Origin of the sequence: Bacillus sp. GBSW19 (assembly GCF_002998655.1) — a bacterium.
Classification (GTDB): domain Bacteria; phylum Bacillota; class Bacilli; order Bacillales; family Bacillaceae; genus Bacillus.
The window spans coordinates 57672-115110 of the sequence record NZ_PVRF01000001.1 but is presented as its reverse complement, the minus strand read 5'-3'; the positions used below and the strand labels follow the sequence as shown (position 1 = coordinate 115110).

Here is a 57439-nt window from a genome sequence, read left to right as displayed (position 1 = left end):
AGCTGTACACCTGTGATAAACACGGTGAACAAGACAAGCAGCGCACCCACCCAGCCTGCTGCACCTGTATACAAAATAATCAGCACAAACACGGCGGTTAGCCTAAACACGAGACCAAAATAGTCATTTGAACGTAAAAACGCCCTCACATACATGTAAGAAAAAGTTTTACGCTGGTCATACGGAACAAACTGCAAGAGCCAGTCCATGTATGCTCTTCTTTTCACCTGTTTCTTTAAATGAGGCACATCTGTAAATAAGTTTGCCAGACGATAAAAGCGCTGTTTTCGTTTTAATTCGTCAGAAATATGCAATTCCCATTGAAAAGGCTGTTTTTTTACTGCATTGGTTAAGTAAACGAGATAGACACCATAGATCAGATAAAAAACGATTGCGATTGCATAGGATGCCTGTAAAACGGTATATACCAAAATCATATTCAATAGAAAACGAAGGACTGCATCAAGCCATCTGATCTGTTTTCCTTGAAAATAAGTGATCCTCCATTGAATTGCTGTATTCACACCCTTGATCAAAATCATTTGCGCCAATATCAGCACATACATCTTGAGGCCGCCTGAAGACACCGCAGAATAAAGCGGAAGTGCAACAATGGATACGGCAATAAGAGGAAACAGCTGAGAAATGAAGCTAAAATTAAAAGCTTGTTTTAAATAAGGCTCCATCTTCCCTTCCAAGGGAAGCAAAAACACGAGATCTGCTTCTTTGATCAACGTACGCACGTAAGAGCTTGTCAGCACCAATGAAAAAACAACTGCCATGACCCAGTAGGATGGGAAGTGAGCCGGAATCTGTTTGAGCCAGTTACTATACCAGCTCGCTCCGCCTGCAAGGAAAAAAATGAGCACAATGACAAGATGATCATTGAACATGTATTTTAAATATTTTCTTGTATCTTGCATGTGTTCCTCTAATCGGGATTTCCAAATGGTTTGCGTCATTTTACTCATAGCTTTCTTCCTTTGTTAATTCCAAATAAAGATCATCGAGTGTCGCATCTCTCATGTTGAACTGTTCTCTCAGCTCTGTCAGTGTTCCTTTCGCTCTGATTTCCCCTTCGTGCAAAATAATAAAGGAATCACAATAGCGCTCAGCTGTCGCCAAAATATGCGTCGACATCAGGACACTTGCGCCGTTTTTCTTCGCAGCATTCATCCGTTCAAGAAGTGCATTAATCGCAAGAGGATCAAGCCCTAAAAACGGTTCATCGATGATATACAGTTCTGGTTCAACAAGGAATGCACACATAATCATGACCTTCTGTTTCATTCCTTTTGAAAAATGAGCAGGGAACCATTTCAAACGTTTCTCCATTCGAAATTCTTTCAGCAATGACGGCAGACGTTCATCTAATTGTTCCTTTGACAGACCGTAAGCCATCGCTGTCAGCTCTAAATGCTCTTTTAAGGTTAATTCTTCATATAATACAGGTGTTTCTGGAATAAACGTAAATTGCGAACGATACGCCTCTTGATCGTCTTGAAGAGTTCGTCCATTCAATTCAATGACACCTTTATGCGGTTTCATGAGCCCGATGATATGGCGAATGGTTGTGCTTTTCCCCGCCCCGTTTAAGCCGATGAGACCGACGATTTGATTTCTTTCTAATTCAAATGAGATATTTTTTAGAACGGGATTCTTCGTATATCCACCCGTTACATCTTTTACAGTGAGAAGGGACATGAATTCGTTCCTTTCTTTCTTTTTTCCTTTATAGTAACAAAAACGAAAGGTAATTTGAAATGTTTACCTTAAACGCGGCATGAATAAAAAATAGGCGCTTTGGTCATCATAATGTATGTAGAAGAAATGAACTTGATGACCAATAAGTAAATGAGGTGTTTGTTAAAGGCAAAGAACCGCATGACAAGTTGGTTTTTTCATCTAAAAACCTTAGCTTCTGTTTTGCTTCACTGATTCTTGATTTTTGTGTCCTATACAATATGTATACGACAAACCAAAACGTCAAATGAGGTGTTTACGGCAGAAATAGCAGGCATACGAATTCTTTATTTCAGTAAATAGAGAATTCAAAAGGCATATCGAATGAAAGCATCAGCATTTCTTCTGCAGGAGCAGGATGAGCGACCAAAGGAGTTCGCTTGTCCTGTTTTCTTTTTTGCTTCTTTTTGTGATACGATGAAGGAAAATGAATGAGGAGTGACATGACGTGAGCGATTGTATTTTTTGCAAGATCATTGATGGAGACATTCCATGTGCAAAAGTATATGAAGACGAGCATGTATTGGCTTTTCTAGATATTAGCCAAGTAACAAAAGGACATACCCTTGTAATCCCGAAAATACATAAAGAAAATATCTACGAGATGACACCAGAAGTGTCTAATCACTACTTCCAAGCGATTCCGAAAATTGCAAGAGCAATCAAACAGGAATTTGAACCAATTGGGTTAAACCTTCTAAACAACAACGGCGAAAAAGCCGGACAATCTGTGTTCCATTACCATATGCATATCATTCCGCGCTACGGAAAAGGCGATGGCTTTGGTGCTGTATGGAAATCACATCAAGAGCAATACACGTCAGAGGATTTAAAAGATATTTCTTCTGCCATCCACACGCGGCTTACCTCATCTTAATAGATGAGGTTTTTCTTATTTCTGCCCCTTTTTATCGCTTTCAACTCTTAATAGTAAGATATTTAAAACGATTCAAATTTTTCGTCCAATTGCTTCAAATTTGTGATAGGATGGTTTTATCTTTTGATCCATTAACGCGAGAAATAGGGAGAGATTGTGATGAAGCGAACGACGAATTTTAATGCTGGTCCGGCGGCACTGCCGCTAGAAGTGCTTCAAAAAGCACAGGAAGAACTTGTTGATTTTAAACAAACTGGGATGTCTGTGATGGAGCTGTCTCATCGCAGCGGTGAATATGAAGAAGTCCACAATAAGGCAAAAGCACTGTTGGTGGAACTGATGGACATTCCTGAAGATTACGAAGTCCTCTTTTTACAGGGCGGAGCTAGTCTTCAATTTGCGATGATTCCTATGAACTTCTTACATGAAGGCGAAACGGCTCATTTCATTCAAACAGGCGCTTGGTCAGAAAAAGCATTATCAGAAGCAAAAGGGTTTGGTGAAACATCTGTGTTTGCTTCAAGTGAAGACGACAACTACTCGTATATTCCAGAAGTAGATGCCTCCGGTTTAACAGATGGCGCTTACTTACACATCACATCAAACAATACGATCTTCGGCACTCAGTGGAAAACGTTCCCTGGTACATCATTACCGCTTATTGCAGATATGTCCAGTGATATTCTCAGCAAAAAAATCGATGTTTCTCAATTTGATTTCATTTATGCTGGGGCACAAAAAAACTTAGGGCCTTCTGGTATCACGATTGTGATCGCGCGCAAACGTTTATTAGAGAAAGAGAAAAGCAGCACACCGAAAATATTAAAATATTCAACACACGCAAAAGCCAACTCTCTTTATCACACACCACCGACTTTTGCGATTTATATGCTGTCTCTTGTCCTTGAGCATGTCAAACAGGCTGGCGGCGTAGAAGCAGCGGAAAAACGCAATGAACAAAAAGCAGGCATTCTCTACGACACAATTGATCAAAGCGGCGGTTTTTACAAAGGACACGCACGCACTGACAGCCGTTCGCATATGAATGTCACGTTTACCCTTCGTGATGATGCGCTCACTGCTTCCTTTGTAGAGAAAGCAAAGCAGGAACAAATGGTTGGACTTGCCGGCCACCGTTCTGTCGGTGGATGCAGAGCATCTATTTACAATGCGGTATCGATTGAAGACTGCCAAAAGCTTGCGGACTTTATGAAAAAGTTCCAGCAAGAAAATGAGTAAAAAAGCTTTTCTATAGAGAAATAAATTTGTTATAATAACGAGAAATATAAAGTGATGACTCTTGCAATAAATGATGAGCCATATTATTGAAGAGTCCTAAGAGCTTAGCAGAGGAGAGCATAGAAATGAAAACAAAAGAATTAGTGATTATGTCATTGCTTGCAGCAATGGGAGCTGTTTTGCATACGATTTTCCCGCCCATCTTTTTCGGAATGAAACCTGATATGATGCTGGTCATGATGTTTTTAAGCATCATCCTTTTCCCAAAGGTACAGCATGTAGTGGTTATTGCCCTAGTGACTGGCGTCATTTCTGCATTAACAACGGGTTTCCCAGGCGGACAAATTCCAAATATGATTGATAAACCAGTGACAGCCTTTATCTTCCTAGCCCTTTTCTTATCTTGCTTGAAGATAAAGAACAAAGTGGTGCTGACCGCTGTGTTAACTGCGATTGGAACCATCGTATCCGGCGTGATTTTCCTATCTGCCGCTTTACTGATTACTGGACTGCCAGCTGCATTACCGGCACTTCTTGTGGGCGTTGTCCTTCCAGCAGCCGTGATTAATACCATTGCCATGGTATTTGTCTTCCCAATTGCTCAGTCCATTCTAAGGCGTGCAAGAATGATAGAAGTTGCTTAACGAATAATCGAACCTCTTCATAATAGATGAAGAGGTTTTTTCATGCTTTTATAAAAGAAAAAGGGTCAGCAGCAAAATGAGGAGCGAAATCCCTGCACCTGCCGCACACACAAGTGCTTTTTGCTTTAATACATGTTTTGGCGGATAAGACCCTGCATACCCCAGCTGTCTTGCATAATGAATAGAACCACCTGTAAAAACGACACCGATACACGTAAAAACGAACAGAAAGACAGACAACCTTCTCCCCTCCCTTTTCTTCAAAAGTATGCTAAAATAAAGCAAGCTATGTATGGAAGTTCAATGAAGCTGATCGTCAGCTCAGAGAGAACATGCGAATGTGTAAAATTTGACTAGAGGTGATTTGAATGGCTAGTGGACGTTCTTTATTAACAGGATTATTTGTAGGCGGTCTCCTCGGAGGTGCGGCAGTGCTCCTGACGACTCCCTCTTCTGGCAGAGATGTGCGCGGAAAGTTGAAAGACGGCTATGACAAATTCGAAGATACGCTGACAAGATTAAAAAGAGATGGACAAGCTTTAAAAGAGCAAATTGTTGAAACAGCAAAAGAAAGCGCAGAGGTCATTAAAGAAGTCGGAACTGAATTACAAGCATCGATTCAGCAATGGCGCGAAGAAATCAAACCTCACCAGCAGGACTTGCAAAAGGAAATTCAGGAAATTGAGGAAAAGCTCAAACAACTGGAGAAAACCTTACAAAACTAATATACTCACGAAAAAATATTCGTTTACAAAAGTGTGCGGGGTGCGTATCCCGCACTTTTTTTGTTGAAAAAAGGTTATTTTGTCAATGTTTTTCATGAGTTTTAAAAATTCTTGAATTTTCAGCTTTATTAATCTTTATTTTATTGGCATAATAGAATTACAAGAAAAAGAGAAGTAGGTGAAATGGATGAATCATTCGGAACAGCCTTTCGATGTAAAAGAAGCACTTTTATTCAGTCAAAGAATGGCCCAATTGAGCAAAGCTCTTTGGAAATCCATTGAAAAGGACTGGCAGCAGTGGATCAAACCGTATAACCTAAATATCAATGAACATCATATTTTGTGGATTGCGTATCAATTAAAAGGAGCTTCAATATCAGAAATTGCAAAGTTTGGCGTCATGCATGTATCAACGGCGTTTAACTTCTCCAAGAAACTGGAGGAACGAGGATTTTTAAAATTTTCTAAAAAGTTAAACGATAAACGCAATACGTATATTGAGCTAACGCCAAAAGGCGAAGAGACATTCCATAAACTACTTGAAGATTATGACCCGGCACGAACTGGTATTGTCAAAGGCGCACAGCCGCTTCATGACATTTACGGAAAGTTCCCTGAGATTTTAGAAATGATGTGTATTATCCGAAACATCTATGGTGAGGATTTCATGGAGATTTTTGAGAAATCGTTTTCAAACATTGAGAAGGACTTTTTGAATGAGCGAGGAAAAGTCACGAAAAAGCCTGAGGAACTTGAAGACTCAGCTGATGCAGCAGAAAAAGCGGCTAAAGCAAATCAAATTGTTTAATGATCTTTATAAATTCATTCATTAACGGCTGAAACAGCCCTTGATCATGCAATGCAAATATCGTCTCATGCACATCCAGCTTTTCAATTAACTGTCCTGCAAAAAGCGCAAGCATATCGTCAAACATGACGTAGCCTTGTGCTTTTTGCTTGTCCATTTCCTCTGAAAGCTCAGCACAAATACGCTCAATTTCCTTCGCCTCTTCTTTCGATACCCGCTGCCTGATCAATAATGCATAATATGGATAACGGCTCATATCGGTCGCCGTCAGCAAAAGTTCCATATAATATTCGAGCTGGCTCATTCGTTCCTCAATACTCATGTACGTTCCCTCTTTCTCTTAGTCTTTCTATTTTAGCCGAAATTACTCATTGACGAAAGAGACGAACCTCCCTCTTCTGTCTTTTTTTCTTGAAAAACCCAAAGTTTCCTCTCTTTATTCCATATGAAGGCAACATTTTATTTTTTTTCAACAAAACCATTGATTTTTATCCTCAGGAAGAGTAAATTATCTTGAGATATTCAATTAGTTTTTTAAGATTGGAAGGATGAAAAATGAATTGTTGGAAGACCATTAATCTTGAAAAGGATTATGGTTATACGAGACTGCTGATTTCAGCCATAAGTCTTGCTATACTTTTTTTCATTATGGCTTTTTTATGTTTTCAACTGACTCATCCTGAAACGAGACTAAGCAGCCACAACGCACCGCTTTTTGCTGTGCTTTTACTTGTGACATTGCTTGTCCACCGTGTGGTTCACTTGATCCCAGTGATGAAAAACAAGAAAAAAATGACGCTATTTAAACGAAATTGCTGGAAGCGTGTGCCAAAGAAAGTAATGCTTTATTCACTTCTCAGTCCATTTTGTTTGATTTCACTGCTTTACTTTGTGTTAGGCGTGGCGTTTCCAATGTATGCACACTATTTTATCATCATCGCAAGTATTCATGCAGGCTATTGTTTGCCTGACTTTTTATTTGCATGGAAACTGCTCAAAGCACCTAAATCCTGCATCATCGATCAAGCCCAAGACGAGTTTGATATTTTAGTTGACCAAACTTCCTCATCATGAGGTTTTTAAAGCCAACTTCTATCTTTTTCATAAAAAATTTGGTAATGTAGTATGGGAATAGCATAGAGAGGGGGGATCTCCGATAGTTTTATTTTACTTCATCGTCTTTGCCGCGTTTATTGTGTATTCAATAAACAGGCTTACTAATACATTATGCCTTGTCAGAGAGATTCCTGAAGAACGGCAAGATAAGGTGTTTCGCTTTATCAATGTATCGATACTGATCTTACTGATCTCATCATTTGTTGAAATTACCATTTCTATTTAAGATCAAAGCAAAAGCTGCCAGTTTGAGGGCAGCTTTTTGTGTATATTGATTGATTAGCAAATCCAAGATGCACCGATAATGATCAATAAGATGAATAACACGACGACTAGTGCAAAACCGCCAGCAAAGACTTCTCCTCCCATGTAAAAACACCTCCTGCCAGTTCTTGCTCTGTTCTAAGCTCAGTGTATGCAAAAAAAATGAAAACGTTTAGGCACCTGTCATCGTTTGAAAAAAGAACCGCCCGCACGCATGGCAGGACGGCTCCTTTCTGTCACAGCGATTTAATTAGTAAAGATATGCTGCACCAACGATGATCAGCAAAATGAATAGCACGACCAATAAAGCAAACCCATTAGAATATCCTGCTCCCATATAATTCAGCCTCCTTTTTGTGATCACTATATGTGTATGTCGCGCGCAAATTTTTGACTAGACGAATGCCCTCCCATTTGCATTTCTTTTTACAGCGTGTCACAATATGTTATGATACAAGCAATGATAAATAAATTGGAAAGATTAGGAGTGTTTTTTGAATGAAAAAAATGGCTTTAGCAGCTGTAACAGCAGTTAGTGTTTTAACTCTTGGCGCATGCAGTAGCGGTGATAAAGATGTCATCGCAACAACAAAATCAGGAGATGTCACAAAAGAAGAGCTTTATACAACTCTTAAGAAACAAGCAGGTGGAGATGCTTTAAATCTACTTGTTCAACAAAAGGTTCTTGCTGACAAATACAAAGTATCTGATAAAGAAATTGATAAGAAAATGGAAGAATATAAAAAGACACTTGGTGAAGATCGTTTAAAACAACTTCAAGATGAATTCGGAAAAGATTACATCAAAGATCAAGTGAAATATGAGCTGCTGACTCAAAAGGCTGCCAAAGCTAACATCAAAATCACTGATAAAGAAGTAAAAGCGTATTACGATGACCTAAAAGGGAAAATCCGCGCAAGCCACATTTTAGTAGCTGATAAGAAAACAGCTGACGAAGTGGAAAAGAAATTAGATAAAGGTGAAAAATGGGATGCCGTTGTGTCTGAATATTCAACTGATACCGCTTCAGCAGCACAAGGCGGCGATGTAGGCTGGTTCGCAAAAGAAGGCCAAATGGACGAGAACTTCAGTAAAGCTGCTTTCAAACTAAAAGTGAATGAAATCAGCAAACCAGTGAAATCACAATTCGGCTACCATATCATTAAAAAGACCGAAGAACGCGGTAAATACGATGACATGAAAGCAGACTTGAAAAAAGAACTGCTTAATCAAAAACAAGCAGACACAAATGAAATCCAAACGATCTTAAACAAATTGGTGAAAGATGCCGATGTGAAAGTAAAAGATAAAGAACTTGAAAACACATTCAAAGAAAAGTCTCAACAACCCGCACAAAATCAACAACCTCAACAAAACCAGTAATCACAAAAAACCCCTCTGCCGTGATCGTGCAGAGGGGTTTTGATATGACCTGATTAAGCAATCGAGTCTTCATGTGCCGCCGTATCATGTGATCTTTTCACTTGCTGATCCTGACGTCTACGCTCTCTTTCTTGTTCCATTCGCTCGATAAAAATTTCTCCTTCCTTTTCAATAAAGGATTGATCAATCTCTTGCTCCTCTTTGGCCGTTGTCATTAATTTATACGCACAGAAAATAATGCCAATGATACATGCATACACCCACCATGGAAAAAACAACATTTTTTCATCGCCTCCTTTTTTCAGAACAGCTCTCTCTTCCTTTGTGTTACATGCTTATGCGAAAAGAAGACAAGTTATGAAAAAAACGCCCGCAATAAACGGACGTTTTGACATGGTTATTCGTGATGAAAGGTTGGTTTATAAAATGAACGATTCTCTAGCGCAAAAATACGTTCTGTATATTCTCCTGGCTTCACATGCTCAAGCGCACGATCCATCATATTCATCTTCGCATCTAAATTATCAATATAGTGGAGTATTTCGGCTTCCTTCACCATTGGTGGTTTCGGGCTGCCCCACTCTCCTTTTCCGTGATGACTCAGTACTAAGTGCTGTAAAATCAAAATTTCTTCTGAATCAATGCCAAGCTCTTCTGCAGCTTTCGCAATTTCTGTCACCATAATCGAAATATGACCAATTAAATTCCCTTCCACCGTATAGGTGGTTGAGACTGGGCCCGAAAGCTCTTTGACTTTCCCTAAATCATGAAGAATGATGCCTGAATATAAAAGATCTCGATCTAATGATGGATATAGGTCAACAATTGATTTAGCCAAATGCAGCATGGACACCACGTGATAAGCAAGACCAGAGACAAATTCGTGATGGTTTTTTGTCGCTGCTGGATAGTCAGCGAATTCCTGTCCATATTTTTTCAGCAAATGCCTTGTAACACGCTGTATATTAGGGTTTTTCATATCAAAGATATATTGCATAATCGTATCCATCATATCATGTTTTGGAATAGGAGCTGTTTCGAGAAAATCATCAATTCGAATTTGCTCATTTTCAGCAACAGGGCGTATATTCCTAAGTTTCAGCTGATTCCTCCCGCGATAATGATGAATATCGCCTACTACCTTCACAATGGTTTGCGCGGCATAGGTTTGTTCATCATTCTGCTTTGCATCCCATAGTTTCGCCTCAATATCTCCACTTTGATCTTGAAGAATTAACGTTAAAAATGGTTTGCCATTACTCGCAATCCCTTTAGTAGATGATTTAATTAATAAATGCAGGTCAACTTGTTCGCCGACATCATAGGTCATGATCCCTTTAGCCATTCAATAAAAGCTCCTTCCATGTTTCTGCTCATATAAGTATAACATAAGTCATTATTTGTCAATCATTCAACTGCTAAACTCGTAATCTGTCCATCTTCTGCTGCTTGCTTCATATGCTCATGACAGGTGAAATAAAACAGCTGTGTTTCAAAACGTGTGAGCTCGTTCATCATCTCCAGCACTCTTCCTAGACGAACGTGATCGAAATGAACGAAGCTGTCATCCATCATAAACGGAAGCTGACAATCTTGCTGATGAGACAAAGCGAGCGCAAAACGAATCGCCAGATAGATCTGTTCACACGTTGCCTGTGAAAGCTCCTCTGGACGGAATATTCGTCCATCCATTCTTTTCACCATCAGCAAGTCATCTTCAGGTGAAAATAAAATCGCTTCATAACGATCATTTGTTAACGGTTGAATAAAACTTGAGGCTGTTTGAAGCAATGCAGGCAGCCTTGTTTCTTTATGCTCATTCAATTTTTCTCGTATGACGGAGCGGACAAGCTGAATTGCCGCCCATTTTTTTGCGAGGTGCTTCGCATGCTCCTGCTCTGCGGCAAGCTGATGAGTCAAATCAGACACCGTTCCAGAAGCTTCTATTTGCCGGATTTCCACCGCTAGTTCTGCTAAACGTTTTTCCATATTCTCCGCATTCAATTGAACGTCATGAAGGTGCTGCTTTGCTTCTGCACACTCCTCTTCAAGGAGAGGTAATCCTTTGCGAACAATCCATTCCTCCTCATCAAAACAACCGCTTCTATGAAGCTCTTGATTCAGCTGCTGCAAATGGGAAATCCGTTCCCGGTATTCTTTAGATAGATGAGAAAGCACTTGGTAATCTTCTTTGGACTCTGCTTCTACTTGACGAAAAAGCTCGTCAGTTTGTTTTTCGTAATATTGAATTTCCCCTTCTAGTGTCGTGAGCTGCTGGATCGCATGTTGAATGGATACGTGCAATGTCTGGCGTTCTTTTTCTCTTCTCGCCTCATCTTTCAATATCTCTTGAAAAGCTGAGATATTCTCCTGAATGGTTCCTTCCTTTTTTTGAAGGATACTGCTTAACGCTGAAACCCTGCGCTCATAAATCGATTGCTGATCGGAAAGCACGCCTATTTCACGATGAAGCTCCTCATATGCCGCTGTATTCATTTTTAATTGTTTTAGGATATGGAAGGCCTCTACTAGGAAAGAAAGCTCAGACGACAAGCCAAGCTGTCTCTTCTTTTCCTCTACTTGCTGCTGGACAGGTTCCAGCTCTAGCTCCCAGTCTTCATATTGCCGAATGATTCTTTCGTACAGAAGCTCCTTCTGCCTCATAAGTGTTTCAGCTGAAGCTGCCTGCACTTGAAATGAATCAAAGGCCCCTTCGCCGCTTCTTTGTTTCATCGGGCTCATTTGACTGAATGGGTAAATGAGAAAGAAGAGAAAAACAGAAAATCCCGCAAACAAGAGCGTGATCCACCACTCTGTTAAAAAGAATAGAACAAGCAGAAGCACCACATCAAATGCGATCAAGCCTCGGAATAACAACGCCCGGGAATGAATCGGTTTCTTTTTCGATCTTGTCCCCTTCGCATCGTCTTCTGCTCCGTGCTGTCTGACTTGCTGTTCCTTTAATCCTTTTAGAGCGGCTTCTGCTTCGTCCAGCTCATGTCTTGCGTGATCAAATCGTTCATCTAACTGCGCTTTTCTATCCATGAGACGAACGTATTGAGTGACAGTCTCCTTTAATTCCCACTCAAATTCAAGCGAATCGTCGATTTGTTCGAACTTTATCGGGTACTCCCACTTTAGCTTTGCTACCGCTTCGTCTATTTTTTGTTTCAATGAATCACGGTTTGCTCGACACTCTGCTATGCGCTTTTTCACAAGCTCAGCATCAGATGCTTCATCTACGACTCGTTTCATCTCCATTATGGTATCCTTGTCATAGAGCGGTTGAACTTGTACAAGTGAGGTTTGCAAATGGGCTAACTTCTGCTTCAGTGCAGTCAATTGAGCCTTTTTCGGGTGAAGGTGTGATTCTAGTTTATCCAGCTCATGCTCTGTTTCTGCTCTAAAACGTTTGACTCGGTCTGGATAGCGGGCTAATTCCTTTTTTAATTCCACTTTTCTCTCGATCATGGGATAAACTTGAATGGATTCAGCCAGTTTCTGAATGTGTTCCTCAGCTTGCTTCATTTCATTTTGAAGCATTTCGATCGTCTCCGTTAATTCAGATTGCTCCCGTTTCTTTTCGGTATAACGGCCTTCTACCAATTTGGCTTGTTTCAGCTGACCTGTCAGCTCTTTTAAACGATCAAGCTGCTGATTTAATTCCGGCTTGCGTCCATTTGGTTTAAACAGCTGCTCCTGCTGCTTTAGCAGCCTGCTATCCATCTTGGTGGCTGCATCCGAGCCAAATAAACTTGAGAAAAGTAGAAATTCGCCTATTTGGTCCTGGTTTAAGGCTTGGACATTTTGCAGTCCAAACACATCAAATGAATAGATTGATTGATATAACCTGCGATCCGTTCCCTTTAAAAGTGTCTGTAGAAAAACTTCGTCTTTCACTTCACCATTCGGTAAAAACACCTGTGCTTGACCACCTCGATCGGACGTTCTTTCAATATGAATAACGCCTAACTCGTCATCTTGGCAAGTGAGGGAACCACCATAAAAAGAACCCTGTTTCGTCTTGTACATCTTGTTTTTCGGAAAACCAAATAACATCGATTCAATAAACGTTTTCAATGTCGTTTTCCCCGATTCATTCAGGCCGTAAACTAGCTGAAAACCGTAATCAGAAAAGTGAAAGGTCCGATTTGAAAATTTCCCGAAATGGGCGATATGGAGTGAACGTATTTTCATTGTGCCTCTCCTTTTCTCATAATTGCTTTAGCTGTTCTGTCAGCAGCCTTTGTGCTTCTTCTTTTATATCCACTTCATCCTCTTTTGTGAGAGCTTTTCCTGATTTTCTATAGGTTGGGTGACGCTTGATCGGTGATAACAGCTCTTCATATGCCTCAAACTGTGAAATTTCAGCAGTGAGTTCCTTCAAAAAAGAATCTTCTAAATAGATCACATCCTCGTTTATTCGGCAGTCAATCGATATCACCCAAACGAATACCTCTTCATCTTCTTCCTGTTCATGAAGAACGGTCAACAGCTCCTCAAGAACCTCAAGCTGAGTACGCTCAAAGTAAGGAGGAGCATCACCCGTCAATTCAATTTTCACAAAATGAGGGACGCCCTCCTCTTTCAGCTCACTGATTTTGCTATCCACAAGTGTCACAAGATCCGTCATATGAACCGTTTCTGTCATGTCTATTGCAAGTGTCTCAAACATCACATCCGCACAGCTAATAAATTCCGCTGTCTCAGAATCCTCGGAGAGTTGAATAACGTAACAGCCTTTCTCTCCTGTTTCTTTTATATGTCTGCCCTGCATGTTACCAGGGTAAATAATCAATGGGTCTTCATGCAGAAGGGCTCTCTTATGTATATGTCCAAGCGCCCAATAATCGAAATCCCGTGAAAGAAGCTGCTCAAGCTGAAATGGTGCATACGCATCATGCCCTTCTTGTCCGGCTAATGTACCGTGAAGCATCGCAATGTGATAGGCAGCATCTGTCGTTTTGACATAATGAGATGTCATATTTTCATAGACAGCCCGCTCTTTGTAGCTAAACCCATAAATACTTGCAACAAGCTGCCCCCCTCTATAGTAGGATTGCTCACTTGGTGTACTGCTTGAAAAAACGTGCACATTCTCAGGCCACTCAATCGGTGTCCATTCACCGCCTAAATGATCATGATTACCATAAATAATAAAGACGTCAATCCCTTGAGTTTGCAGTCTTAGAAACTGATTTCTTAAAAACAGCTGTGCTTTCAGACTGCGATTTGATTCGTCAAATAAATCTCCGCTCAGCAGCACAAAGTCTACTGATCGAGCAATGGCGAGATCAAACATATTCTTCGCACTTTGAAATGTACTTTCTTTGAGCCGCTTAAATGGTAAGCTAGGGATATTCGACATTCCTGCAAATGGACTGTCTAAATGTAAATCTGCGGCATGAATAAAGGTAAGCTTAGTCAAACGTCTATCTCCTTGTCCGATACTGTCATTGTCCATATTTTATCATGCCATTTTTACGAATGCACGTTCTATCGCTTTCATTCTAAAAAACACATTTTTAAGAGTTAAAAAAGAGGTTTTGTCTTATTCATTGTTTAATTACATAGAAAAGCAGAGGAAAGGGAGATGAGGAATGGAGAAGACATACTTTTTAACTGTATTTGACCGGTCGGGTGAGACCTTATTAAATGAAAAAATCACAACGGATAGTGATGAAAAGGCAAAGGAATTAGGGCGCCATCGCTTAATCGAACAGCAATACACGAAGCATTCCCACCGGCTCGTTGATGATGCAGGCAAGCTTCTTTTATTTGAACGTTAAAAAAACCGGCATTCGCCGGTCTCACATTCGTTTATACGTTCTGAAACACAGGTCGTCTTTTTTCTAAAAAGGCCTGAATGCCTTCCTTATGATCATGACTTTGCCTCAGTCTTGCCTGTGCTGCCCTCTCCTTTTGAAGAACGGCTAGCAGCTCAGGTTCTGACTGCTGAAAATAGATCAGCTTTGTTTCGACAAATGCTTGAAGCGGCATGTTCATAAACGGCTTCACACATACTTTTTGATACGCATCGACTTCATCCTGAAACACCCCGTCTGCAAGGCGCAGTTTTAACGCTTCTTCAGCCGGCAGCTTTTGTCCGCTCCAAATCAATTGTTTCGCGGTTTGTTCACTGACTCTTTTTGTGAGAAAAAAATGCCCTCCGCCATCTGGAATTAATCCTACTCCATTAAAATTCATGGCGAGCTGTGCATCCTGATGCATAAACAAGTAGTCACAGCTTAAAGCAAAGCTAAAAGCAAGGCCTGCCGCTGACCCGTGGACAAGGGCAATCGTCACTTTTTTCATACCGGCTAGAGAAAGTGTAATTCCCTCGATCAAATCCATCACACGATGGAAATCTTCTTCACTTTCCTGCTTAAGCATCATGCCAATATCTCCGCCTGCTGAAAACCCTTTCCCCGCTCCCTTGATCACAACGACTTTTGCACTGCTTTCTTCCGCTGCATCACATGCCTCTTTGAATTCAGCAAACATGTCCACATGAAATGAATTATAAGCATCAGGCCTGTTGAAAACGATTTCAAAAATATCCCCGTTTAACTGACAATTGATATATGTCATCATCCATCCCCCTTTTCTTTTAAACTCATGACTTAATTCCATTTCAACCCGAATAATTCCTTTTCCTCTGCATGAAAAATTTCAAGATCAATTGATACTAAAATAAGCATAATTGTTGAAACAAGAAATATATTTTTATATAGTAAATGAAGAAAGAAATGATTTTGAAAGGGGGAGGATGATTGATAAGGTGTTCCATATTCATATTGGTTAGTTTCATCGTCATGTTTTCTCCTTTTTCAAATGTCGTTTTTGCTCCACAGGCAGAAGCGAGTGCACCTAGTCTTATTTCTCCATCCATCTACGATGAAGAAATTCAAGCTGTGAAGACACCTCCATTTTCAAAAAAACAGGCCTTCTCTATTCTGTTAAAGAACAGATTATCACTGGCTGATTCAAAGGTTTTTCTACTCAAGCCTGCTCCATCAGCTGCGTTATCCATTGATCTATGTTTTTTGGAAATGAAGTGTGCGATCCCCATTATGTGTCAATCAAATTACCTCTACTGATTCATTTTATTTCATCCGTATTACTATATGAAAAACACAACCTATCATATTCGGAGGGATAAAATGAATATTAAAGAAAATGATCTTCCTGGGATCGGAAAGAAATTTGAAATTGAAACGAGAAATAGAGAAAAAATGACGATAGTGATTCATGATGATGGCAGACGGGAGATTTATCGTTTTGACGATGATGATCCAGATGAAGTGCTGTCCACCATTTCTCTCGATGATACTGAATCAAGGCAAATCGCTGCGATTATCGGCGGCATGGTGTATAAACCGCAGGCACTTGAAACCATTGAAATGGCCTTCAATGACTTGATGATTGAATGGTTTAAGGTGGAAAAAGGCGCAAAAGCGGTTGGACATACACTCGGTGATTTAGATGTGCGACAAAACTATGAAGTCACCGTCATTGCGATCATTAAACATACAAATGAAAAATTACTGAACCCTGGTGCCGATTCGATTATTGAAGCAAATGATACGATGGTCATTTCAGGCGAAAGAAAACACTTAAAGCGATTGATACGTGATTTTCTTTCTAGAGGGGGAGAGTGATGAATGGATCATTTAGTCTTTGAAGTTGGGACGGCGCTGATTCTCATCGCCATCGCCAGCTTAATCGCCAATAAAATGAAATTCTCTATCATCCCTTTTCTCATTGTCCTCGGTATGATCGTTGGGCCGCATGCTCCAACCATCGGGATTATTGATCTAAAATTTATCGAAAGCACCGAAATTATTTCGTTTTTTGGCAGAATGGGCGTCTTGTTCCTTCTTTTCTATCTTGGACTTGAGTTCTCTGTCGGAAAGCTTATTAAATCGGGCAAATCCATTGCTGTCGGCGGATCTATTTATATTTTGATTAACTTCAGCTTAGGACTGCTTTACGGTTTTATCACAGGGTTTGGGTTCCTTGAGGTTCTCATTATGGCAGGAGTTATCACGATTTCATCCAGTGCCATTGTGGCCAAAGTCCTTGTTGATTTGAAACGGACTGCGAACCCTGAAACTGAGTTAATTCTTGGGATCATTATGTTTGAGGATATTTTCCTCGCTGTTTATTTATCCGTCGTATCTGGTCTTGTCCTTGGAGATGCCACAACGGTTAGCGGTGCCTTATTATCCATTTTCATTGCTTTTGGTTATATGATGCTTTTCTTTATCATCGCACGTAAGCTGCCAAAACGATTAAACAAGTTGTTCGATATCCGTTCGAACGAAGTGTTCATCATTGTGATTTTTGCGGCTTTATTCTTTGTCGCTGGTTTCTCAGAGACAATCCATGTAGCAGAGGCCATTGGGGCACTCTTACTTGGTCTTGTTTTCTCAGAAACAGAGCACTCTGACCGCATCGAACATCTTGTGGTTCCATTTAGAGATTTCTTCGGGGCCATGTTCTTCTTCAGCTTCGGTCTCAGCATTGATCCATTTACATTAGGTGATGCCTTCTGGCTTGCGATCGGCGCTGTGATTCTCACCTTCATTGGGAACTTCACTGCTGGAATGTTCGCTGGAAGAAGAGCTGGATTTTCTCATAAAGCCTCTTCTAATATTGGATTAACCATCGTATCACGAGGAGAGTTTTCAATCATTGTAGCCGAGCTCGGTATTGCGGGCGGACTTGCCGCTACCTTGAAGCCATTTGCTGCATTGTACGTCTTAATCCTTGCGATTTTAGGACCGCTTGTGACGAAGGAATCTAAGCGAATTTATCAAATTCTGAACAAAATGTTCAAATGGCAAACAGAAAAACCAAAAGTGAAAAAAGAAACGACAATCTAATGAAAAAGGGCCCTATACTTGGGCCCTTTTTATCTCTTATTCAAATTGCTGAAAGGCTGTTTCTTGCTTGACTGGCGCTTCTTTGACCCCGCGAATGGTTTGAATCACTTTCTGATTGCGGTAGATGGATAGTTTTAAATTGGTCGCCGCTGTTCCATGAGAGTGATCTAAGTTCGTAAATGTAAAGAAATGATGCGGACGCTTGTCTTTGAACACAAGCCTGAAGTCTTCTGTCACTTTAAAATGCTCTTCACTTTCCCATTCAATTAAAGGTTCATACGCACTAAACCACGCCGGGATATTCGGAGTGTACCCTGTAGCCAATAGGGCACGATCAGCTGTTATGCTCTTTTCTTTCTTTAGCTGCCACTGCTTTAGGTGCAGCTTCAGGGACTGATTCTCCTCCACCTGAATCGCTTCAAGCTCGGTCATTGGCTGAATCACCACAGATGGCTCTTCACCTGTAACAGACCGATGATACAATTCCTGATAAATACGCGAGAGCGTCGATGCATCTATACCATTTCTTAATCCAGTCAGCCTAGGCAATGTGTTCATTCGTTCTTCATAAGGAAGCGAATGGAAATATTCGACGTACTTCGGTGTAAATAGCTCCTGGCCAAGCTCTGCCGTCTCCAGCTCTCTAAATTCACTAGATCGCGTAAACCACGAAAGCTGCTGTCCTTTCTTTTGATGCTGAAGCAGGTCTAAGAAGATTTCGGCTGCACTCTGCCCAGAGCCAATCACCGTCACCGACTCAGCTTCATGAAGTTCTTCCTGCTGGTCTAAATAACGGCTGCTATGTGTCACATATGGCAGTGCAGCATCAGGCACATCGACAGGAATCATCGGTTTGCTCCCTGTTCCAAGCACGACATGCTTTGCCCGATACTCAGAGAGCGATCCATCCTTCAATCGCCGGACTTTCACAAGATAACCACCTTGGCAGTCCGTCACTTCCTCTACCTTCATCCCAAATTGACAGCTATCTAATTCACCTGCGACCCATGATAAATACTCATTGAATTCTCTTCGCGGAATGTCAAACTGTTCAAATGTATAGAACCGGTGAAGTCTATTTGATTCATGTAAATAATTTAAAAATGTATACCTGCTCCTTGGATTCGCCATCGTCACAAGATCAGCTAAAAAGGAGACTTGTAAATCCGTTCCTTTGATCAGCATACCAGGATGCCACGCAAACTCGGACTCCTGTTCAAAAAAACAGCATGAAACATCTTCATACTCCTCTAACAAAGCCGCCAAACCTAAATTGGCGGGCCCAATCCCAATTCCGATCACATCAATCATATGTACACCTGCTTTAACTTTTTATCACTTATATACCCTTTTACAAATGAAAAAAACACTGCGTCACCGCAGTGTTTAAACGTGAGGAACAAATAATGACTCAAGAAATTCAATTTTCTCTTCGGTATAGTGTTCATAGCGGTCATTATACGATTTTGGATCTTTTGGATTAGCGTACTGCGTAATTTTTCCTGAACGCGGATCAATGAATTTACTAGCAGCACCGCATCCAATCCCTATAATTGTCTGCACTTCTTCCATAATAATGATATTATACAAACTTTCCTGCCCATCCAATGAATACCCGACATTTTCAAGGTTCCCTAAGATGTTTTTTTGTCTATATAAATAATAGGGATGATAGTCATGTGCTTTCGTCCAAGCGACCGCTTCATCCATCATACGTGTGATTTCTTCTCGGTCTGCTACTTGATATTTGTCCTTATTGCGCGTCATCTCAGAAGCTCTTTTAAAGGAGAGCGTATGCACGGTTAAAGATTCAGGCTTAAGTTCTTCAGTCTGCTGCAAGGAATGCTGGAATTCCTTTAGCCCTTCTCCCGGCAAACCAATAATTAAGTCCATATTAATATTATTCATGCCATACTGTCTTGATAAGTGATACTTTTCAATCGTTTCTTCTACACTATGGTGCCGGCCAATGGCTTTCAGTGTTTCATTCTCATACGATTGTGGATTGATGCTAATCCGGTCAATATGATATTGGTTTAGCACTTCTAGCTTATCAGGCGAAATCGTATCAGGACGCCCTGCTTCGACAGTCACTTCCCGTATATGTTTCACATCAGGGAACGAGCGATACATTTCTTCATACAGCAAATCCATTTCTTCCGCAGTGATACTCGTCGGTGTACCTCCGCCAAAATAAACGGTCGTCACTTTGATCCCATGTTCTTTTAGCCAAGCACCGATTTTTTGCATCTCATAATGCAGACCAAACAAAAATGTTCCCACTCTTCCAGCTTGTCCTTTAATCGCATAAGCAGGGAACGTGCAATAAGCGCATTTTGTTGGGCAGAAAGGAATACCAATATAAATACTTACTTCCTGCTGAAGGTCATACAGGTCAGGAATCGCTTGAAGCTGACGGTCGACAATCTCCTGCATCAAATCGATTTTTTCATCATGAATCAAATAATCACGCTTTAGTGCGGCATGCGCACCTTCCTTTGTCATTCCTTCTCTCAGCATCTTATGGAGTAATTTTGTAGGACGTATCCCTGTGAGAATCCCCCACTTTTGCGTCATTCCTGTGTGCTCCTGAAGCAGATGTAAATAAACAGACAGCACTGTGTTTTTGATTTGTTTCCAGCGCTCCTTGTCATTCAAGCCCTCTGGGACGTCTCGCGAAAAACGACTAGTGATGTCTGATCCAGCGATATGACCAGATGCTTCCACCGTTCCATTTTCTTCTTTCCAGCTAAACACCATGGTTAAGCCATCTTCCAATTCACCTGTATCAAACAGCACTTCACTATCTTCTTCAAATAAATTGGCTATATTGACAAGCGGGCGATGAAATCGTTCATCTGACAGCCCTTTAATTAAAATTCGCATCGTATCACCTTTATCTTCAAACTTGTTTCATTTTACAAAATCTATGTAGGAAAAGCAATGACTGGAACAGTTGAAGGCCCTGCCATTTCTTGATTGACAGGGCCTTCGTCTATATTATCGTTTAATATCGAATTGATGTAAAAATCCTTCTCTTTGCTGCATTCTAAAGTATTCTTTGATCATATAAGCGACTCCCTGTTCATCTTGCGAACGTGTCACCCAATCGGCTTTACGCTTAACAGAATGAGGGGCATTTCCCATTGCAACGCCTAAGCCAGCCAATTCGAGCATTGGGATGTCATCTGTCCCCTGTCCAATGACCACAGTATCTTCTAAAGTCAAACCTAATGCTGAGGTCAAAAGAGAAAGCCCCGCTTCTTTCGATACGCCTTTGCATACAATATTCATTTTCTCATCACTGATCCGAATGAGATCGACAGATGGAAAAGCTTGTTGAATGGTTCGGTGAATTTCAGGCTGAAGCTCTGCGGTTGAATATACTTCAATCACCGGTGTACTGACCGGTTCATCCATCAGCATATCACTTAGCGATTCAACAAATTGCACAGGATAGAAAATTGGATCAGACGGATGAATCAACGTCTTTCCCATCAGCTGTGACTGCGTTTTTTTCCGGTTGCCAATTGAGAATTTTTCATGCAGTAAGCGAACATTACAATCAAAGCTTTCAAGAATTTGCACAAGATTAAATGTTTTTTCTTCCGTTAATTTCTTCACATGAAGCGGCTCATCGAGTTTATTCGCGATAAATGCACCACTATGCGTCACAAGGGTTGAAGTTGGAATCTTCAACGCCTTGGCAATTTTTTGTGCGGAACGAAAATGCCGGTTGGTGACAAGCGTCACGTAAACCCCTTTTTTCTTCACGTATTCCACAGCTTCTTTTGTAGCGGAATGAATTTTTCCATTGGAACGAAGTAACGTTCCATCTATATTGAGTGCAAGTAGTTTTTTTGACACTGAGGCATCCCCCTTCTTGATGACTGTACTTACGATGAGGATATGCCCTAGCTTGGTGCTTTAGAACATGCAGTTGAAAGAGCTCTGTGTTATGAATCTTTTGTAAATAAAAAAAGCCTACCCCTAGGCTTTTTTTTTATGTATGGTTTGGATGCGTCACAATGAGGTGATGAAGCTCCCCATGATCCCCTTATCTTTCACACACCAAAGCATTGCTTATATCAGATCCCCTTATGCTTTGCGTTTCTCCCAGAAGCGCTTCTCTCTCGTTTGGCTAATCGCCGTAAATCCCAAGTGAAACGCACCCAATTGTCCCATGAGAGCGCTCATTTGAAAGCACTTTCAATATAAGTATTATCGCAGAATTTATGAGCTTCGACAACCTTTTTTTGAAAAGTTGGACAGGGAACATGTGAAATAAAAAAAGGGCGAATATCATCGCCCTTTTCATTCATTTTCTTCTGGATTCCCATAAAGCTCTTCAAGAGGCTTCATGATCACTTTATTTAATTCTCCGATGAGAACACTCACACGTTGTTCTGCTTCCATCAACTGAGAGATTTTATCGTGCTGTTGAACAAGTGCTACTGTTTTTTGAGCTTGCTCCACTTCTTCTTGTGTGATCTCTTGACCAGTCATTTGTTTTTGTTGAAGGTTCACTTGAATGTCACGGAAGTTCTCGAACATTCTTTTAGAGGACTCATCCGCGTTTACCTCATCATAAAGATTTTTTAAAGTTGAATATTCTTCGCTATGACGCAGAGCTTTTTCAAGGTCATATGCAACATCATAAACATTTACAGACATGTTATGTCTCCTTTCTATCCGTTATCACCGATATGATCGGCGGACACCACTCCACTATAACAAACTATGGCTTTCGTTTCACATATATACAATGAATTCATCAAAATTTCTCTAGCTTGTCTTAAAATAGCGTGACAAAGATTGCTTGAATTGCGCCGATTAATCCGCCTAAAAAACCGCCTAAAAACGTGATCATTTTAAGTTCATTGTTGGAAATGCTAACCACAAGCTCCTCCATTTTTTTAAGCGGAAAATGTTCAATCTGCTCACGAATGATATCTTCAAATTTGAGCTTTGCGAGCAGTCCCTCTAAAGCATTCGATGCTGCTTTAATCCCCTTGTCGACAAGCACTGGTGCAAAGTGTGTTTTGAGATCAAGCGCTACTGCACTGACATAATATCCAACTGGCTTGTCTAATATCAGCTTTGTAGAGAAGTGTGAAAGCAATTGCTTTTTCACACTATAAGCAAGCTCCTTTACATTCCATTTTTCATCTAGCTCCTGAAGAGAAAACTGCTTCACCTTGTCCCATTCTTGAACAAGCAAATCTGATAAAAATCTTTTTGTTTCTGCGTTTCTTAAAAATTTGATGATTTCAGGATGTACCCGATCAATTAAGCTTGAATTCCCTAGAAACATTTGAACCATACTGCCAAGCATGCCTCGTTCCTTTAAGAAATCATCAATCATATTACCAAGCCTTGCTTTACCTTCCTCGCTTTCAAAATAATGAATGCCCCTCTTTAAAATATAATCAGCTGCATCTGGAATTTTTGAAGATATTTTGTTTTCCACATCTAGCGGAAGCAATTCAGATAAAGTTTGCTCATTATATTTTTCAAGCAGTGAATTGAGCTTCTGATCAGACCACTGATGGATCCATTCATCTGCTTTGACGTCAGCCTGTGATACGCCGACTCTTTCAAGCAAAGATAGCACTGTTATCTCCATTTCAGCGCCTTTGTCAATATATCGATGGACTGTATGCAAGATCTCTTGCTTTGCCTCCGATGATTCAAATCGCTTTTGAATTCCTTCTGGCGTGAGCAAATGCTCCATAACCATGACACCAACCTGCTTGGCTACTTCGTCTCTTCTTTTAGGAATGAGCCCTGGTGTAAAAGGAAGCTGTTTCCCGAATAAGTAATACGGCTTATAAGGGCGAAAAAGCATTTTAATTGCAAGATGGTTTGTCGCTGCTCCTATGACTGCGCCTATAACAATCATAAAGATAAACGTTGTGAATATATTCAAAGTCGTCATCTACCTTTCAAACAACACCCGATGTTTATTGGTTTAATCTATACGTATTATAGTTGTTGTCAAGTCCCCAAGCAAATGAAGCATGTTGCTAGACATATGATCAATCGATCTGTCGTAATGATAAAGGAGCGCAATCTTTATGTAAAATCATGAAAAAGTGTTTTTGTGCTGGTAAAAAAAGAAGTTGAAAAGAAGGTGTTTTTTAATGACATCAACATTAGGTATTGTGACCCTTTCTTCAAAATATGAAGAGGCATTCACTCGTGGGTTAGCCAAAGCTGCCCCTTCTTATGGTTTAAAGGTTGTTCGTTTTACACCATTTGATTTAAAGCCGGCTTCAAATTTGATACAAGGTCAAACTTATACGAATGGTCAAGGATTTGCCGCAGCAGAATTTGAGATTCCTGACTTGATTTACGATCGATGCCTTTACAAGCATGACGCACAATCTAAAAAAGCAAAACCAATCATGGAATGGCTGAAAAAGTATCCGAAAACAGATTTTTTGAATACAGGTATTTCAAATAAAATGATGCTATTTGAGCAGCTCCGTCTCCTCCCTTCTTTACAGCCATATTTACCTGTCTGCTCATTATTAAAAGAGCCATCAGAACTTCTCAACATGGTAAGGAAAGACGGTTATTGTAAAATGCAGCCGCTCTCTCAACAGCATGCAGCATCTACTTACTTCATTTTCTTAAAAGACAACACTTTCACTGTTCAGCTAAGTCCCGAGCAAGTCATCACATTTTCGCGTCCATCAGATATAGAGCGCTGGTGCAAAAAGTACGTAGGCCGATATTTCCTTCAATTTTTTCAGACGAGTGATCAAAAAGACTTTTTATTCAATGAAATAAGGATTTTCCTTATGAAAGATTCACAAAATCAATGGAGTCGCATAGGGATTCACACAAAATCACCTACAGAAAATAGTCATTTAAACATTACACAAAAATCAGCTCCCATGATAGGCTTTGATCACTATCTAAACACATTGCAGCCGCACATCAAAGAGCTTCTTTTAGATGATATTGCATCCATTCAAGCATCTCTCCCAGCATATATAGATAAAACCTTCTCCCCTTGCTTTGAATTCGCTGTAGACTTACTCCATACAAGTGAAGGCAGGCTTTTCATATCAAATATAAGATCAAAGCCAGGGCGATCCGCTTTTTTAAAAGCTTATCCTGACAAGGAAGATCAATTGATTCGTACCATTCTTGCACATGCTCAATCGATGACGTCTCAACCGAAGGAGGTTTCTTATGAACAAAAATCGCTTCATCATCGCCCCTCATCTCACAAGTGAAAAAACAGTTCATCTTCCCGCCCATTTTAAACAGCAGGATGCGATCTATTCTCTTGCTTTAGGATCCCGTTTAGTAGATGACTTCACCGTTTCCTATCATCAACATCCAAATAAAATTTTATTATCAGAAAATCTATATAGAAATTTACTAATTCCTTATCAATCAAAAGCTGATGTGATTGCCGTTGATCATACACTGTTTATAGGGCCGCTGCTTGGCATTTTCACAGCAGGTTTTGGGCAAAGCACGCAGCCACTAGGAACGAGATCAGACTTTTTTATCAAACTGCTGCACTCTTTCAGGCAGCATGCTGGATTTGCCTACCTTTTTGGTACACATTCTATTGATTGGGATAAAGGAATAGTAGAAGGATTGTTGTACCAACAGCAAACATGGGTTAAAAAACAGATGCCCCTGCCGTCAGTCATTTACGACCGTCTTCCAAATAGAAAGGCTGCTCAGTCGGCATTCATTCAAGAAACAAAGCGTAAACTCACACAAGACTATGATATTCCTTGGTTCAACCCTTATTTTTTCAATAAATGGGATATTCATGAACAACTGTTAACAGATGAAAAAACATGTCCTTTTCTTCCACATTCCATACAATTGGATCCGGTGGACGCTCTAAATAAAATAGAAACACTCCTCCATCTACATCAGGTCATATACGTAAAACCATCGAACGGAAGTCACGGCGACGGTATTTATCAATTAAAGAAGACGGCTCATGGAATCACTGTATGCTCAAATCACGGAAGCGCTGTTCCATATGACTCAATAGAGCATTTCGTGACCAAGCTCCGGAAAGATCACGCAATTCAAGACTTTATGGCTCAACAAGGCATTGCACTTCTTCAAATAGACAATCAACCAATGGATTTCAGAGTTCATACGAATAAAAATAAGTACGGCCATTGGACAGTCACGGCAGCAGCAGCAAAAGTCTCTGGCAATCACACAGTAACGACTCACCATTTACATGGTGGCTTAGTAAAAACACTTTATGATGTTTTTCCAGAAAAGAAGAAGCGTTTGAAAACTTTAGAGCAGCTTTCTTATACTGCCATCACGCTTAGTCAGGTGATAGATGAAAAAATGTCCGGCCATATTGGTGAAATCGGTTTTGATTTAGGCATTGATCAGACAGGAGCTATCTGGATGTTTGAAGCCAATTCTCGCCCTGGCCGCGAGATTTTCCAGCATGTTTCATTGCGAAACTCAGAAAGGCTGATTGGGAAAAGAATCATGGATTATGCATCTTATCTTTCACAAACGACCTCAACAACTACAGACCACACGAACGTCTACTAACTGTTTTTCGTTTTAAATTGATGGTGTTATGAAATCTATGCTTTTCCTATGCTCTTTTCATCAGATGAGATACAATAAAATCAAGTTCAAGGTTGTTTCCGTATTGTCGTGTTTATTTATTGTTTCATCAATAAAAGCAAGGAGGCAATGATGATATGATTTCTCATTTTCAATGGAAACCTCTCTTTAAGAAAGCACAGTTGCCAGGCTGGAAAATATCCTTTTTTCACAATGGTGCGCACTACGAAGGCATCTACCACAAAACAGGTGATATTGAATGGGGCTCTCAGCTTCCGCCCCATGAAGTCGAACCAACCTTAAAAGAAGAAATCCACGAATTAATGCTATTCCATGTCTATGATTAAACTGTTTAAGGAGCTTCGCCATGTTAGAAAAATTAAAGCTTGTTTACGGAGAGCATATCATCAGCTCACCTACAAATGATCATCAAATTCTTTGGTATCAAACAGACGAAGGCGAATTATTTGGAGTAGACAAATCAGAGCTTACAGCAAGAGAAACACTTCTTCTCAATACTTTCCTTACACCAATTGATCTTTCTCATACAAAGCAGACTGAGGATGAACAAAAATGGTACAGCTATCTTTTTGATAACAAACCACTAACCGTTCAGCACCCCGTCCGTGTATATTATTTTAAAATGTCCCATCAAGCAGAACAAAGGCAGCAAATAAAAGAGGCTGTGGTTCACAGCCTCAAACATACTCATTTCATTTGGACAGGCGCTGATACAGCGATGCTGATTCAAACAAAAGCTACATCAGAAAATGGTCAATTAGATCTGCTAAACGATTTGTCTCTAGCCATTACAAGTGACTTTTTAACAGACTCAGTCTTTTTACAAGGACAGCTCCATTTGCCAAATGAACATTTACAGAAGAAATTGTTAAATGAACAGCAGCTTTTCTTGGACCATGTGCAGCGAGGCAAGCTTAGATCAGGGATTTCCACATTTTATGAATGTCTGCCATCACTCATACTTTATGATGAATCCGCGCTCTCTCATGCTATTTCAGATGCTTTTAAAGAGGCGGTCTTTGATCGGGACGTTTACCGCACCCTCATGACCTATATGCAATGTAACTTAAATGCATCCAAGGCAGCAAAAGCTTTATATGTTCACAGAAACAGCCTTCAATATCGAATCGATAAATTTATTGAGCGCACAGGAATCGATATACGGCATTTTCCAGAAGCATCTGCTGTTTATTTTATGATGAATCTTCTCGACCTTTCATAACAATCAATGACATGAGCATCCTGCCCAAAAGTGAAAATGAGATGTTGTGCACGTTGTCCATTTACAGACGCTTCCCCATTTTATACACTTTATTTACAAGTAAAGCGCTTTCAATAAGAGGATGGGGAGGTTATCATCTATGGCTGAAATGATGCTCAATCAAATTTATAAAGTGTATGATAACAAGGTAACAGCAGTAGACAACTTTAATCTACATATAGAAGATAAAGAATTTATTGTGTTTGTTGGTCCATCTGGGTGCGGAAAATCAACAACCCTTCGCATGATTGCAGGACTTGAAGAGATTTCACAAGGGGATTTTCTGTTAGACGGAAAACGGATGAATGATGTAGCACCAAAAGACCGGGATATCGCAATGGTTTTCCAAAACTATGCTTTGTACCCTCACATGAATGTATACGATAATATGGCTTTTGGATTAAAGCTGCGGAAGTTCCCGAAATCAGAAATTGATGAGCGGGTTCGAAATGCTGCGAAAATATTGGGGCTTGAGCAATATTTAGACAGAAAACCAAAAGCTCTGTCTGGCGGTCAAAGACAACGCGTTGCACTTGGGAGAGCAATTGTGCGTGATGCAAAGGTCTTTCTTTTGGATGAGCCGCTTTCTAATTTAGATGCAAAACTTCGCGTTCAGATGCGTGCTGAAATATCTAAGCTTCATCAGCGTCTGCAAACGACATTTATCTATGTCACACATGATCAGACTGAAGCTATGACAATGGCTACTCGCCTTGTTGTGATGAAAGATGGCTTTATTCAGCAGGTTGGAGCGCCGAAGGATGTATATGAAAATCCAGAGAATGTATTTGTAGGCGGATTCATTGGCTCTCCTGCGATGAATTTTTTCACAGGAAAACTCTCTGACGGTGCTATTGCAGTTGGAAAAACGCATATTCGTGTACCAGAAGGAAAGATGAAGGTATTACGCAGCCAAGGTTATATCGGAAAAGATATCATCCTTGGTATCAGACCAGAAGATTTTCATGATGAACCCGTGTTTATAGAGGCATCTGAGGGCACAAAGATCGATGCCAGTGTAGAAGTTGCTGAATTAATGGGAGCAGAAACGATGCTTTACTCTTCTCTCGATGGTCAGTCTTTTATTGCACGTGTTGATTCTCGTACTGATGTTCAGGCTGGACAGTCTATCCCTCTTGCTATTGATATGAACAAGGCCCACTTCTTTGATTCGGATACAGAACTTCGCATTCGCTCTGCTGATTAAAGAGATCTATGCAGCACCATCACTCATGATTGAGTGATGGTTTTTTTGCATGTTGAACAACATTTACCATGTTCTTTTCTCGTATGTTTTTTTCAGAAATCACCATAATACTTAGTACAAAGCAGTTACTGCATTGGGTTTCGCCAAGTGGCAAATGACTTGCTCATTTCGCTGGTGCGATTCCAGCAAACCCAACCAAAAACCAAATCATATACAAAAAGGAGATTCACATCATGGCAAATTCTAATAGTTCAAATCAATTACTAGTTCCTGGAGCAGAGCAAGCAATCGACCAAATGAAGTACGAAATCGCTTCTGAATTCGGTGTAAACCTTGGTGCAGAAACAACATCTCGCGCTAACGGATCAGTTGGTGGAGAAATCACTAAGCGTCTTGTATCTTACGCTCAACAACACATGGGTGGAACACAAGCTTAATTTCATATTTGGATCATAGAAGGCACCTCTTAAGGTGTCTTCTTTTTTTATTTTTATCCCTCACCAATCTCCTTTCCAGCTCATATCATGTAGTAGAAAGGAGCGGATCTTCATGGACATTATTTCCGGTATGAACTTTGAACTTCTACAATTTGTAGGGATCTCTCTATTATGTGAATATGCTCATAGTATTCGGTCCTTTCACCTTTATAAAAAAAGCATCACATAAAAGTTGTACCATTTTGGGTTCTTTTCACTTATAGTATGTAGTGGAGGGATCGAACAGATGAAAATAGCTCTTTTCGGTGCTCATGGACGTGTAGGACAAGCATTTCTTCGTTTCGTTCAAGTAGATGATCGTTACATAGTTCGTTCATTGATTCGGACAAACCGAGAAGAAATGCTTGCGGGTATGTTTCAAGTCACCGGCAATTCAAGAAATCGAGAAGATGTGCTTGAGACGATCAAAGGAGCAGATATTGTTGTGAGCTGTCTATCAACAGATGGTGATGATACATTATCTGTTTCAATGGAGCATATCGTACAAGCCATGAAGCAATCAAATACTTCAAGAATTATTACAATTGGTACGGCAGGTATTTTAAAGGCAAGGCAGCAGCCGGAGCTTTACCGTTTTGAAACAAATGAATCAAGGCGGACTACTTCCCGAGCAGCTAAAGAGCATGCCAAAGCGTTTGAAATCCTTCAATCGACTGATCTAGATTGGACCATTATTTGTCCAACCTATTTACCAGATGGAGAAGTGACACGGTCATATCGCTATGAGAAAGATTTTCTCCCTATAGATGGAAAGAAAATTTCAGTTGAAGATACCGCACACTTTTTATATCAGCAGTTAAATTCGAAGGAATTTGTACATCAACGCGTCGGCATTGCCTACTGATGATGCAGCTCGTGTAAACGATATAACTAGTAAAGGTCGAGGTCAAAAACGAATCCTCGACTTTTTATGCAAATAAAAAGAGCCTCATTCAAAGTGAATAGGCTCTTTTTTGTTATTCATCAGCTGTTTGCAACAGCACCCTTTTGCAGTTCGTACATTTGCGCATACAGCCCTTCTTGCTGCATGAGTTGATCATGACTGCCTCGCTCGACAATTTCACCTTTTTCTAATACCAAAATCATATCGGCTTTCTTAATGGTGGATAATCGGTGAGCAATGACAAAAGTCGTTCGTCCTTCTTTGACGACATCAAGCGCCCGCTGAATGATCGCTTCTGTTTCTGTATCAATGTTTGCGGTGGCTTCATCTAAAATTAAGATCGCTGGATCGTACGCTAATGCACGGGCAAATGAGATTAACTGACGTTCTCCTGAGGAAAGAGTACTTCCCTTTTCAACGACTGGTTCATCAAATCCTTTTGGCAGGTGCTTCAATAACTCTACTGCGCCTACTTGCTTTAATGATGATTCAATCGTTTCTCTTTTAATGTCTTCATTTCCTAAGCTGACATTGGATGCAATCGTTCCGGAAAATAAATACGGGTCTTGAAGCACAATGCCCATTTGTTTACGCAACGTTTGGCGTGACTGGTGATAAATGCTTTCCCCATCTATGAGAATGTCTCCTTGCTGAATGTCATAAAAACGCAGCAGCAAGTTCATGATCGAGCTTTTCCCAGAACCGGTATGCCCCACAAGTGCAACTGTTTGGCCTTTTTTGGCCTCGAACGTAATGTTCTTTAATACATTATTTCCTTCATTATAAGCAAAGGTGACATCTTGGAACTGAACGTGTCCCTCCATTTTCTTTTGAACAGGTTCTTCCACTGTTGTTCCTGGCTCATCCAATAATCGGAAAACCCTTTCCGATGAAACCCTTGCTAATTCCAATCTCGAGAACTGGTTCACAATGCCTGTAATCGGCTGAAATAATCGATTTAAATAATCGACAAACGCATAGAGCACACCAATTGACACAATGCCCGTCGCACTTAAGGACGCACCGCCAAAATACCAAATGAGTGCCACATATGCTAAATTCCGAAGCAGGTTAACCAAGTTATGCGACAGAAGTGAATTTAAATGCAGCATCTTTCGCTGATATCGAAAGTGATTGTTGTTCAGTTCATCAAATTCCTCTTTCGTCACTTTTTCATGACGAAACGCTTGAATAATGGTCATCCCTTGAATGGCTTCATTTAGCTTGGCATTGATGTCACTAATGATCGAACGAATGCGGTGGTTGTACACTGATGCAAACTTTCTGTAGGTCATTGACCATAGGAAAATAATCGGTACCGCCACCAAACAAATGAGTGCCAGCTTCACATTTAATAAAAACATGGCAATATAAATTCCAATCATGTAAATAGCACTCGTCACGAAATTAGCGAGGACTGTCACATATAAATCACGAATGGTTTCTGTGTCATTGGTAATCCTCGCTACGACCTTTCCAGCCGGTAAATTATCAAAATACCGGATAGGCAACGTTTGAATATGCTCAAATACATCAACCCTCATTTTTTGAATAATTCGATTGGCTATCCGCTGTAGCAGATAATGCTGCGCATACTGAAAGAAAATCGCAATGACGAGAAGCCCTAGATAAAATAGAACAAGCTGCACCAAACCACTGATTTCCGGCTCATAAAAAGAGAAAATTTCCTCTTTTGATAAACGCTGTACTTGATATGTCTCGCGCTCGTTCCCATTTTCAATGGTAAGCTGATCTCCGGATATCTTTCGGTTTCCATCAAAACGAATCGGCTCATTTACAAAATAGTAACCGAATCCGACTTGCACCACATTGATTTGTTTTCCGGATTTCATATCACTGTCTAATCGATCGCTTCGTATATAGTTATTTCCCTGGTAATAAACGGTTTTGTCTGTTTTTTCATTGACCTCGACATATGGTTTTTCTACACCTAAAATATGATCATCAATCATTTTCTTCCCAATAAATGGTCCTGTCAGTTCAGCACCTACTGCAATGATGAGAAAGATCAAGGCAATAGACAGTACTTTCTTATAAAGGAGTGCGTAGGCAAGGAGTCTTCTTCCTGTTGTCATGCCTCATCCCCTCCTTCCAGCTGGTTTGTCAGCTGCTGACGCAGAAATTGTTCTTTGTACCACCCATCTTGCTGAATGAGCTCTTCGTGGGTGCCCTTTTGGACAATGCGTCCTTCTTCCATGACAAGTATGAGATCCGCATGCTCAACAGCTGATAGACGATGAGTCGTAATAAACGTCGTTTTCCCATGACGATTTTGCCTTAAATTTTCTAAAATAGCGGTTTCTGTTTTTGCATCTACCGCAGAAAGCGAGTCATCCAGTATCAAAATGTCGGGGTCTATTAATAAAGCGCGTGCAATGGAAATTCGCTGCTTTTGTCCACCTGACAGTGCCACACCTTTTTCCCCCACCATGGTTTCGAGACCCTCTGGCAAAAGACGTAAATCTTTTTCAAAGTAAGCATCTTTGATCGCTTGTGCTAATTCATTTTGTTTTGCGTCCCGATGACCAAAGCGCATATTCTCTTCTACACTTTTTGAAAAAAGGATATGATCCTGCGGTACGTATCCGATCCATTGAAATAGCTGATCCAATTCGATCTCTTGGATTGGGACTCCTGATAGCAGGATTTGACCATCACCTGTTGGATACTGGCGCAGAAGCTGTTTTACGATAGTCGTTTTACCGCTTCCTGTTTTGCCTGTAATTCCGATTGTCTGCCCTTTTCGAACCGTAAAGGACACATCAATTAAATTATCTTTAGGGGAAGTTGGATACCTGAATGTCACGCGGTCAAACTGAATATCGCCAGGCTCTTGTAACGTTTTTGGCTGAGAAGCGTCTGTGACATCCGGCTTGTAGCTGAGTGTATGATTCAACCGGTCTAACGACGCATTTCCCCTTTGCATAATATTAATCAATTCGCCTATCGCAAACATTGGCCAGATCATCATTCCAAGATAGACGTTAAATGCGACAAGCTCACCAATGGTTAAATCACTTTGGAACACAAGATAGGCTCCGTAGCCGATTCCAATTAAGTAGCTGACACCGACAAGTAATTTCACTGTCGGCTCAAACAATGAATCAATGATCGCCACTCTCATATTTTTTTGAAATACATCATCTGTCATTTGGCGAAAGCGTTCGACATCTTGTTTCTCCTGTACAAAAGACCGAATAACCCGGACACCTGCGACTGATTCAAGGACGCGATCGTTCATATCACCAAATGCATCTTGAGCAACTGTAAAGCGATCATGAATCTTGCTGCCATAATACGCAATCAAGAGCGCCATCAGCGGCATAGGGATGATCGCAATTAAGGTTAATTTCCAGCTAATCGTCAGCCCCATCGTAAAGAAGATCATCAGCATATAAGCAGTGGAATCAACCAATGTCAGAACGCCAAAACCTGTCGTTAAAGCCACAGCATTTAAATCGTTTGTACCTAATGCCATTAAATTACCGGTTTTTTTCATTTCATAAAAGGTGGGTGTCATCTTAAGTAAGTGACGCATGAGCTTCCCGCGCATCACACGCTCCATGACATTTGCGCCGCCAAATAACTGATACATCCAAAAATATGTCAGCGTATAGACGACGACACCTAGCAAGCAAAAAATGGTTACATAAAACACAATACTGGATGTTGTAAATTGACCAGAACGAATGTCATCAACTGCCTGCCCAAGATATCTTGGCGGCAGCATTTCAAGCACATTCACAATGAGCAGAAGCGTAATGGCGATCGTATAACGCCTCCACTCTTGTTTGAAGAACCAGCCTAATTTCGCAAATACTGAAAACATGTTTGTCTCTCCTTTTAAAGCTAGCCGCTTTCTAGATTTTCCTGGCTGTCACCTTGTTTCGTTTTTTTGGTTTTTGTCATTTGTCTTGCTTTTGGCATGTTCACATGCTTTCACTCCTCTTCATTTACTTGTTGATCTCCATCCCTTTATTTCGAAATGCGAAATGAATACAACAAAAAAAGAGGCAACCAGCTGTCTGGTACGCCTCTTTTAGTCATGTAAAAAGGCGCATGTTGACAAATACGCAACATACGCCTTGATTCATCCGATCAATTGGAACATACGAGTCCCTTTTCAATGACCAATGAAGGTGTAATTGTCACGTGAATCAACCCATTCATGCAGTTTGATTTCATTCTTCCAATGTTGCACATGACATTTCCTCCTTTTGGCTCTTGAATCTTTTTTTATCTTATAGTGGCTGTCACCATTTTGTCAATAAATATTTTTCAATAAATGAAATTTTCTAACAAAAAGTTCACCGCCTTCATGTGTATCTTTTTCAGATAACGGGTATACCATGAGTGTAAAGACTCCTTTTGAAAGGAATGAGGACATTGTTTCAAGCTGATCGGATGGTCGTTGCGTTTGATGGACATGAAGACAGTAAGAAAGCATTAAAAAAGGCAATCGCTCTAGCCAAAACCTTGAATGCCAAGCTGACTGTTGCCTATGCACATGATGGCAAATCAAGCAGACAGGTGTTTGATGCACCACGCCCAATGACTGGCGGAGCTTATATCGGCGGCGGCATGGCAGACCTTCAAACACCCCCTGTGTATGTACCTCATGATGAACAGCAAAGTCCCTTGATTTTTGAAGATCATACAGAAGAGGTCGTTGCAGAAGCAAGAATGCTTTTAAATGAGGAGCAGTTTGAAGCTGCCATTGAAATTGTTGAGGGGGAACCAGCGGAAGCGATTATCGAATATGCTGAAGACATATCAGCAGACCTCATCGTCATGGGAGCACGTGACCAAAGCAGATTGAAAAAAATGCTCTTTGGCAGTGTAAGTGAAAAGTTATCATCAAAATCAGATATACCTGTGCTTATTGTAAAATAAAAGAATCACAAAAGGCTGTAAACATTGGTTTACAGCCTCTCTTTATTTATGAAGAAATAGATGCTTCACTTTCATGTTTAATTTTTTGCTGGAAGCCTTCCTGTACACGCTTTGTCAACTCTCCTGGAACGCCTTCCCCTACTGGCTGGCCATCAATTTCAACAATCGGAATGACTTCAGCCGTCGTCGAGCTGATGAAGATTTCCTGCGCGCGCAGCAGCTCTTCTTTACTTATACGAGTTTCTTCAACACTGCATCCCTCTTCTTTACATACCTCAAGAAGCTTTCTACGGGTAATACCGTTTAGAATAAGATTGTTTGCTGGATGGGTGCGAATCACGCCATCAATGACGGCATATACATTCGAGGAGGTTCCCTCAGTCACAAAACCATCTCTAATGAGAATGGCTTCAAATGCACCAGCTTCAGATGCCTTCTGCTTTTCCATGACGTTATATAAGAGATTTAAGCTTTTAATATCACATCTTAACCAGCGAAGGTCCTCAGATAATATGGCCTTTGCACCAGCTGTCTGCTCATGAACAGGCTTTTTCACCTGGAACGTATATGCTGTGATTTGAGGAGTGAGAGAATCGCCATATTGATGTTTACGAGGTGCGATGCCCCGCGTGACTTGAATATACACACCTCCATCTGTTAATTGGTTGTGGGCGACGAGCTGTTTTAACTTTTCTTCCATATCTGATACTGCACCTTGAAGATGAATGCCGATTTCTTTTGCACTCTTGAACAGACGCTCTGTATGCTCTTTTAATGTAAACAAAGTCCCATTGTATACACGGATGACCTCATAGACGCCGTCACCAAATTGATAGCCTCTGTCTTCAATATCAACATGTGCATCCTTTTTTTCAATGAAATCGCCATTATACAATACTTTCATACGGAATCTCCCCTTCGCTTCGCATTAATGGTTGAGTCTGATGCTATCTTAGCGGATAAATGAGTACGTTTCAATGATTATTCAGAATTATTTCACATCATGATAAATGGTCAACTTTTTATTGTAACAAACATAGACTCATAACCAAAAAGATTCCAATTTTTTAGCATCTTCTATATTCATAGGCTCTTTTTTCCTGTATACTTAATCGATATGAGCACGACAAAAAACAGCGGAAAAAGACAGAATCTACTACATGATTCGACACAAATTTTTGATTTATTGGAGCGATTGTAATGCAACGGGTTACGAAAAAACAGACACCTTCAAACACGATGCTGCTCTCAAAGGCGATTGGTTTAGTGATTCTGTCACTGATCCTCTTTTTTATTTGGGATATATCTAAAACCAATATGCAGGCAGCAGATCAGCCGGCTAAAATGTCTGCGAGCAGTCAATTCCGAGACACAAGCACAAGTCTGAAAGCAAAAGATGATTCTACGAAAACATTAGATGCACATTTTAAGATCAACCCAAACAAACATGTAACGGATCAAACGATCTTTTTAACCTTTGATGATGGTCCGTCAGCGACATCAAATCAGCTTTTAGATGTGCTCAAAGCGCATCAAGTAAAGGCCACATTCTTTATGCTTGGGCCGCAGATTAAGGAACACCCGGCAGCTGTGAAAAGACTTCATCAAGAAGGTCATCAGTTAGGGCTTCATGGTATCACACATGATGTGAAACGCTTTTATCAAAAAAGTGATTCTCCCGTCAATGAGATGAAGGAAGATCAGCGCATTTTGGCTTCTGTCACAGGTGAGTATACACATCTTGTGAGAACACCTTATGGCAGCGCCCCAAATTTAACGGATCAGCAAAAGGCACGTTTAAAACAAAAAGGCTTTGTATACTGGGATTGGACAATTGACAGTCTTGACTGGAAATATAAAAGCTCAAAATATGTACCAGAGGTATTAAATCAGCTGCAAGTGCTTGAGACAAAACATCCAAAAGAACCAAAAATCATCTTAATGCACGATCAGCCAGCGACAGCAAAATACTTAAACAGTTTAATCACACAGCTAAAAGCGAAGGGCTATACATTTGAAGTCCTTGATGAATCGATGAAGCCGCTGCAACAATAAAGAAAGACCCCGCACCTTTTTTGGATGCGGGGTCTTTGATGATTTATAAAGCTTTCACGAGATCGCCAATTCGCTCATGAAAGACAAGATCAAACAGTGGATCGTATTCTGTTTCGCTCAAATTCATCATCACCTTGAAGATGGAAGGATTTTGAGCGGCATCTTCTGGAATATATCTTGCTGGCGCCACTTCTAGGGAAGTCCCCATGACGAGCAGAAGATCCGCTCGCTGAAGTGATTTCTCTACTTGATCAAAATGTTTGACCCTGTCTCCAAAAAGGACAACATCTGTTTTCAGAACACGCCCACATGTCCGTCCGTCTGAGGAAACCTTTAGACATACAGGCACTTCTTCTTGTAATAAATAAGGCAGTTCATATGTCGCATGACACGATGGGCAAGTAGCTGTTTGAATGGAACCGTGGAGTTCATATACATGCTGGCTTCCTGCTTTTTTATGCAGGCCATCAATATTTTGGGTGAAAATATCCACATGTTTTCCTTGTTTCTCAAGGCTGGCTAAAAAGGTATGTCCACTATTGGGCTCGTACTCTCCGCTCATTTTCATCTGAAACAATTCCTTGAATTTCGGCCAGAATTGCTGAGGGTGTGATAAAAAGTAGGACCGGCTCATCGCCTCCATGCGGGCGGTGTCTTCAGTCCATAAGCCGCCCGTTGATCTAAAATCGGGGATACCCGATTCTGTGCTCATACCCGCACCTGAAAGTACCATAATATGTGAAGCCTGCGTTAATTTCTCGCTTAGCGCTGCCACCTTTGTTTGATCCACTCACCATCCCTCCTTTATTCACCCAGCTGTTTTTCGCCTTTTTGTTTCATATAAATTGTCTGTCCAGGGAAGGCAAATTCTACACCTTCTTGATGGAAGATATCCATGATACGGTAGTTAATGTCCTGTTTAATATCAAGGTTTTCAGCCCAAGCCGTCGTGTTTGTGTAAAAGTTGAAAAATAAATTCAAATAACTGTCCGCCAGTACATCGAGATTTACCATGATCGTCTCCTTGTGCACCCCATCATGTTCATAAAGCATTTGTTTGAGACGTTTGATGCATCGGTCAAGATTTTCCTTTGGTGTATTATAGGATACACGTACGGAAAACGTAATTTGGCGTTTATTCATTCTCGTCCAGTTCGTGATAGGTTCCTTTGAAAGCGTAGAATTCGGAACTGTCACAACAGCTTCAGCAGGTGTTCTAAACTTTGTGCTTCGAAATGTAATGTCCTCGACAGTTCCAAGAACACTTGGCGTCTCCACAAAGTCACCCATTGTAAAAGGCTTCTCTGTAATGATGACGATCCCTCCAAAAAAGTTCGCCACCGTATCCTGGGCAGCAAGCGCAAAGGCTAGACCACCTAGACCAAGACCTGCCACAAGTCCATTTACATCATAATTAAATTCTTGTGCAATGACACTAATACTTAGTGCAATGATAATGAAGCGAAGTACCTTTGATAAAAACGGTGCTAAAATATCATCCATTTCCAATTCAAATTTCGAATTTACTTTTTGAAATAAGAAAGAAGAAGCTGCGGTTAAATTACAAAGCCCCCATGTCAGCATCAATATAATGGAGGATCTATATAATTTGACGATGACATCCATATGATGCTCAAAGTATGGTGCCTGTCTTAACGCAAAATATAACCCAAGTGCGACAAAAAACAGTCTGGCTGGCTTTTCGAAAGCCACAACAATTTGGTTAATGACCTCCGTTTTAGACCGATTGGTCAGCCTAAAGAGAAGATGAAATAAGTACTTCGTAAATACTTTCCGAAGCAATAAAAAAAGCAATAAAATACAAAGGCTAATACCGATTTGGATCGCAACATCTACTGTAAAATATGTATCCATCCATTTTTGTGTAATCATGTTTGTCTCTCTCCTTTAAAACAATCCTCTCTAGTTTATAATATAACCTTCGTTTATGTCCTCTCATAAATGTCTGACCTCTATATAAAAAGCCTCGGGACCAGTCCCGAGGCATGATGTTCAATTATGAAATTTTGGCTAGAGACATATCGACGGGCAGCAAACTACTTTTTCTTCTGAGCCTGATCAAGGAGAGTCGCTTTAAACATTTCAGCATCCGTTTCGGCCTTAATACGTTCTTCCACTCTAATTCTCCCTTTACCCAATCATCTCGCCTCCTTTTCATCATTATAAAACATCAGAATTTTCAGTCAACATGACGAAAGCACTAATATTTTGGCGAACGCTGACGATTTGGACAAAATTGATCGAAGAAAAATTGATGTACTTCAGATTTACTCAATCATGGCTTGGGATATTCCTGCAACTTTTCACATTTGAATCATCATACTTTCTTAGCAATGCGATTCACCATTACATACAGCTCTTCTTCCCTCCATATAGTAAAGAAGGAAAAACGGTAAAGCATTTGATATGATAAGACCAGAACTTATGTCAGGGAGCTGGAGCATGTGTATATTATCGCGCATAGAGGGTCATCAAGTGCTGCCCCAGAAAATACAATTGCCGCGTTTGATTTAGCTGTTCAGCAGGGTGCAGATTATATTGAATTAGATGTACAGCTCACATTGGATCAGCACGTAGTCGTGATCCATGATGATACAGTTGACCGAACGACGAACGGAAACGGTTTAGTCAAAAGCTATACACTTGATCAGCTGAAAAAACTGGACGCAGGAAGCTGGTTTGACCAGCAGTACACGAATGAACGAATTCCAACATTACAAGAAGTTCTTGAGAGATACAGTCAGCGGATCGGGATATTGATCGAGATCAAACACCCAAGACGGCAGATAGGAATTGAAAAGGCAGTTGTCGACATCATCAATCGGTTTGCCTATTCTCGTCATATCATGATTCAATCTTTTGATGATCATGCACTTCAAAGAATCAAAGCTTTCGCCCCTTCTCTTCGAACAGCTTTGATTATAAAGCCTACTGCATATAAACTGGCGAAAAGAAAGTTAACTGCATACAGCTCGTTTGCTGATTGTCTTAATATGAAGAAAACGATGATCAACAGATGGTGGATAGACCGCATCCACTCATTCGGGATGGATGTGTTTATATGGACTGTGAAAGACCAAAAAACAGCCGATCGGATCAAAAAATATCCCGTTGATGGAGTGGTGACGGATCACCCGCCATTTTTTCTAAAGGAGAAATGATGTAAATGAAAGCGTATCTTGCTGTATTTATAGGCGGACTGCTTGGGACACTTTGCAGATATGAACTAAGCCAATCGATTGTCAGCCAAACATTCCCTTATGCAACGCTAATCGAAAACGTAACAGGCAGTCTGCTTCTTGGTTTTTCAACAGGATATTTTATGTTCCAGAAGGGAAAAAAATATCTTGCCGCTTTGATCGGAACAGGATTTTGCGGAGGTTTTACGACAATGTCCACTTTTTCTAAAGAAACGGTTCTTTTATTACAGACTGGGCAATTCACCTCAAGTGTGATCTACATCCTGCTCTCAGTCATTGCCGGAGTAGCCGCTGCCTTATGTGGACTGATGCTTGCTCAGCGGCTCTTTCATCAAAATAAGCAGCAGAGAGGAGGCAGATAAATGATCGTTTTATATACAGCTGTTGCCGGCGGGATTGGCAGCGCCCTTCGTTTTTTCATTAGCCAATTAATACAGAAAACCAAGTCTCATGCTCGTTTCCCGTATAGTATTATTCTCATCAACTTATTAGGTGCTGCCGGTTTAGGTATACTGACAGGTGCCGTGACTGCCAATCATCCGCTGCTTATGATCATTGGAACAGGTTTTTTCGGTGGCTTTACAACATTCTCTACGTTTAGTGTAGAGTCTGCGACCATGCTAGAGCAGCGGCAAATCGGAAAACTTGCTGTCTACTTATTGATGACGATCATCGGGTCTTTCTGTCTCTTTGCTGCGTTCTATCAAATAGGACATCACCTTTTTTAAATATTGGTAATGGCGGCTAAGCTGATGAGCAGTTGATCCATGAGCTGGCGCTTCATTAAAAAGAGTGTTTTTTCACTGTAGCCGATTTCCATCGCACATTTGGCCATCCGCCAATCTCGAAAATATTTGTAATCGATGAGCTGCTGCTCTATTTCATCCAACTCTTTTAATGCTGTTTTAATACATGCAACGATGAGTTCATACTGATTTTTTTGCTCTTCTAACTTCTTCCGTGTCATGTGATCCAGATGATGCGGGCTTCTTTTTTCAAGCTGTCTTTCGATATTTAAAATCGCTGCCTGGTAATTTTTGAAATTCTTCAAATGAAACTCAATACGTTTCATTGAGGTTTTTTTCTCTGTGATACTTGCTGTTTCATACCAAAGCATGTCCATCCCCCTCTATCGAACATTTGTTCTTATTATAACTCGAACAAACATTCGTAAAAAGAGACTAAATACCTAAAAAAACCTTGAGCTTATTTTTCGCTCAAGGTCATTTCATTTACTAACAGCGGCTCTTTTATATCAAGCCCAGTGCGTGCATTTCCTTTTTCTGATGATATGACGCCTTTCTTCAGGTCGATCTTTTTAACATAGCGTCCATCCATCTCCAAGACCTTCATCCGAATATCATCAAGATAAATGGATTGTCCTTCTCGGATATCAATATTCTCTTTTAAGATTAACCCGCCTATTGTATCAATTTCTTCATCATGATATGACATTTCGATCAAATCTTGAACTTCATCTAATCTTACTTTGCCATCTAAAACATAATGATGATCGGCTCTTTTTTGAATAACCGGCTGCTCATCTTCATCGAATTCATCTCGAATATCTCCAACAATCTCTTCTAAAATATCTTCTGTTGTGACAAGTCCAGACGTTCCGCCATATTCGTCGGTTAAAATCGCCAAATGCATTCTATCGCGCTGCATCTTGACGAGAAGCTCCTGAATAGGAATCGTGTCAATGACCTCAATCACTGGATATATATAATCTTGAATCTTCAGTTGATCTTTTTCTCCTTGATACACAAGATCTGCAAAGAGCTGCTTTTTGTTCAGCATGCCGATGACATGGTCTTTATCCCCTGAAAACACGGGAAAGCGTGTATACTTTTCCTGCGTCATGATGGAGAGGATATCATCTAGCGGCATATCTTCTGGAATGGCACAAATTTCTCTCCGCGGTACCATGATCTCTCTGGCAATTCGATTATCAAAGTCGAAAATTTTGTTCATATAATTATATTCTGATGGGTTGATTTCCCCATTTTTTAAGCTCTCAGATAATAAAATCTTCAATTCCTCTTCAGAATGGGAATGTTCTTTTTCAGACCCCATATCGATGCCCATCATTTTGGTTAGAACACGGGCTGACCCGTTTAACACATAAATGAAAGGGAACATCAGGATATAAAATGCATGCAGCGGGCCTGACAGCCAGAGCGTCATTTTTTCCGCCTTTTGAATCGCAAGCGTTTTTGGTGCAAGCTCACCGACGACTACATGCAAAAAGGTAATAATAGAGAACGCAAGTGTTGCTGAGATCAGGCTGATTGCTGAATCAGGAATGTTTGTCAAACCAAAACCTCGAACCAAAAGTTCTTTTACAGCCGGCTTACCAATCCACCCTAAACCAAGGGATGTCACTGTAATACCGAGCTGACAGGCTGACAAATATTCATCTAGCCTTGATGTCACCTTTTTCGCCACGATGGCCTTTTTGGACCCTTCGGCAACAAGCTGATTAATTCTTGAACTTCTCACCTTTACTATGGCAAATTCAGATGCAACAAAGAAAGCTGTTAAAGCAATCAAAACACCGACTATACTCAGATTAACAATATCGTCCATTTAACCTTGCTCTTTCTTAGAAGAACAAGGAGTCACCTCCTGATTGATGATGTTATATTTTGCAAAACGGTTAACTGATTAAATAAGACTACATTGAGGGCCCCACTTAACCACCTCCGGTTCACGTATAAATCCGCCTCTCTACATATATATGAAACGGTATTCATTTTATCTTACCATAAATAATCTGAAAATTCCTGTATCACCATGTTAAATTTGACAGGACAATCTAGACTGAGAAATCCCTCTCTAATGTTCATATCGGCAGGAAATATGAACAATTAACTTGTATTTCAGACTCGAATTATATTAAACTATTTTCATAAACTATAACGTGACGGTTAGGAGGAGATGTTCAGATGGGGCTGAGAAAAAGTATCGTATTGGTGAACTAGCACAGATTGCACAGGTGACGAAACGAACTGTAGATTATTATACAAATCTAGGGTTGCTTGTGCCTGTTAGATCTTGCTCAAATTATCGTTATTACGATGAACATGCTTTAAAACGATTACAATTAATCGTTCTTTGCAAACAGCAGAGATTGGCTCTTTCTGACATCAAATCCAGATTAGATGAACAATTCCCTTCTCAAAAGGAAGATCCTGATGAACTTGTCCATTTAACCTCTGATATCGATCGGATGAACGAGCATATGGACCGCATTTTGGTACGTTGTAAGCAGCTTCAGCCAGAACAACGTGAAAAATTAAAAGAGCAGCTTACACCTGAAAAGATGACGGCTGTCCAATCATTTTTACTGCTGTTAAGTTAAAATTTTTACTAAACAGGAGGTGTTACCTTCGTTCTCAAAGTCAGAACGAAGGCCTTAATTGGACATAGTTAATTTACTTATAGTTGCTTTGCTTATAGCTTTAACCGCATTTTTCGTAGCATCAGAGTTTGCGATCATTCGCTTAAGAAGCTCAAGAATTGATCAGTTAATCGCAGAAGGTAATAAAACAGCAGTTGCTGTCAAGCATGTCACGACTCACCTTGATGAGTATCTGTCGGCCTGTCAGCTCGGTATTACCATTACCGCCCTTGGTATTGGTTGGTTAGGGGAAGAAACAATTGCGCACATGCTTGCTCCACTATTTGTAGAGCTGTCCATTCCTCAATCAGCTAGTTCTATTGTCACTTTTATTATTGCGTTTAGTATTATGACGTTTTTACACGTTGTGGTTGGAGAACTTGCACCAAAAACACTCGCCATTCAAAAGGCGGAGCAAGTATCTCTTCTTTTTGCTAGACCGCTCATGATTTTTTACAAAGTGATGTTCCCGTTTATCTGGGTATTAAATGGATCTGCTCGTTTGTTAACAAAAGCGTTCGGTCTTCAGCAAGTTTCTGAGCATGACATGGCGCACTCTGAAGAAGAATTGCGGATTATTTTATCAGAGAGCTATAAAAGCGGCGAAATTAACCAGTCTGAATTCAAATATGTAAATAAAATTTTTGAATTTGATGACCGTCTGGCGAAAGAAATTATGATTCCTCGTACCGAAGTTGTCAGCTTCCCTCATGATATTACCATTGAGGAAATGCTGAAGGTGACCAAGGTAGAAAAATATACACGTTATCCAATTGAAGATGGCGATAAAGATAACATGATTGGTGTTCTGAACATTAAAGAGGTTCTCACTGCCTGCATTAGCGGTGAGTGTTCTACAAGTGATACAATCGAAAAGTTTGTCAACCCGATTATTCATGTGATTGAAACAGTTCCTGTACATGATTTATTGCTCAAAATGCAGCGTGAACGTGTACACATGGCGATTTTATCAGATGAATACGGCGGTACAGCAGGTCTTGTGACTGTAGAAGACATCCTTGAAGAAATCGTCGGTGAAATTCGTGATGAATTCGATATTGATGAAATCAACGAAGTGCGTAAACTTGGAGAAGACCATTACATCTTTGATGGAAAGGTTCTAGTTGACCAAGTCAACCTGCTCTTAGGTACGCAGCTTGATAACGAAGAGGTCGATACGATCGGCGGATGGTTCCTTACACAGAAATATGAAGTTGAGAAAAATGACACCATTCGTGAACAAGGCTATGAATTTATCATTAATGAAGTCGATGGACACCATGTGGTATATATCGAAGTCAAAAAGTTAAATGAACAATTAGCAGAAGCCGCTGAAGAAGGCGCTTCTTAAGAAAAAAACGACCCTTGCCAAAGCAAGCGGTCGTTTTTCTTATGCCTTTTCCATTAATTGAGCTTCAAGTTCTTTAATTCTCGTGTTTAATACTTCCGTCATGGCACCTAACCGTTCTTTTGGCGGCAGATGCTCAAATTCTGACTGCTCAATCGGTTCACCGATAATTAAGCGCATTTTCCCCTTTTTGAAAAGACTTTTCGCATTGGACGGTCCTTTGTACGCTGCTGGAACGATTGGCGCTTTACCGAGCTGGGCAATGGTGACCGCACCTCTTTTTAAAGGTACATCCTCTGTTGTACGTGTTCCGCTTGGAAAAATCCCAACGATCTTCCCCTCTTTTAATAATTTAATGGGCGTTTTAATACTGCTTGGCCCAGGATTCTCTCGATCAACTGGAAAGGCATGAATCTTCTTTAAAAATCCACCGATCCATTTATTTGCAAACAATTCTTTTTTCGACATGTAGTGGATCTCAAACGGAAGAATCCCTGCGCCTAATGCAAGAACATCCACAAAACCCTCATGTGTACATGCAATGACAAACCCCCGATCCGTTGGCAGATTCTCTTTTTGATATACTTTGATTCCGCCTCGGAGAGAAAATAATACTTTGATGGTATAGCCTGAAAATTTATACATAGTGCACTTCCTTTGTTTGAAGAATGAAGGATTTGTTTCTATTATAACAAATTTTTTATTACCTGGTACTAAAAATTTCATGAAACAGCCAAACCATCACATCATTTTTCGTTAAGAATCACCGTTCTTTCTGTATCCAGGTCCATGGTTTTAGGAGAGAATAGAAGAGGAATTGTGTCCAATTTTGTCGTTTTTTAAGGTTTTTTCCTGATTTGTTCTATTGAAAATGCTTTATAAATGGCGTAAATTTCGCTATGATAAGGAGAAATGATTTTGATTCGGCGAAAGAGATGAGTAATGTACGGTATTGAGAAGTTTCGTGCAACTTTATGCCTTTCTTATGCGTGTATAACATAGAGGGGAGAAAAATCAGTGACGATCGATGAAATTTATCAAATGTATATGAACGATGTTTACAGGTTTCTGCTCTCCATGACAAAAGACAAACATTTGGCAGAAGACTTATTGCAGGAAACCTTTATGCGTGCTTATATACATATTCATTCCTACGACCATAGCAAAGTGAAACCTTGGTTATTTCAGGTGGCACGAAATGCTTTTATTGATTATGTCAGGAAACATAAAAAAGAAGTGACCATATCGGATGATCTAATTGGCGGCCTTTTACAAACGTCTGTACAAAGCCCTGCTGAACAGGTTGAAATAAAAGAAGTCCTCAACATGTATTTGGAGCAGCTTCCAGATAACTACAAGGAAGCGTTGACATTGTATTATTTAAAAGAACTGAACTACAAGGAAGCATCCAAGGTCATGAATATTACTGAAGCAAATTTTAAAAGTGTTTTATTTCGTGCAAGGCAGCGCCTAAAAGCACTTTACAACAGAGGTGTTAATGATGAATGAAGAGTTTAACAAGCGATGGGAACAATATAATAATGGTGAGATGAACGAGGAAGAAATGATGGCGTTTGAAGAAGAACTTGAAGAAAACGAAAAACGCTTAAGTCAGGAACTGAACGACTCGGATTGGACAGATTTTTCCATCAGTCCTGAAAAGCAAAAAGCCATCTTACAATACGGAAAAAGAAAGTCTTATTTACGTATTTCCGTGCTTGCTGTCATATCGACACTCATTATTTTACCACTTTGTACATTAGGAAGTTATCTATACTACGGTGTGGGCGGAGCAGAGAGCAAAGGGAATCACTTCATGGAAACAGCCGCTGTCACCGTCGCTTTGACGAAACCAAACGTGGCGATTGATATGAAGGATTTAAAAGGCCAGGTCAAGCTTTTTGGGATGAACACCGAATTGAAGCTGCAAAAACAAATTGGCAATAAAACAGAAGCCATTGGCAGTGAACAAATCGAGATGTTTTTCGATAAATTAAAGCAGCCTACCATCTCGTATTATGGTGACAGCGCACGCGATACGGAGGATTTCTTTACCCATCCTTCGGCGCAGCCAGATGCATCAAAAAAACAAACACTCACTACTTTAGACAAGCTTCCTGAAGGAACAGTCAGTGAAGTGTATGTATCCTATGACAAAGCTTATACACCAAAGGACGTTTATTCCTTTGCTAAAAAATATGATATGAAAGTGCTCTGGAATGCGATTAAAACAGAGGATTCATTAAGCGGGAATCAGCGGCCAATCGGCTTCCCTGGGAAAGACTCTGAATTCTTAAAAGAGCTTCAGCACACATCAAAAACAGAGGTAGATCAATTTAAAGATGCCCTTGCTTATGTGGATCAGCACCCAACCTGGGCAAAAACGATCTCTGGCAGACCTGAACTGGATCTGTCAAACCGAATACGCTATATCAACCAAAATGGTGTCACGATTTATGGCTCTGTGATCACAGGTCCTTCGAAAGAAATCGAGAAATTTGTGAAGACAAAACGCATTAAAACGGCAAAAGTGAGCGAGGTGGAATTATGGAATTGGTAAGAATTTTTAAAGAGCATAATGTATTTGGCTGGATTTCCGTCGGTACAGCGATATTATCCCTGCTCATGCTGAACCTCGCCATTATCAGCAACGTGACATTTTATTCTTTTCAGATGCTTCCTTTTGCAATGGCCGCAGTTCCATTTGGCATTATTGAACTGTTCATTAAAAAAGGCCGTACAGGCCCAGGGTTCCTCGGTGTCGTACTGAATATCTTTGTTATTGTTTGTGTCTACACCATCGTATCGATCGATGTCGATCTTCAATTAGGTTTTTAAATCTCATTAGATGAATAGCCAGTGTTACTTGACTAACGCCAAGCAGCACTGGCTTTTTGGTATTTTCTTAAATATACCCAACGGTAAGTCTACAGCGCAAATAAAAAGAGACTGCTTCATAAGCAGTCTCTTAGAATAAATTAGTTCACAAATGTTTTCGCTCCAAGGTAAATCGGCTTCCAGTAGCTTGAATTCATATTACTGATCGTCACACCATCAGAAGCAGCATGAATAAACTTGTTGTTCCCAATGTAGACACCCATGTGAGATGGACCCGATTTATATGTTGTAAAGAACACGAAATCGCCAACCTTTGGTGTTGATACGCTTTTCATTGATCCCCAGAAACCTTCAGTTGTTTGTCTTGAAATCTTTTTTTGTTTATTAATGATATACCACATAAACCCGCTGCAATCAAAGCCCTTTGGTGTCGTTCCACCCCATCTATATGGTGTGCCATTGTGCGCTTTAGCATCTGCTACAAGCTTAGACGTGTTTAAAGAAGAAGCAGAAACTGTTTTTTCTTTAACAGGTGTTGTCTTCACTTTTTTAGATGTCTTTTTGACCTTTAGCTTTTGCCCAATTTTGATCAGGTTTGTTTTGAGTTTATTTAACGATTTCAGCTCTTTTACAGTCATGCCGTACTTTTTGCCGATTTTAGATAATGTATCACCTTTAACAACTTTATGAATAGCTGTCGCTGACGCCGCTTTTACTTTTGTTGTTGTTTTTGATGTTTTCGTAGTTTTTTTTGAGGAAGTACCATTTACTTTTAAAGTTTGTCCAACATAAATCGTGTTAGATTTCAGCTTATTGTCTGATTTAATCTTGCTCACACTTGTTTTGTATTTTTTCGCTAGAACAGAAAGAGAGTCACCTTTTTGAACTTTTACTGATTGTGCTGAGGCAGCTCCGGCAAATAATGTCGTCCCAAGTAGAACTGCACTTGCAGCTGTGATCAATTGTTTTTTCATTTGTTCCTCCTGTATGTATCTATCGTGATCCGAATTTTATCTACTTACTATTATAAGGATCAAATACCAGAAGAAATAGTCTTGACTTCCTACGACATTATGCTTATTAATTCGGCAAAATTTATTTTTTTTTAGGGTTCTTTATATTTCATTTTCATTACACAATCATGACAAAATAAACGCATCTTGTCATGGATAAATGATACATTCATTTCTCTTTTTGGTCCATTCTATGTAAAGTGGACCTTTACAATTTTAAAGTGAACTTTACGATCCTGTAAATGGGAATCCACAATTCTGCTCTACCATTGTAAACGTAAGAGCGATACATAAACAATGAGGAGGCAAAATGAATGAGTGTGTTGAAAAGCTCGAAAACGAAAATCGCTGCAGTAGCGGCAGCATCTGTGCTATCGATTGGCATTTTTTCAGGGATTGAATTTGGACAGGCTGACAAAGCAGAGGCTAAAAAGAAGCCAAAAAATGACGTGCAAAATGTGATCGTGCTGATCGGGGATGGCATGGGAACACCTTATCTTTCAACTTACCGTTCATTTAAACACAACGGAGACCTTTCAAAACAAACAGCGTTTGACCCTTACCTCACTGGCATGCACAAAACATACCCTAACGACTCTAAAAGCAATATCACCGATTCTGCCGCAGCTGGTACAGCTATGGCAACTGGTAAAAAGACTTACAACAATGCGATCGGTGTAAATAAAAACGGCAAAAAATTAAAAACAGTTCTAGAAGAAGCAAAACGGAAGGGAAAATCTACAGGTCTTGTCGTGACCTCTGAATTAACAAATGCCACTCCTGCTGCGTATGCGGCTCACGATGTATCGAGAAAAAACACAGCAGCCATCGCTGATGATTTCTTCGATGAAAAAATCGGAAAACAGCATACAGTCGATGTCATGCTTGGCGGAGGTCTTGTCGATTTTGTCCGGAAGGATCGTGATTTGACGAAAGAATTCAAGCAAGCCGGATATGATTATGTCACCAATAAAGATGCCTTACAAAAAAACAAAAATCAAAAGGTGCTAGGCATTTTTGCTGACGGTGGTCTTGATAAAGCGATTGATCGTGATAAAAAGACCCCTTCCCTGCAAGACATGACGTCCTCAGCCATTAAACAGCTGTCTAAAAACAAAAAAGGATTTTTCCTTATGGTTGAAGGCAGCCAAATTGACTGGGCTGGACATGATCATGATATTGTCAGTGCAATGAGTGAAATGAAGGATTTTGAAAAAGCATTTGAAGAAGCCATTCGTTTTGCAAAAAAGGATAAAAATACGTTAGTCATCACCACTGCCGATCATTCAACTGGCGGACTTTCCTTCGGAGCAGACGGCTCGGGCAGCTGGGATTACAAACCGGTAAAAGCAGCGAAAAAGACGCCTGACTTTATTGCAAACAAAATTGTCAGCGGCATGCCTGTTGAATCAGCGCTGAAACAATATATCGATCTTGAATTTACAAAAGAAGAAATAGCCTCCATTCAAAAGGCTTCTGAAACAAAGGATGCTGTTAAAATTGATGATGCGATTGAAGAAGTGATCAACATGAGATCACATACAGGCTGGACAACATCAGGTCATACGGGTGATGAAGTTCCATTCTTTGCATATGGCCCAACAAGCCAAAAGCTAAAAGGTCTGATGGAAAACACCGATCAAGCAAAACACATTTTCAAACTGCTGAAAAACCAATAAAACGGGCAAAAAAAGATGTCTGCTAAGAGACATCTTTTTTTGGTCTTTTTTAAGCGAGATATTTCCTATGAACCCCTTTTCCATCATACGAAAACATGACTTCTTTTCCTTCAAGAACTGATTCGATATGCACACTTCTTCCCCATAGCTGATGCAAATAAGGGAGTACTTTTTCTAAGTATTTCAGATCTAGTTCAATGCCTTCATACCAATGTTTAATATAGAGTTCATTGTTTTTTAAATAGTCGCCATCCATCACGGTCAAATAAGGAAAGCCGCCATTGACCCTCATGCTGACTAGCTGATCACGAACAGCCTTCCATTCTTTATCGATGACTTTATAGTCTCTCCCTTGTTTTTGAAACAAGTACAAATCTTCTCTCATCACAAGGTCTTTTGTTAAGTAATTTCGAATAAAGGAAATATCTGATTCAATTTCCCTGACTTCAAACATTTTGCTGCGGCCCGATCCTTCTGTCACCCCTGCTTTTTTTAATTCTTCACATGGGTTGTCATAGCGCTCTTCGATATCTTCAAAAATCTTCAGACCTAAATAGTAAGGATTGATGCCTGTTTTAGATGGCTGCACCACGCCTGCATTTAATTTGGCAAACTCAATCGATTCACTTGAATCTAAATCAAGCTCACGCATAATCCGCTGATGCCAATACGATGCCCAGCCTTCATTCATAATCTTTGTTTCCAGCTGCGGCCAAAAATAGAGCATTTCCTCCCTCAGCATGGTGAGGACGTCCCGCTGCCACGGCTCTAGCTCCCGGGAGTGCGCCTCAATAAAGAGCAAAATATCTTTTTCTGGCTTTGGTGGAAATTGCTTGACGATTTTCTTTTTCTCATGCGTCTTCGGCTCATCCATTCCCCACAAATCATCATACGGCGTCTGACGTTTTGGTTTATCATCTTCACATTCTTCTTCATCGTCCATATTCCAGCTTAGTTTTGAACGAACAAGAGACGGATCAATATGCTCCTGTAGAGCCAATACGGCGTCTAAAAAGGATTCCACTTCTTTTGTTCCATGAAGATGCTCATATTCTTTGATCCGCTCTGCCGCTGCTGACATGCTTTCTACCATGTCTCGTTTTGTGTTTTGGAAACGGCAATTATTTTTGAAGAAATCACAGTGTGCCAGTACATGAGCCACAATTAATTTATTTTGAACAAGCGTGTTGTTATCAAGTAGAAAGGCGTAGCAAGGATTTGAATTGATGACCAGCTCATAAATTTTGCTTAACCCTAAATCATAATGAAGCTTCATTTTATGAAATTGCTTCCCAAAGCTCCAGTGGCTGAATCGTGTTGGCATTCCGTATGCACCGAACGTATAAATAATTTCCGCGGGACAGATTTCATACCTCATCGGATAAAAATCTAGACCAAATCCATCTGCAATTTCTGTAATTTCATCAATGGCTCTTTGTAAAAGACGTTTTTCAGATACGCTCAAGGAAACCATCCCTCCTCATCGGACTTATCCCTACTATATGAGCGCACCTAAAAAAACATGATGTTCCGCCATTCGTTTAGACGACTTCCATTTCTTTCGTGGATTGCCCGCCGAATGACTCGAAATGAATATTCTGTTCTGGAATTCCCAGCTCTTTTAGTATATGAATCATCTCCTGTGTAAACACCGGGGAACCGCATAGATAAAATTGGCCTTTCCCTTCTCCAATCACTGATTGAAGGAATGGACGGTCAATGCGGGAAGCTGCCTTTTCAACAAGCTCACCCTTACCAGGCTGTACAAATTGTTCATTACATAAGATGATGCGACCATGAGAAGCTGCAGCTAGAACGCTTTCAAATTCATTTTCAAAAGCAGTTACATCCTCTAATCGATCTGCATGAATCATTGTAAACGGCTGGCTGTTTTGCGCTGCTGTTTTCATTAAACCGATCATTGGTGTGACACCAGAACCAGCACTAATAAAATAAACAGGCTCTTTAGTGTCTTCTTGCAAACAGAACATTCCCTGCGGCATACTCACTTGAAGAACGTCCCCTTCTTCCATTTCATCATGCAAAAATGTAGACACATGACCATCACGCTTTACTGTAATGCGGTAATAAGAAGGATGATGCTGATCTGATAAGCTATATTGTCTGCTGCACATATAAGCTTCACCCGGCATATCTGCCTGTACCGTAACATATTGGCCTGCTTCATACATTGGCAGCTCTGATTCATCTTCTGGTACTAAGTAAAAGGAGATCAGCGATGGAGATTCCTGTACCTTTTTCTTAATCACAAACGGCTTCACATCTGCCCATCCGCCAGTTTGCTTTACATTCTCCTCCATCATTTCTGCTTCAATCGTGATAAAAATATTTGCAATAATGTCATATGCGGCCTTCCAAGCTAAAAGCGTGTCATCTTTTTCCGTTAAACCAAACACTTCTTTCATCGCTTCAATGAGGTGATATCCGACGATTGGATATTGCTCTTTTTTGACCATCACACTGACATGCTTATGGGCAATCTGTTTTACCGCAGGAAGTAATTCTTCTAATCGATCGATGTGCAGTGCTGCTTGATATAGTGTCGCAGCAAGCGCCTCTGGCTGACTTCCGTTCATGAGGTTTGTTTTATTAAATTGATTGAGTAGTTCTGGGTGCTGCCGAATCATATTTTGATAAAAAACAGTCACAAGTTTGGTTCCCTCAGCTTTTAATAGAGGGGCTGATTGTTTAATGGCATTCATTTGATCTTTAGATAACATCGTCATTCCTTCTTTCAAAAAGGTGTATTTTAAATACATCTTTATCGTAATGGATGACAGCTTATAAAAGCAATATTTATAATACATGTTTTAAATGTTGTCACATTTAACACTTTCTCGAACAGTTTTTGTCTAAAATGTGTTACGATGATACAAAACTCTATCAGGTTTAGAGGTCGTCAAAATGAAACTAACGAATTATACAGATTTCTCATTAAGAGTACTCATTTATTTAGCATCAAGAGAAAACAATGAACTGTCAAATATTCAGCAGATCGCCGATGTTTATGGCATTTCTAAAAATCATCTGACTAAGGTGATTTATCATCTTGGAAAACGCGGGTATGTGGAAACGATCCGTGGAAGAAATGGCGGGATTAGGCTTGGGAAAAGCCCAGAAAGCATTAATATTGGAGAAGTTGTCCGTTATACTGAGGATGATTTAGTCATGGTTGAATGCTTTGATTCAAAGAAAAACAGCTGTATCATCTCTCCGATTTGTTCATTAAAGCATGTACTTCATGAAGCACTTACTGCTTACTTACGCGTTCTTGATCAATACACATTAAAAGATTTAACTCAAAACAAAGATGCTCTTAGAGAGCTCCTCCTTTAGGCGAAAGAATTCTTTTCTTTCGTCTTTTTCTTTACCTTCTTGTAATAATAATTAATTTAAAATTATTATAAATAAATATTGACTATCAGGTTTGATTTAATATAATTAGGGTATATAGATTACTAGAAATCATTTTTTTGTTTACAGGAGGAGAAAAGAATGACAAATTCAAATCATAAAAATTTGACAACGAATCAAGGCGTGCCTGTTGGCGATAACCAAAACTCAAGAACAGCTGGTCACCGCGGACCTACATTTCTTGATGATTACCATTTGATTGAAAAACTTGCACACTTCGATCGTGAACGTATTCCAGAGCGTGTCGTTCATGCAAGAGGCGCCGGCGCTTATGGTGTGTTTGAAGTTGAAAATAGCATGGAGAAACATACAAAAGCTGACTTCTTAAGTGAAGAAGGAAAACAGACAGACGTTTTTGTTCGCTTCTCAACAGTTATTCATCCTAAAGGTTCACCTGAAACATTGCGTGACCCGCGCGGCTTTGCTGTCAAATTTTACACAGAAGAAGGTAACTATGATCTAGTTGGTAACAACTTGCCGATCTTCTTTATACGTGATGCATTGAAATTCCCTGATATGGTTCACTCTCTCAAGCCAGATCCTGTAACCAATATCCAAGATCCTGACCGTTATTGGGATTTTATGACCTTAACACCTGAATCCACTCATATGCTCACATGGCTCTTCTCTGATGAAGGAATCCCTGCGAGTTACGCTGAAATGCGCGGTTCTGGTGTGCATACATTTAGATGGGTCAACAAATATGGAGAAACAAAATATGTGAAATATCACTGGAGACCTTCAGAAGGTATTCGCAATTTATCTATGGAAGAAGCAGCAGAAATCCAAGCGAATGATTTCCAGCATGCGACAAGAGACTTATATGACCGCATTGAAAATGGCCATTACCCAGCATGGGACTTATATGTCCAGCTGATGCCGCTTAGCGATTATGATGACCTTGACTATGATCCATGTGATCCAACAAAGACATGGAGCGAGGAAGATTATCCGCTTCAAAAAGTAGGACGCATGACACTCAACCGCAATCCTGAGAACTTCTTTGCTGAAACAGAGCAATCTGCTTTCACGCCAAGTGCACTTGTTCCAGGAATCGAAGCATCAGAAGATAAACTGCTTCAAGGCCGTCTGTTCTCATATCCTGATACGCAGCGTCATCGTCTTGGTGCAAACTACATGCGCATTCCGGTGAACTGTCCTTATGCACCAGTACACAATAATCAGCAGGATGGCTTTATGACAACGACTCGTCCAAGCGGTCATATTAACTATGAACCAAACCGTTACGATGATCAGCCAAAAGAAAATCCTCACTACAAAGAAAGTGAGCAAGTTCTTCACGGTGACCGTATGGTGAGACAAAAAATTGAAAAACCGAACGATTTCAAACAAGCTGGGGAAAAATATCGAAGCTACTCTGAAGAAGAGAAGCAAGCATTGATCAAAAACCTAACAGCTGACCTGAAAGATGTAAATGACAAAACAAAATTACTTGCGATCTGCAACTTCTATCGTGCAGACGAAGACTACGGACAACGATTAGCCGATTCACTTGGTGTGGATATTCGCTCATACCTTCAAGGAAGCATGAAATAATTGATCCGTAATGAGCACCTCTTTATTAGAGGTGCTTCAGATTGACAAAGGGCTAAAATGAGCTTTATTTTGGCCCTTTGTCTTCTTTTCAGCGTGATAGAAAACCTTTGCAGTCTAGGAAGGACGAGTACTGGTGCGGAGCGAATTTGACATTCGTGAGCACCGGCACGCAAGGACTGACACCGAATGCGAGGGTTTGTCTACACGCTGGAGCACCTCTTTATTAGAGGTGCTTTTTTTATAGCCGGAATACGTTAATACTAATCAAATGACCGGTCACCGGGTGAAAATAGATTTCTGCATGTGCGGCGAAAAGCGTTGAGCCTTCCTTCACGGTGACGCGAAACACATCTTTTGTCTGATCTTCATTTACTTGTGTACGCCCAATATATTGATAATCGTTTAAAGCGGCGCCTTCATATTCCTCTTGCAACGCTGTGTACGCAAGTCTTTCCCAATTTTCAACAGGCTGCATCGCTGCATTTGCTGCAGGATGGATCATGAAAATGCCATACAAAACCATTCCTGCTGCAAAAGGCATCCACCATTTCGGCTGCATAATATCATTGATCTCACTTTCATGTATATTTTGTTTATGTTTTGCTGGTCGTTCCTTTTTCATACATGAAGCATTTATTCAGCCTAAAATTCCCGGTACATGATTAATGCGGACACCAACTTTTCCCCTGAAAATGTCGATATGTTCCGAGCAAACTAATGAGGACTTCTCAAGGGAAAGGAGAAGGTTTGATGAATGTGGCGGATTATGATAAAGCACTTTATTATACGCATCGCTCGCAATGGGATAATTTACTTATTCTTATGGTACGTACGCAAGATGACTTGCTCTCGAAACGTATTGAGCATTTCTTACACGCGTATCAATTTAACCGGAACGATGCTGATGTTGAAAAATGTTTATATGGGCTCCTGCAGTACATTGACCATGCTTCAGAGGCTGCTGCTTCTGAAGTTTATTCACAACCGATGTACACATAAAGAAAAAGGCTGATTATCAGCCTTTTTACATACACTTAGCAGTGCGCAGTGATTGGAAGCATAAAGTGGTCTTTTACCCATTCTTTTTTTGTATAAATAAACAGCGCATCCTCGTCATTTGGCGCCATAACCACATGTAAGCCGTCAATTGACGTATCAGGTGTAAAATAGAATATCACTTTTTCCGTCGTTTCATTCACAATATGTGCAACAACTTCCTCTATATTTTGCGGCTGGAGAGAAATGATATCAAAGACATGTATGGTTTCATTTTCTTCATTCATCAGGACAATGGTATCCAACGCTTCAATATAGAAAATGGCATCCGGCCAAACGAATGTAAAATAAAACATCAATAAGCTGCCATGGTCTTCAGCATCTAATTTCATTGATCCCGTTTGACGTTTTTCTGCGAACTGTTCAAGTAATGGCAGGTCATGTTCCAACGTCAGCTGCTTTTTGCGCATGTCCTTTTTCATTTGAATGGCGCTTTTGCCGATATTTAGACTAAATTCGCTTTCGTGGTAACGGGTAAAGCCGAATCTTGGATAAAAATCCAGTACAGTTTCATTGGCAAAAAGAAAAATCATATCATAGTCATTTTCGTACGTATCCATAATATGCTGCATTAACTTTGTCGCTAATCCTTTATGGCGGTAGGCTTGATCCGTCATCACCGTGCCAATTTGAACAGCTCGATACGTTTGGCCATCAATGATCAGGGACATGAGGTAGACGGAAGCGTTTGAGATCACTTTCCCGTGATGGACAAAGGAATAAGGAATATATTTTTCATCCCAGTACCCTCTTTTATACCAGTCACTAAAATCCAAATCAAATG

Annotated in this window: 62 protein-coding genes (2 of these 62 only partly in view); 32 read left to right on the top strand and 30 right to left on the bottom strand. The window is 40.3% G+C overall.

Annotation, left to right across the window (positions count from 1 at the left end):
- Together C6344_RS00680 and C6344_RS00675 are read right to left on the bottom strand one after the other, a co-directional pair.
- On the bottom strand, positions 1–971 hold the 5' portion of the coding sequence (locus tag C6344_RS00680) for an ABC transporter permease (protein WP_060595920.1). 250 nt of this gene lie to the left of the window's left edge; 971 of the gene's 1221 nt are visible here — the first part of the coding sequence; the start codon lies at positions 969–971; the stop codon falls past the left edge of the window.
- Positions 964–1704, bottom strand: a complete 741-nt coding sequence (locus C6344_RS00675) for an ABC transporter ATP-binding protein (RefSeq protein WP_003212171.1) — start codon at positions 1702–1704, stop codon at positions 964–966. The genes C6344_RS00680 and C6344_RS00675 overlap by 8 nt, the downstream gene beginning before the upstream one ends.
- A gap of 487 nt (positions 1705–2191) precedes the next feature.
- Here C6344_RS00675 and C6344_RS00670 point away from each other — a divergent pair, with 487 nt between their 5' ends.
- From C6344_RS00670 to C6344_RS00660, 3 genes are all read left to right on the top strand, one after another.
- Positions 2192–2620, top strand: a complete 429-nt coding sequence (locus tag C6344_RS00670) for an HIT family protein (RefSeq protein WP_034663580.1) — start codon at positions 2192–2194, stop codon at positions 2618–2620.
- Positions 2621–2779: 159 nt separating this feature from the next.
- Positions 2780–3859 (top strand): 3-phosphoserine/phosphohydroxythreonine transaminase, encoded by a 1080-nt coding sequence (serC, locus tag C6344_RS00665; protein WP_060595918.1) that lies wholly within the window; start codon positions 2780–2782, stop codon positions 3857–3859.
- Positions 3860–3984: 125 nt separating this feature from the next.
- Positions 3985–4503: a tryptophan transporter gene (locus C6344_RS00660; protein ID WP_024425455.1), complete on the top strand. Its 519-nt coding sequence runs from the start codon at positions 3985–3987 to the stop codon at positions 4501–4503.
- A 48-nt stretch (positions 4504–4551) separates the two neighbouring features.
- Here the strand turns inward: C6344_RS00660 and yhzF are convergent, their stop codons facing one another.
- Entirely contained in the window at positions 4552–4743 is a 192-nt protein-coding gene (gene yhzF / locus C6344_RS00655; RefSeq protein WP_003211362.1) for a membrane protein YhzF, read from the bottom strand.
- A gap of 128 nt (positions 4744–4871) precedes the next feature.
- Here yhzF and C6344_RS00650 point away from each other — a divergent pair, with 128 nt between their 5' ends.
- Both C6344_RS00650 and C6344_RS00645 read left to right on the top strand, forming a co-directional pair.
- Positions 4872–5228, top strand: coding sequence for a YtxH domain-containing protein (locus C6344_RS00650; RefSeq protein ID WP_106072644.1), 357 nt, complete (start codon positions 4872–4874; stop codon positions 5226–5228).
- 187 nt (positions 5229–5415) lie between these two features.
- Positions 5416–6036: an HTH-type transcriptional regulator Hpr gene (locus C6344_RS00645; protein ID WP_034663587.1), complete on the top strand. Its 621-nt coding sequence runs from the start codon at positions 5416–5418 to the stop codon at positions 6034–6036.
- On the opposite strand, the gene C6344_RS00640 is transcribed toward C6344_RS00645, so the two are convergent.
- On the bottom strand, positions 6014–6358 hold the full coding sequence (locus C6344_RS00640; protein WP_034663590.1) for a YhaI family protein: 345 nt from the start codon (positions 6356–6358) through the stop codon (positions 6014–6016). The two genes, C6344_RS00645 and C6344_RS00640, sit on opposite strands and share 23 nt — an antisense overlap.
- Before the next feature lie 233 nt (positions 6359–6591).
- Between C6344_RS00640 and C6344_RS00635 the strand changes: the two genes are divergently transcribed.
- Complete coding sequence (locus C6344_RS00635; RefSeq protein WP_060595916.1) at positions 6592–7110, top strand: DUF3267 domain-containing protein; 519 nt, start codon at positions 6592–6594, stop codon at positions 7108–7110.
- An 82-nt stretch (positions 7111–7192) separates the two neighbouring features.
- Positions 7193–7378 (top strand): hypothetical protein, encoded by a 186-nt coding sequence (locus tag C6344_RS18920; protein WP_072368131.1) that lies wholly within the window; start codon positions 7193–7195, stop codon positions 7376–7378.
- Positions 7379–7431: 53 nt separating this feature from the next.
- On the opposite strand, the gene C6344_RS00625 is transcribed toward C6344_RS18920, so the two are convergent.
- Positions 7432–7521 carry a YjcZ family sporulation protein gene (locus C6344_RS00625; protein WP_017360317.1) on the bottom strand — a complete coding sequence of 30 codons (90 nt, stop codon included), beginning with the start codon at positions 7519–7521 and terminating at the stop codon, positions 7432–7434.
- A gap of 145 nt (positions 7522–7666) precedes the next feature.
- A complete protein-coding gene (locus C6344_RS00620) occupies positions 7667–7753 on the bottom strand; it encodes a YjcZ family sporulation protein (RefSeq protein ID WP_008361129.1) in 87 nt (28 codons plus the stop codon).
- 161 nt (positions 7754–7914) lie between these two features.
- On the opposite strand from C6344_RS00620, the gene C6344_RS00615 reads away from it, so the two are divergent.
- The gene (locus C6344_RS00615; protein ID WP_003211354.1) at positions 7915–8799 is read left to right on the top strand and encodes a peptidylprolyl isomerase; all 885 of its coding nucleotides are present in this window, start codon (positions 7915–7917) and stop codon (positions 8797–8799) included.
- A gap of 53 nt (positions 8800–8852) precedes the next feature.
- On the opposite strand, the gene C6344_RS00610 is transcribed toward C6344_RS00615, so the two are convergent.
- The 4 genes from C6344_RS00610 to C6344_RS00595 form a co-directional block, all read right to left on the bottom strand.
- A complete protein-coding gene (locus C6344_RS00610; RefSeq protein WP_034663596.1) occupies positions 8853–9080 on the bottom strand; it encodes a sporulation YhaL family protein in 228 nt (75 codons plus the stop codon).
- 116 nt (positions 9081–9196) lie between these two features.
- Complete coding sequence (yhaM, locus tag C6344_RS00605; protein WP_034663598.1) at positions 9197–10144, bottom strand: 3'-5' exoribonuclease YhaM; 948 nt, start codon at positions 10142–10144, stop codon at positions 9197–9199.
- A gap of 62 nt (positions 10145–10206) precedes the next feature.
- Positions 10207–12996 (bottom strand): ATP-binding protein, encoded by a 2790-nt coding sequence (locus tag C6344_RS00600; RefSeq protein WP_106072643.1) that lies wholly within the window; start codon positions 12994–12996, stop codon positions 10207–10209.
- Between the two features lie 16 nt (positions 12997–13012).
- Entirely contained in the window at positions 13013–14227 is a 1215-nt protein-coding gene (locus C6344_RS00595; protein ID WP_106072642.1) for a metallophosphoesterase family protein, read from the bottom strand.
- A 172-nt stretch (positions 14228–14399) separates the two neighbouring features.
- Between C6344_RS00595 and C6344_RS00590 the strand changes: the two genes are divergently transcribed.
- Entirely contained in the window at positions 14400–14588 is a 189-nt protein-coding gene (locus tag C6344_RS00590; RefSeq protein WP_034663606.1) for a YhzD family protein, read from the top strand.
- Between the two features lie 31 nt (positions 14589–14619).
- Here C6344_RS00590 and C6344_RS00585 read toward each other — a convergent pair whose 3' ends face one another.
- The gene (locus C6344_RS00585; protein WP_081311426.1) at positions 14620–15393 is read right to left on the bottom strand and encodes an enoyl-CoA hydratase; all 774 of its coding nucleotides are present in this window, start codon (positions 15391–15393) and stop codon (positions 14620–14622) included.
- 569 nt (positions 15394–15962) lie between these two features.
- On the opposite strand from C6344_RS00585, the gene C6344_RS00575 reads away from it, so the two are divergent.
- Entirely contained in the window at positions 15963–16460 is a 498-nt protein-coding gene (locus C6344_RS00575) for a cation:proton antiporter regulatory subunit (RefSeq protein WP_066031090.1), read from the top strand.
- A gap of 3 nt (positions 16461–16463) precedes the next feature.
- Positions 16464–17687, top strand: coding sequence for a cation:proton antiporter (locus C6344_RS00570; RefSeq protein ID WP_066031091.1), 1224 nt, complete (start codon positions 16464–16466; stop codon positions 17685–17687).
- Positions 17688–17723: 36 nt separating this feature from the next.
- Here the strand turns inward: C6344_RS00570 and C6344_RS00565 are convergent, their stop codons facing one another.
- The 5 genes from C6344_RS00565 to C6344_RS00545 all read right to left on the bottom strand — a co-directional run bounded on the left by C6344_RS00565 (position 17724) and on the right by C6344_RS00545 (position 23616).
- Positions 17724–18998 carry a lysine N(6)-hydroxylase/L-ornithine N(5)-oxygenase family protein gene (locus C6344_RS00565; protein WP_106031631.1) on the bottom strand — a complete coding sequence of 425 codons (1275 nt, stop codon included), beginning with the start codon at positions 18996–18998 and terminating at the stop codon, positions 17724–17726.
- Between the two features lie 75 nt (positions 18999–19073).
- On the bottom strand, positions 19074–20573 hold the full coding sequence (locus C6344_RS00560; protein WP_066031093.1) for a coproporphyrinogen III oxidase: 1500 nt from the start codon (positions 20571–20573) through the stop codon (positions 19074–19076).
- A 114-nt stretch (positions 20574–20687) separates the two neighbouring features.
- Positions 20688–21554, bottom strand: coding sequence for a Cof-type HAD-IIB family hydrolase (locus tag C6344_RS00555; RefSeq protein WP_060595898.1), 867 nt, complete (start codon positions 21552–21554; stop codon positions 20688–20690).
- Positions 21555–22001: 447 nt separating this feature from the next.
- A complete protein-coding gene (locus tag C6344_RS00550) occupies positions 22002–22361 on the bottom strand; it encodes a YlbF/YmcA family competence regulator (RefSeq protein ID WP_034663625.1) in 360 nt (119 codons plus the stop codon).
- Positions 22362–22482: 121 nt separating this feature from the next.
- Positions 22483–23616 carry a DUF445 domain-containing protein gene (locus tag C6344_RS00545; RefSeq protein WP_106031630.1) on the bottom strand — a complete coding sequence of 378 codons (1134 nt, stop codon included), beginning with the start codon at positions 23614–23616 and terminating at the stop codon, positions 22483–22485.
- Positions 23617–23830: 214 nt separating this feature from the next.
- Here C6344_RS00545 and C6344_RS00540 point away from each other — a divergent pair, with 214 nt between their 5' ends.
- From C6344_RS00540 to C6344_RS00510, 7 genes are all read left to right on the top strand, one after another.
- Positions 23831–24934 (top strand): YheC/YheD family protein, encoded by a 1104-nt coding sequence (locus C6344_RS00540; RefSeq protein WP_066031095.1) that lies wholly within the window; start codon positions 23831–23833, stop codon positions 24932–24934.
- Entirely contained in the window at positions 24891–26249 is a 1359-nt protein-coding gene (locus C6344_RS00535) for a YheC/YheD family endospore coat-associated protein (RefSeq protein WP_060595892.1), read from the top strand. The genes C6344_RS00540 and C6344_RS00535 overlap by 44 nt, the downstream gene beginning before the upstream one ends.
- Positions 26250–26404: 155 nt before the next feature.
- Positions 26405–26614 (top strand): YheE family protein, encoded by a 210-nt coding sequence (locus C6344_RS00530; RefSeq protein WP_003211787.1) that lies wholly within the window; start codon positions 26405–26407, stop codon positions 26612–26614.
- A 20-nt stretch (positions 26615–26634) separates the two neighbouring features.
- Positions 26635–27510: a helix-turn-helix domain-containing protein gene (locus C6344_RS00525; RefSeq protein WP_060595890.1), complete on the top strand. Its 876-nt coding sequence runs from the start codon at positions 26635–26637 to the stop codon at positions 27508–27510.
- Positions 27511–27649: 139 nt separating this feature from the next.
- The gene (locus C6344_RS00520; protein ID WP_060595888.1) at positions 27650–28756 is read left to right on the top strand and encodes an ABC transporter ATP-binding protein; all 1107 of its coding nucleotides are present in this window, start codon (positions 27650–27652) and stop codon (positions 28754–28756) included.
- Positions 28757–28989: 233 nt separating this feature from the next.
- Positions 28990–29193: an alpha/beta-type small acid-soluble spore protein gene (locus C6344_RS00515; protein ID WP_034663637.1), complete on the top strand. Its 204-nt coding sequence runs from the start codon at positions 28990–28992 to the stop codon at positions 29191–29193.
- 286 nt (positions 29194–29479) lie between these two features.
- Positions 29480–30097 (top strand): NAD(P)-dependent oxidoreductase, encoded by a 618-nt coding sequence (locus tag C6344_RS00510; RefSeq protein ID WP_060595886.1) that lies wholly within the window; start codon positions 29480–29482, stop codon positions 30095–30097.
- Between the two features lie 119 nt (positions 30098–30216).
- On the opposite strand, the gene C6344_RS00505 is transcribed toward C6344_RS00510, so the two are convergent.
- Together C6344_RS00505 and bmrC are read right to left on the bottom strand one after the other, a co-directional pair.
- Positions 30217–32232, bottom strand: a complete 2016-nt coding sequence (locus C6344_RS00505) for an ABC transporter ATP-binding protein (RefSeq protein WP_066031098.1) — start codon at positions 32230–32232, stop codon at positions 30217–30219.
- Positions 32229–33986 carry a multidrug ABC transporter ATP-binding protein BmrC gene (gene bmrC / locus C6344_RS00500; protein WP_106072641.1) on the bottom strand — a complete coding sequence of 586 codons (1758 nt, stop codon included), beginning with the start codon at positions 33984–33986 and terminating at the stop codon, positions 32229–32231. Before bmrC ends, C6344_RS00505 begins: the two co-directional genes overlap by 4 nt.
- Positions 33987–34543: 557 nt before the next feature.
- On the opposite strand from bmrC, the gene C6344_RS00495 reads away from it, so the two are divergent.
- A complete protein-coding gene (locus tag C6344_RS00495; protein ID WP_003210990.1) occupies positions 34544–35050 on the top strand; it encodes a universal stress protein in 507 nt (168 codons plus the stop codon).
- Between the two features lie 46 nt (positions 35051–35096).
- Here C6344_RS00495 and dat read toward each other — a convergent pair whose 3' ends face one another.
- A complete protein-coding gene (gene dat / locus C6344_RS00490; protein ID WP_060595878.1) occupies positions 35097–35954 on the bottom strand; it encodes a D-amino-acid transaminase in 858 nt (285 codons plus the stop codon).
- Between the two features lie 296 nt (positions 35955–36250).
- Between dat and C6344_RS00485 the strand changes: the two genes are divergently transcribed.
- Positions 36251–37105, top strand: coding sequence for a polysaccharide deacetylase family protein (locus C6344_RS00485; protein WP_060595876.1), 855 nt, complete (start codon positions 36251–36253; stop codon positions 37103–37105).
- Positions 37106–37148: 43 nt separating this feature from the next.
- On the opposite strand, the gene C6344_RS00480 is transcribed toward C6344_RS00485, so the two are convergent.
- The 3 genes from C6344_RS00480 to C6344_RS00470 form a co-directional block, all read right to left on the bottom strand.
- Positions 37149–37880, bottom strand: a complete 732-nt coding sequence (locus tag C6344_RS00480; protein WP_189318382.1) for an NAD-dependent protein deacylase — start codon at positions 37878–37880, stop codon at positions 37149–37151.
- Between the two features lie 29 nt (positions 37881–37909).
- Positions 37910–38998 (bottom strand): mechanosensitive ion channel family protein, encoded by a 1089-nt coding sequence (locus C6344_RS00475; protein ID WP_060595874.1) that lies wholly within the window; start codon positions 38996–38998, stop codon positions 37910–37912.
- A gap of 164 nt (positions 38999–39162) precedes the next feature.
- The gene (locus tag C6344_RS00470) at positions 39163–39264 is read right to left on the bottom strand and encodes a YhdX family protein (protein WP_017360338.1); all 102 of its coding nucleotides are present in this window, start codon (positions 39262–39264) and stop codon (positions 39163–39165) included.
- A 306-nt stretch (positions 39265–39570) separates the two neighbouring features.
- Here C6344_RS00470 and C6344_RS00465 point away from each other — a divergent pair, with 306 nt between their 5' ends.
- Genes C6344_RS00465 through crcB (C6344_RS00455) form a run of 3 tightly spaced genes read left to right on the top strand, consistent with a single transcriptional unit; the run spans position 39571 to position 41054 of the window.
- Positions 39571–40287, top strand: coding sequence for a glycerophosphodiester phosphodiesterase (locus tag C6344_RS00465; protein ID WP_106071595.1), 717 nt, complete (start codon positions 39571–39573; stop codon positions 40285–40287).
- A gap of 5 nt (positions 40288–40292) precedes the next feature.
- The gene (gene crcB / locus C6344_RS00460) at positions 40293–40688 is read left to right on the top strand and encodes a fluoride efflux transporter CrcB (RefSeq protein ID WP_060595870.1); all 396 of its coding nucleotides are present in this window, start codon (positions 40293–40295) and stop codon (positions 40686–40688) included.
- Positions 40689–41054: a fluoride efflux transporter CrcB gene (crcB, locus tag C6344_RS00455; protein ID WP_060595868.1), complete on the top strand. Its 366-nt coding sequence runs from the start codon at positions 40689–40691 to the stop codon at positions 41052–41054.
- Here crcB (C6344_RS00455) and C6344_RS00450 read toward each other — a convergent pair.
- Both C6344_RS00450 and C6344_RS00445 read right to left on the bottom strand, forming a co-directional pair.
- The gene (locus C6344_RS00450) at positions 41051–41443 is read right to left on the bottom strand and encodes a hypothetical protein (protein ID WP_060595866.1); all 393 of its coding nucleotides are present in this window, start codon (positions 41441–41443) and stop codon (positions 41051–41053) included. The two genes, crcB (C6344_RS00455) and C6344_RS00450, sit on opposite strands and share 4 nt — an antisense overlap.
- 89 nt (positions 41444–41532) lie before the next feature.
- Entirely contained in the window at positions 41533–42915 is a 1383-nt protein-coding gene (locus tag C6344_RS00445) for a hemolysin family protein (RefSeq protein WP_060595863.1), read from the bottom strand.
- A gap of 334 nt (positions 42916–43249) precedes the next feature.
- Here C6344_RS00445 and C6344_RS00440 point away from each other — a divergent pair, with 334 nt between their 5' ends.
- Together C6344_RS00440 and C6344_RS00435 are read left to right on the top strand one after the other, a co-directional pair.
- On the top strand, positions 43250–43690 hold the full coding sequence (locus tag C6344_RS00440) for a MerR family transcriptional regulator (protein WP_050945416.1): 441 nt from the start codon (positions 43250–43252) through the stop codon (positions 43688–43690).
- Positions 43691–43748: 58 nt separating this feature from the next.
- On the top strand, positions 43749–45080 hold the full coding sequence (locus C6344_RS00435) for a hemolysin family protein (protein WP_012009419.1): 1332 nt from the start codon (positions 43749–43751) through the stop codon (positions 45078–45080).
- A 39-nt stretch (positions 45081–45119) separates the two neighbouring features.
- On the opposite strand, the gene C6344_RS00430 is transcribed toward C6344_RS00435, so the two are convergent.
- The gene (locus C6344_RS00430) at positions 45120–45722 is read right to left on the bottom strand and encodes a lysophospholipid acyltransferase family protein (protein ID WP_034663683.1); all 603 of its coding nucleotides are present in this window, start codon (positions 45720–45722) and stop codon (positions 45120–45122) included.
- Between the two features lie 372 nt (positions 45723–46094).
- Between C6344_RS00430 and C6344_RS00425 the strand changes: the two genes are divergently transcribed.
- From C6344_RS00425 to C6344_RS00415, 3 genes are read left to right on the top strand one after another with little or no spacing between them, the layout of a single operon-like run.
- Positions 46095–46586, top strand: coding sequence for a sigma-70 family RNA polymerase sigma factor (locus C6344_RS00425; RefSeq protein WP_003211938.1), 492 nt, complete (start codon positions 46095–46097; stop codon positions 46584–46586).
- The gene (locus C6344_RS00420) at positions 46579–47637 is read left to right on the top strand and encodes an anti-sigma factor (protein ID WP_034663685.1); all 1059 of its coding nucleotides are present in this window, start codon (positions 46579–46581) and stop codon (positions 47635–47637) included. The genes C6344_RS00425 and C6344_RS00420 overlap by 8 nt, the downstream gene beginning before the upstream one ends.
- Positions 47625–47915: a hypothetical protein gene (locus C6344_RS00415; RefSeq protein WP_034663689.1), complete on the top strand. Its 291-nt coding sequence runs from the start codon at positions 47625–47627 to the stop codon at positions 47913–47915. Before C6344_RS00420 ends, C6344_RS00415 begins: the two co-directional genes overlap by 13 nt.
- A gap of 140 nt (positions 47916–48055) precedes the next feature.
- On the opposite strand, the gene C6344_RS00410 is transcribed toward C6344_RS00415, so the two are convergent.
- Positions 48056–48889 (bottom strand): C40 family peptidase, encoded by an 834-nt coding sequence (locus C6344_RS00410; RefSeq protein ID WP_106071597.1) that lies wholly within the window; start codon positions 48887–48889, stop codon positions 48056–48058.
- 353 nt (positions 48890–49242) lie between these two features.
- On the opposite strand from C6344_RS00410, the gene C6344_RS00405 reads away from it, so the two are divergent.
- The gene (locus C6344_RS00405; RefSeq protein ID WP_106036602.1) at positions 49243–50607 is read left to right on the top strand and encodes an alkaline phosphatase; all 1365 of its coding nucleotides are present in this window, start codon (positions 49243–49245) and stop codon (positions 50605–50607) included.
- A gap of 49 nt (positions 50608–50656) precedes the next feature.
- Here the strand turns inward: C6344_RS00405 and C6344_RS00400 are convergent, their stop codons facing one another.
- Together C6344_RS00400 and C6344_RS00395 are read right to left on the bottom strand one after the other, a co-directional pair.
- On the bottom strand, positions 50657–52081 hold the full coding sequence (locus C6344_RS00400; protein ID WP_374955730.1) for a SpoVR family protein: 1425 nt from the start codon (positions 52079–52081) through the stop codon (positions 50657–50659).
- Positions 52082–52148: 67 nt separating this feature from the next.
- On the bottom strand, positions 52149–53348 hold the full coding sequence (locus C6344_RS00395) for a globin domain-containing protein (RefSeq protein WP_106036601.1): 1200 nt from the start codon (positions 53346–53348) through the stop codon (positions 52149–52151).
- A 184-nt stretch (positions 53349–53532) separates the two neighbouring features.
- Here C6344_RS00395 and C6344_RS00390 point away from each other — a divergent pair, with 184 nt between their 5' ends.
- Both C6344_RS00390 and C6344_RS00385 read left to right on the top strand, forming a co-directional pair.
- Positions 53533–53964: an Rrf2 family transcriptional regulator gene (locus tag C6344_RS00390; protein ID WP_034663719.1), complete on the top strand. Its 432-nt coding sequence runs from the start codon at positions 53533–53535 to the stop codon at positions 53962–53964.
- Between the two features lie 159 nt (positions 53965–54123).
- A complete protein-coding gene (locus tag C6344_RS00385) occupies positions 54124–55599 on the top strand; it encodes a catalase (RefSeq protein WP_066031106.1) in 1476 nt (491 codons plus the stop codon).
- A 238-nt stretch (positions 55600–55837) separates the two neighbouring features.
- Here the strand turns inward: C6344_RS00385 and C6344_RS00380 are convergent, their stop codons facing one another.
- On the bottom strand, positions 55838–56221 hold the full coding sequence (locus tag C6344_RS00380) for a YqzG/YhdC family protein (RefSeq protein WP_106072640.1): 384 nt from the start codon (positions 56219–56221) through the stop codon (positions 55838–55840).
- Between the two features lie 128 nt (positions 56222–56349).
- Here C6344_RS00380 and C6344_RS00375 point away from each other — a divergent pair, with 128 nt between their 5' ends.
- Positions 56350–56598 (top strand): YhdB family protein, encoded by a 249-nt coding sequence (locus tag C6344_RS00375; protein ID WP_024426598.1) that lies wholly within the window; start codon positions 56350–56352, stop codon positions 56596–56598.
- A gap of 35 nt (positions 56599–56633) precedes the next feature.
- Here the strand turns inward: C6344_RS00375 and C6344_RS00370 are convergent, their stop codons facing one another.
- On the bottom strand, positions 56634–57439 hold the 3' portion of the coding sequence (locus C6344_RS00370) for a GNAT family N-acetyltransferase (protein ID WP_060595855.1). 79 nt of this gene lie beyond the right edge of the window; 806 of the gene's 885 nt are visible here — the last part of the coding sequence; the start codon falls outside the window, past its right edge — the gene reads right to left on this strand; the stop codon is at positions 56634–56636.

What these genes read in the sequence shown, in the direction of transcription:
- C6344_RS00540 (WP_066031095.1), top strand. Translation starts at nt 23,831, where the DNA reads ATGACATCAACATTAGGTATTGTGACCCTTTCTTCAAAATATGAAGAG.
- C6344_RS00620 (WP_008361129.1), bottom strand. Translation starts at nt 7,753, where the DNA reads ATGGGAGCAGGATATTCTAATGGGTTTGCTTTATTGGTCGTGCTATTC.
- C6344_RS00675 (WP_003212171.1), bottom strand. Translation starts at nt 1,704, where the DNA reads ATGTCCCTTCTCACTGTAAAAGATGTAACGGGTGGATATACGAAGAAT.
- C6344_RS00650 (WP_106072644.1), top strand. Translation starts at nt 4,872, where the DNA reads ATGGCTAGTGGACGTTCTTTATTAACAGGATTATTTGTAGGCGGTCTC.
- C6344_RS00395 (WP_106036601.1), bottom strand. Translation starts at nt 53,348, where the DNA reads ATGTTATCTAAAGATCAAATGAATGCCATTAAACAATCAGCCCCTCTA.
- C6344_RS00575 (WP_066031090.1), top strand. Translation starts at nt 15,963, where the DNA reads ATGAATATTAAAGAAAATGATCTTCCTGGGATCGGAAAGAAATTTGAA.
- crcB (WP_060595868.1), top strand. Translation starts at nt 40,689, where the DNA reads ATGATCGTTTTATATACAGCTGTTGCCGGCGGGATTGGCAGCGCCCTT.
- C6344_RS00560 (WP_066031093.1), bottom strand. Translation starts at nt 20,573, where the DNA reads ATGCGAATTTTAATTAAAGGGCTGTCAGATGAACGATTTCATCGCCCG.
- C6344_RS00400 (WP_374955730.1), bottom strand. Translation starts at nt 52,081, where the DNA reads ATGGTTTCCTTGAGCGTATCTGAAAAACGTCTTTTACAAAGAGCCATT.
- C6344_RS00515 (WP_034663637.1), top strand. Translation starts at nt 28,990, where the DNA reads ATGGCAAATTCTAATAGTTCAAATCAATTACTAGTTCCTGGAGCAGAG.
- C6344_RS00510 (WP_060595886.1), top strand. Translation starts at nt 29,480, where the DNA reads ATGAAAATAGCTCTTTTCGGTGCTCATGGACGTGTAGGACAAGCATTT.
- C6344_RS00660 (WP_024425455.1), top strand. Translation starts at nt 3,985, where the DNA reads ATGAAAACAAAAGAATTAGTGATTATGTCATTGCTTGCAGCAATGGGA.
- C6344_RS00585 (WP_081311426.1), bottom strand. Translation starts at nt 15,393, where the DNA reads ATGATGACATATATCAATTGTCAGTTAAACGGGGATATTTTTGAAATC.
- C6344_RS00375 (WP_024426598.1), top strand. Translation starts at nt 56,350, where the DNA reads ATGAATGTGGCGGATTATGATAAAGCACTTTATTATACGCATCGCTCG.
- C6344_RS00565 (WP_106031631.1), bottom strand. Translation starts at nt 18,998, where the DNA reads ATGATTGATGTGATCGGAATTGGGATTGGGCCCGCCAATTTAGGTTTG.
- C6344_RS00445 (WP_060595863.1), bottom strand. Translation starts at nt 42,915, where the DNA reads ATGGACGATATTGTTAATCTGAGTATAGTCGGTGTTTTGATTGCTTTA.
- yhaM (WP_034663598.1), bottom strand. Translation starts at nt 10,144, where the DNA reads ATGGCTAAAGGGATCATGACCTATGATGTCGGCGAACAAGTTGACCTG.
- C6344_RS00615 (WP_003211354.1), top strand. Translation starts at nt 7,915, where the DNA reads ATGAAAAAAATGGCTTTAGCAGCTGTAACAGCAGTTAGTGTTTTAACT.
- C6344_RS00410 (WP_106071597.1), bottom strand. Translation starts at nt 48,889, where the DNA reads ATGAAAAAACAATTGATCACAGCTGCAAGTGCAGTTCTACTTGGGACG.
- C6344_RS00415 (WP_034663689.1), top strand. Translation starts at nt 47,625, where the DNA reads ATGGAATTGGTAAGAATTTTTAAAGAGCATAATGTATTTGGCTGGATT.
- C6344_RS00385 (WP_066031106.1), top strand. Translation starts at nt 54,124, where the DNA reads ATGACAAATTCAAATCATAAAAATTTGACAACGAATCAAGGCGTGCCT.
- C6344_RS00535 (WP_060595892.1), top strand. Translation starts at nt 24,891, where the DNA reads ATGAACAAAAATCGCTTCATCATCGCCCCTCATCTCACAAGTGAAAAA.
- C6344_RS00625 (WP_017360317.1), bottom strand. Translation starts at nt 7,521, where the DNA reads ATGGGAGGAGAAGTCTTTGCTGGCGGTTTTGCACTAGTCGTCGTGTTA.
- bmrC (WP_106072641.1), bottom strand. Translation starts at nt 33,986, where the DNA reads ATGTTTTCAGTATTTGCGAAATTAGGCTGGTTCTTCAAACAAGAGTGG.
- C6344_RS00520 (WP_060595888.1), top strand. Translation starts at nt 27,650, where the DNA reads ATGGCTGAAATGATGCTCAATCAAATTTATAAAGTGTATGATAACAAG.
- C6344_RS00550 (WP_034663625.1), bottom strand. Translation starts at nt 22,361, where the DNA reads ATGTCTGTAAATGTTTATGATGTTGCATATGACCTTGAAAAAGCTCTG.
- C6344_RS00600 (WP_106072643.1), bottom strand. Translation starts at nt 12,996, where the DNA reads ATGAAAATACGTTCACTCCATATCGCCCATTTCGGGAAATTTTCAAAT.
- serC (WP_060595918.1), top strand. Translation starts at nt 2,780, where the DNA reads ATGAAGCGAACGACGAATTTTAATGCTGGTCCGGCGGCACTGCCGCTA.
- C6344_RS00645 (WP_034663587.1), top strand. Translation starts at nt 5,416, where the DNA reads ATGAATCATTCGGAACAGCCTTTCGATGTAAAAGAAGCACTTTTATTC.
- C6344_RS00640 (WP_034663590.1), bottom strand. Translation starts at nt 6,358, where the DNA reads ATGAGTATTGAGGAACGAATGAGCCAGCTCGAATATTATATGGAACTT.
- C6344_RS00475 (WP_060595874.1), bottom strand. Translation starts at nt 38,998, where the DNA reads ATGATTACACAAAAATGGATGGATACATATTTTACAGTAGATGTTGCG.
- C6344_RS00405 (WP_106036602.1), top strand. Translation starts at nt 49,243, where the DNA reads ATGAGTGTGTTGAAAAGCTCGAAAACGAAAATCGCTGCAGTAGCGGCA.
- C6344_RS00505 (WP_066031098.1), bottom strand. Translation starts at nt 32,232, where the DNA reads ATGACAACAGGAAGAAGACTCCTTGCCTACGCACTCCTTTATAAGAAA.
- crcB (WP_060595870.1), top strand. Translation starts at nt 40,293, where the DNA reads ATGAAAGCGTATCTTGCTGTATTTATAGGCGGACTGCTTGGGACACTT.
- C6344_RS00450 (WP_060595866.1), bottom strand. Translation starts at nt 41,443, where the DNA reads ATGCTTTGGTATGAAACAGCAAGTATCACAGAGAAAAAAACCTCAATG.
- C6344_RS00420 (WP_034663685.1), top strand. Translation starts at nt 46,579, where the DNA reads ATGAATGAAGAGTTTAACAAGCGATGGGAACAATATAATAATGGTGAG.
- C6344_RS00610 (WP_034663596.1), bottom strand. Translation starts at nt 9,080, where the DNA reads ATGTTGTTTTTTCCATGGTGGGTGTATGCATGTATCATTGGCATTATT.
- C6344_RS00635 (WP_060595916.1), top strand. Translation starts at nt 6,592, where the DNA reads ATGAATTGTTGGAAGACCATTAATCTTGAAAAGGATTATGGTTATACG.
- C6344_RS00380 (WP_106072640.1), bottom strand. Translation starts at nt 56,221, where the DNA reads ATGAAAAAGGAACGACCAGCAAAACATAAACAAAATATACATGAAAGT.
- C6344_RS00390 (WP_034663719.1), top strand. Translation starts at nt 53,533, where the DNA reads ATGAAACTAACGAATTATACAGATTTCTCATTAAGAGTACTCATTTAT.
- C6344_RS00525 (WP_060595890.1), top strand. Translation starts at nt 26,635, where the DNA reads ATGTTAGAAAAATTAAAGCTTGTTTACGGAGAGCATATCATCAGCTCA.
- dat (WP_060595878.1), bottom strand. Translation starts at nt 35,954, where the DNA reads ATGAAAGTATTGTATAATGGCGATTTCATTGAAAAAAAGGATGCACAT.
- C6344_RS00570 (WP_066031091.1), top strand. Translation starts at nt 16,464, where the DNA reads ATGGATCATTTAGTCTTTGAAGTTGGGACGGCGCTGATTCTCATCGCC.
- C6344_RS00430 (WP_034663683.1), bottom strand. Translation starts at nt 45,722, where the DNA reads ATGTATAAATTTTCAGGCTATACCATCAAAGTATTATTTTCTCTCCGA.
- C6344_RS00530 (WP_003211787.1), top strand. Translation starts at nt 26,405, where the DNA reads ATGATTTCTCATTTTCAATGGAAACCTCTCTTTAAGAAAGCACAGTTG.
- C6344_RS00590 (WP_034663606.1), top strand. Translation starts at nt 14,400, where the DNA reads ATGGAGAAGACATACTTTTTAACTGTATTTGACCGGTCGGGTGAGACC.
- C6344_RS00485 (WP_060595876.1), top strand. Translation starts at nt 36,251, where the DNA reads ATGCAACGGGTTACGAAAAAACAGACACCTTCAAACACGATGCTGCTC.